Consider the following 55,593-nt stretch of genomic DNA (forward strand, 5'->3'; position numbering starts at 1 on the left):
AAGCTATCTGATCCCCAAGACAGAGCCTGCGCGTTTTTGGGGATCAGGCGCAGCATGCGGGAGCGCTGCTGAGTCCGCTGGCGAACGCACATGGCGACGAGATTTCTTGGCAGATTCTATGCAAGAGGTATCGGTCCAGGGGATGCGCATCCCGATAGATATTTTTCGGGTTTTGGTGAAGACAAAGAGATTGATCGCAACCACCTGAAAAAACGGGATAAACAGAGCCATATCGCTCTGGTTTTTGCGAGGAGAAAGTGGTGGGCGACCCTGGAATCGAACCAGGCGTGCGTCTCCGCGAGGGAGTTACAGTCCCCTGCCACACCTTGCGGCCTGTCGCCCAACCGTTCTTGCGCATTGCGCTGAACGTGCCGGCGTGATTACAAGCGCGCCCAAGGGCCGTCAACCGTTAAATCCCATCCGATCGGATGTGTTTCAACGCGCACAGAACAGGGACGCAAAACCCATGAAAAAACCCAAATGGGTCGTCGAGAAGGAACAGGCCAAAAAAGCCAGTTCCGCGCTTACAGTCTGGCTGTTTGGCTTGCATGCAGTGCGCGATGCGCTGGGCAATCCCAACCGCGAAAAGCTGCGCCTGATCGTGACGCAGAACGCCCATGCCAAACTGGCGGATGCCATCGAGGCGTCAGGGATTGCACCCGAGATTGTGGAACCGCGCAAATTCGCAGCCCCGCTTGATCCGGGCTCGGTTCATCAGGGGGCCGCTCTTGAGGTCAAGCCGCTGGAATGGGGCACCTTGGAGGATCGTTGTTTTGCTGCCCATCGCGTGCTGCTGTTGGACCGGGTGACGGATCCGCATAATGTCGGGGCCATTTTGCGCTCGGCCGAAGTGCTGGGCGCTCAGGCAGTGATCGGCACGCGTCATCATTCTGCGCCCGAGACTGGCGCGCTGGCCAAATCGGCAAGCGGCGCATTGGAGCGACAACCCTATCTGAGGGTCCGCAACCTGGCGGATGCGATCACCGATCTGCAACGGATCGGTTTCATCGTTTTGGGGCTGGATGGAGATGCGGAAGAGACAATCGAAACTGCCTTGTCTGGCCTGAGCGATCGTCCGGTTGCGTTGGTTCTGGGGGCCGAAGGCCCTGGTTTGCGCCAAAAAACTCGTGAAACGGTCGACAAGCTGGTGAAAATTGACGCGGCGGGCGGATTTGGCTCACTCAACGTCTCAAATGCTGCAGCGGTTGCCCTATATGCCTCTTTGAAGGCGTAACGGGAGGCTGTCATCGGCTATTCAACAAAGATCGCGACCTGCTGTTATTGCGGCACGCGCGCGGCTCTGGTTCTGAAGGGCCAGGACCGGCATGAATTGGCGTGTTCGTCCTGCGGTGCGCCCCTTCATGACATGAAAATGCTGCGCAAGGACCGCGAAGGCCCGCGTGAGCTGGTACCAACCAGCCGTGTGCGCGCGCCACAGCCTGCGAAACCCGGGAAGATGGCCCCTCCCAAACCCGTCAAACGAAAAAAGCGGCGCAAAGGCTTCATGAGCAAACTGTTTGAAGAAGCTTTTGATGTGATCGAGGACATCTTTGACTGAAATGAATGTCACGGGCGCGGGTGCGGTCTTCACATCGCCGTGCGGGGGCTGGTCATAAGCGGCAGCACAGGTCACATTTGCAACGTGCCGCGTTGCTGGAGGTGTACTGATGTTTTCTCGCCGTAGTTTTGTGCTCTCGCTGAGTGCTGCTTGTTCCATTGGGGCGGCATCAAGGGTCTTTGCCGAACAGCCTCGGTTCTTTACCCGCAACGGGGCGGTGATCGGCGGGTATGATGTGGTGGCCTATTTCACCGAAGGCAAACCGGTGATGGGCGACAGCGCCCATTCCGTGATGTGGCAAGGTGGGACCTGGCTGTTCAGCACAGCGCAGAACCGCGAACGGTTCGAGATGAACCCCAGGGCCTATGCCCCTCAGTATGGCGGCTATTGCGCCTATGCGGTCGCGCGCGGTTACACCGCCAAGGTCGAACCCGAAGCCTGGCGGGTTGTCGATGATAAACTGTATCTCAACTATTCGCGCGCTGTCAGAGCGCTCTGGGCGGCCAATATTCCGGGCAACATTGCCAAGGGCGATGAGAATTGGCCTGCGGTGCTGAAGAAATAGTCAGGCAGGAATCCGCCTGATCTGCGCATCAATCTGTTCACGCTCGCGCGAGAGCCCCTTTTCAGTGCCAAAACCGTGCCTATCTATCGGTCATGACACAGAGTTCGGAACCTCTGCGGTCAATTCACTGTCCCTCGTTCCGTCACTGGCGCTCAAGGATTTATCCTTGAGCGCTTTTTTCTTTGAGAACTCCGGGATAGAGTCAGCGAATGACATCCTATTCCGAAGACCTGTTGCGCAAGATCCTGCGCGAGACGAAAACCGTCGCGATGGTGGGCGTTTCCATGAACCCCGTGCGCCCAAGCTATTTCGTGGCGCGATATCTTGATTTGAAGGGTTTCGACATCATCCCCGTCAATCCCATGCACGCCGGAGAGCGGATTTTCGGCAAGGAGGTCCTTGCCAGCCTGTCCGACATTTCGCGGCCTGTGGACATGGTGGACATTTTTCGGCGCTCTGAAGCCGTCCCTGACATCGTCGAAGAAGCCTTGGGCTCCCTGACCGGGCTGAAAACAATCTGGATGCAGATCGGCGTGGAACATCAGCAGGCCGCACAGCGCGCGCAGGCGCAGGGTGTGAACGTCATCCAGAACCGCTGCCCGAAGATCGAGTATCAGCGCTTGTTTGGTGAGCTGCGCATGGGCGGCTTTGCGACCGGCGTGATTTCGTCAAAGCTCTGACCCTCCGGGCCGGGTAGGGCGGTTCCAAACGACCTGGCAGGGCGTTTTCTTATCGGCTGGCTTTTTCGTCGATCCCCGAGGTTCCGTGTCGGCGGGCCAGTTCATCCAGCACATCCTGCAGCGTGACATCGCGTGCAGCCAACATGACCAGCAGGTGATAGAGCACATCTGCCGCTTCGCTTGTCAGCCGCGTCTTGTCGCCCTTGATGGCCTCGATAATGGCCTCGATGGCTTCTTCGCCAAACTTTTCGGCGCATTTCTCCGGCCCCTTGGCCAGCAGCTTGGCGGTCCAGCTGCTGTCCGGATCGGCAGATTTTCGAGCCTCGATCGTGGCGGCAAGGATGTCGAGCGCGTTCATGTCAGCCTCATGGGGATGCCCGCGGCTGCCATGTGTTCCTTGGCTTCGCGGATCGTGAAATCACCGAAATGGAAGATCGATGCGGCCAGTACGGCGCTTGCGCCACCCTGTGTCACCCCTTCGACCAGATGATCCAGAGTGCCCACACCGCCCGAGGCGATGACCGGCACGTTTACCGCATCTGAAATGGCCCGTGTCAGCGGCAGGTTGAAGCCCGCGCGCGTGCCGTCCCGGTCCATGGATGTCAGCAGGATCTCTCCGGCACCTTTCGCAGCCACGGTGCGTGCAAACTCCACGGCATCAATGCCTGTGGGCCTGCGCCCGCCATGCGTGAAGATCTCCCATTTGCCGGGGCTGACCGTCTTGGCATCTATCGCGCAAACGATGCATTGGCTGCCGAACTGGTCTGCCGCTTCGGCGATCACGTTCGGGTTGGCGACCGCGGCCGAGTTGAAACTGACCTTGTCGGCTCCGGCCAGCAGCAGGTCGCGCACATCTTCTTTGGTACGCACGCCACCACCCACCGTAAGAGGGATGTAACATTGCTCGGCCGTACGACTGACCACGTCATACATCGTGCCGCGGTTTTCATGGGTCGCGTGAATATCGAGAAAACACAATTCATCCGCGCCCGCCGCATCATAGGCGCGGGCAGATTCCACAGGATCACCGGCGTCGATCAGGTCAACGAAGTTCACGCCTTTGACGACACGCCCGTCGGCGACATCTAGGCAGGGGATGATGCGGGTTTTCAGCATGCAATTGGTTATGGACCGGATTGAAGGAAGGGGGAAGGGGGCGTTGGCCGCGTTGCACGGCCTGTCGCGCAGCCCGCAAGAAACACGCGCGCAGGCTTAGGAGGCCAGCGCCTTGAGGGCGGCACCCAGATCAATCGCCCCATCATAGAGCGCGCGTCCCGAGATCGCGCCCGAGATGACGCCGGTGTCGCGCAACAAGATCAGATCCTGAAGCGAAGACACGCCGCCCGAGGCAATGACCGGGATAGTGACTGCTCGGGCAAGATCGGCTGTGGCCTCGATATTGGGGCCCTGCATCGCGCCGTCGCGGTTGATGTCCGTATAGATGATCGCGGCCACCCCTGCGTCCTCGAAGGATTTTGCAAGATCGGTGACCATCACGTTTGTTTCTTCGGCCCAGCCTTTGGTTGCGACGCGACCGTTTCGTGCGTCTATGCCCACAGCGATTTTTCCCGGAAACGCGCGTGCGGCCTCACGAACCAGATCGGGGTTCTCGACGGCGACTGTGCCAAGGATGACGCGGGCAAGCCCCTTGTCGATCCAGGCCTCGATCGTGGCCATGTCCCTGATACCCCCGCCTAGCTGAGCGGGCGTATCGGTTGCTTTGAGAATGGCCTCGACCGGGGCCGCGTTGACCGGTGTGCCGGCAAAGGCACCGTTCAGATCGACCAGATGCAGCCATTCGCAACCGGCCTGAACAAACGCCATGGCTTGTGCGGCTGGATCGTCGTTGAACACGGTTGCTTGCTCCATCTCGCCGCGCACAAGGCGCACGGCTTGTCCGTCTTTGAGGTCGATGGCTGGGTAAAGGATCATGGCAAAGGCCTATATCTGCTGCTGGGCGCTGTTATGCATGGGTTGCGCCGGATTGCAACGTGGCGCGCGACGCAATGTCAGGCTTGCCTGCAGGGCTCGGCACGGGGCAAGGTGCAGGCAAAACGGGAGGAAATGAAATGAAACATATCGTTCTGAGTGCACTTGCAATGTTTGCACTTGCAGTACCCGCCAGCGCTGACCCGATATTGGGAACCTGGAAAACCCAACCTGATGACGGGTCCTATGCACATATCCAGATGGCCCCTTGCGGTGCGAACCTGTGCGGAAAGATCGCGCAAACATTCAACAGCGACGGTGAGTTCAACTCACCCAATATCGGCAAGACACTGGTGATCGACATGGTGTCAAATGGCGACGGCACCTATAGCGGCAAGGTCTGGCGACCTTCCAACGACAAGATCTATATCGGCAAGATGAATCTTGATGGGGATTCTCTGGCGCTGCGCGGGTGCGTGGCAGGCGGATTGATCTGTTCGAAGCAGACCTGGAGCCGCGTGAACTAAGGCCGCCAGTTCAGGAAGTTGGCAATCAGGCGCAGGCCGGTTGCCTGACTTTTTTCCGGGTGAAACTGGGTGCCGATGATCGTGTCGCGCCCGATGATCGCCGTGACATCGCCGCCGTAATCGACATGGGCGATGCGTTCGGACGCGGTTGTGACATGCATGTGGTAGGAGTGGACGAAGTAAGCGTGCTCGCCGCTTGTGATCCCCTCCAGAACCGGGTGCTTTTGCGTGATCACCAACTCGTTCCAGCCCATATGAGGCACTTTCAGCTTGGGATCATCGGGGGTGATACGCACAACGTCTCCGCCGATCCAGTCCAGACCCGGAGTGTCTTCATATTCATGCCCCTTGCTTGCCATCAACTGCATGCCGACACAGATGCCTAGAAAGGGGCGGCCCTTGTCTTCGACCGCTTCGCAGAGCGCATCATAGACGCCACCACGCGCACGCAGAGCAGCGGCGCAGGCTGGGAAAGCTCCGTCGCCCGGCAGGACGATCCGATCGGCGCGGGCCACCACATCCGCATCGGATGTCACGACCACCGTGCCCGCATCAGTTTCGCGCGCCATACGCTGAAACGCCTTTTCCGCCGAATGCAGATTGCCGCTTTCGTAATCGATGATCGCTGTCATCATCGGCGTTACAGCGCGCCCTTGGTCGAGGGGACTGCATCGGCCTTGCGCGGATCGGTTTCAACCGCGTCGCGCAGAGCCCGGGCGACCGCCTTGAATGCAGCCTCGGCGATGTGATGGCTGTTGATGCCATGCAGAGCGTCGATATGCAGCGTTATGCCTCCATGGGTCGAAAGCGCCTGAAAGAATTCGCGCACGAGTTCGGTATCGAACGTGCCAATCTTGGCGGTCGGCAGGTCTGCATTCCAAACGAGGAACGGACGCCCGGACAGATCCAGCGCGGCCCGCACCAGCGCGTCATCCATGGGCAGCAGACACGCGCCATATCGGCGAATCCCGCGCTTGTCGCCCAGAGCGGCCGTCAAAGCCTGGCCCAGTGCGATGCCCGTATCCTCGACCGTGTGGTGATCGTCGATATGCAGATCGCCCTGCGCCCGGATCGTCATGTCGATCAGTGAATGGCGCGCAAGCTGATCCAGCATATGGTCAAAGAACCCGACGCCGGTCTGGTTGTTATATACTCCGGTCCCGTCGAGATTGATCTCGACCGAGATATCGGTCTCTGCTGTCTTGCGAGTGATCCTGGCCTCACGCATGGGCATATTCCTTTGCGGTTCCCGGTGCTTATAGGGGTGTGCCGTGGGCGGTGAAAGCCCTTGGCGCATCTTTGGGCGGGCATTGTTGCGGCGTGGTCGCGGCGAGGGATTGCACCGCGCGGGTCTGCGTGTCAGCTTGGCGCTGTTCAGACAGATGAGGCTGCGATGACCACCTGCGTCTTTATTCAGATCCGCTGCAAGCCCGGCACGACCTACAAGGTCGCCGAAGACATTGCTCTGCGCGAAATTCATTCCGAGCTTTATTCAACGTCAGGCGAGTATGATCTGTTGATGAAGCTGTACATCCCCGAGGACCAGGATGTGGGCAAGTTCATCAATGATGAACTTTTGGGTATACCGGGAATCGAGCGGTCTTTGACCACGATAACCTTCAAAGTTTTCTGAACCCTCCCTCCAGCACATATATGCGCCGCTCTGAAGTGAACGCAGGCATCTGCGTCACCCGCGCATGGCTTGCCGGATGATTGATGTATTCGACATGCATCAGTTGACCTTTGGTGTTGTTTTCTGTCATTCATTACGCAGGATCGGAATTTCTGCGAAAGTTTGGCTGTATGATGGAGGTATTGCTCAGGGCAGGCGGTCTGATTGTCGGCTGGAATGACGATCTGTCGGAAATCGTAGCTCTGTCTCTCCAAGTCACGCTGAGTGCCGTGTTCATTTCCTGTCTGATCGGATTGCCGCTGGGCGCGGTTGTGGGCGCGTTTCGCTTTCCCGGACGCCGGGTGGCGATCTTGATGATGAATGTCCTCATGGGCCTGCCGCCCGTGGTGGTGGGGCTCATCGTTTACATGTTGTTATCGGCCTCTGGTCCGATGGGGGTGTTGGGGCTGCTCTACACCCCAACGGCGATGATCATTGCGCAGACCGTGTTGGTCACCCCCATCATCGCGGCCCTCAGTCGTCAGGTGGTTGAGGATCTGCATGAAGAATATGCCGAACAGTTTGCGTCTTTGGGTGTGGGGCCTGCTCAGCGCGTGATGGCGCTGTTGTGGGATGCACGGTTCAGCCTGCTGACGGTTGTTCTGGCCGGCTTTGGTCGCGCGGTGGCCGAGGTCGGGGCCGTGATGATTGTCGGGGGCAACATCAACCACGTAACGCGGGTGATGACGACGGCGATTGCCCTGGAAACTTCGCGCGGCGCTCTGGAACTGGCTTTGGCGCTTGGGCTTGTCTTGTTGCTTATCGCGCTGGTGGTGAACCTGATTGTCATGACCGTGCGCGGAACGGCGGTGAGGGCGGCCTATGCATGATCTTTCACCCATGTTGGTGGCCTCTGGCCCCACCGTTGTCGAAGGTGGGTTTTCGGTTCCGTTGATGGCCGCACGCGGGGTTTATTGCACCGTCAAGGGACAGCGCTTGCTGTCGGATATCGACCTGACGCTGCAGGCCGGTCGGCGCACGGTTATCCTGGGTCCGAACGGAGCTGGCAAAAGCCTGCTTTTGCGGCTTCTGCACGGATTGGTCCCGGTTTCGAGTGGTGAAATTCGTTGGCAGGGCAAGCCATTAGGGCGCAAAGCTCAGGCCGAGCAAGCTATGGTGTTTCAGCGCCCGATCATGTTGCGCCGCTCGGTTCTTGCCAATCTGCGATTTGCGCTCAAGGTGCGCGGATTTGTCGGCAGGGAGCGCGCACGCCGCGCCGAGCAGGCTCTGGATATGGCCGGGCTTGCCCATCTGGCGATGCGCCCCGCGCGCGTGTTGTCGGGCGGTGAACAACAAAGGCTGGCGATCGCACGCGCCTTGTCCTGCGGGCCTGAGATGCTGTTCCTTGACGAGCCGACGGCCAGCCTTGATCCGGCAGCCACAGGGCGGATCGAAGATCTGATCCTGCAGGCGCATGCCAGCGGTGTGACGATCGTGATGGTGACCCATGATCAGGGCCAGGCGCGCCGCGTCGCCGAAGATGTGGTTTTTTTGCAGGACGGCCGCATCAGCGAAGCCGGGCCAGCCAGCACGCTTTTGCACAACCCGAAATCCGACGCCGTGCGGGCATGGCTTGAGGGTCGTCTTTATGTCACCGGCGAAGACTTCAAAACATAGGAAGGAACGCACATGTTTAACCATATGAAATCGCTTGCTGTTGTAGCCCTTTTGCTGGCTCCGCTGCCAGCTTGGGCCGAAGATTTCATCTTGATGCAATCCACAACATCGACCCAGAATTCCGGTCTGTTCGATCATCTTTTACCGATCTTCACGGAAAAGACAGGGATCGAAGTTCGTGTTGTGGCCGTGGGGACCGGGCAGGCGATCCGGAATGCAGCCAATGGAGATGGAGATATCCTGTTCGTTCATGCCAAACAGGCCGAGGAAAAATTCGTAGCGGACGGGTTCGGCCTCGGGCGTGCTGATGTGATGTACAACGATTTCGTCATCGTTGGCCCAGCGGATGATCCTGCAGGCGTCGCAGGTCAGACGGATGCGACGGCCGCCTTGGCGCAGATCGCTGACAAGGGCGCGGTCTTTGCGTCACGCGGTGATGATTCTGGAACGCATAAAGCGGAATTGCGTCTCTGGGCGGTCTCTGGAACCGACCCGTCTGCTGGTGCTGGGACGTGGTATCGCGAGACAGGGTCCGGCATGGGGGCGACGCTCAATATTGCGGTTGGTATGGGGGCCTATGCCCTGACGGACAGGGCCACCTGGATATCGTTTGGAAACAAGGGCACGCACCGGATCGTTGTCGAAGGGGACGAGCGCCTGTTCAATCAATACGGTATCATCGTGGTCAATCCAGAAAAGCATGCTGCGGCCAAAGCCGAACTGGCCCAGCAGTTTGTCGATTGGATTTTGTCTGGCGAAGGGCAAGAGGCGATCGCCGCTTTCAAAGTGGATGGCCAGCAGCTTTTCTTTCCCAACGCAAAGTAAGAACTGCGCATGAAAACGGCCCGGTGGGTAACTCTGCCGGGCCTTATGTTTTCAGGGGGATACCCAGCGTACTTTACCCAAACTCTCCAGGTCATACCCGCCAAGGGATCGGGCTTTTTCGGCCAAGCCATCGCTTTTGAGGAAGGACAACAAAGCCTGCACGGATGGCTGGAAATAGGCGCGCCGATCAATCAGCAGGTCAAACTGTTCACTGACTTGGGGCGCAAAACTCAGGCCGTATTGCCGTGCGGCGGTTTCCAATCCAAAGCTGACATCCGCTTCGCCGCGCGCGACGGCTTGCGCGGCATCTGTCTCGGTGCGCGCGGGTGTGGATGAGAAATGCACCTCTGACATGTCGATGCCATGCGCAAGCTGGTCAAACAGGCTGCGCGCGCCTGCACCGGGTTGGCGCAGGATCACACGTTGACCGGCCAGGCAGTCCAGCCCGGCAACCGTATCGGTCAGGCTGTCGCGAAAAATCAGCCCCTGTTCGCGCTTTCCCATCGAGATCAGTACACAGTCGCGCAGGCCGCGAGAGGCCAGCGTGTTGATGTTCCAGCCATCGCCTTCCGGTATGTGCAGCCCGGTCAAAGCAGCCTCACCTGCGGCGAAGGCGTCCAGACCCGCCGCGCTGCCATCAAACAATGTCGCCAGACCGGCACCTGCTTCGCGCACGGCCCAGTCAAGCAAAGGATCATGCGAGCCTGCGAGGATAGGCGGGCGATCCTGGGTGGCAGCCGCCCCGCCGTCGATCCAGGCATGAATCTCATCGGCGGGGAAAAGCAGTTTACCGGTAATCCGCCGATGCGGGATCTCGTCCGCCGCGGCGAGGTCATAGACCTTACGTTCCTTGACGCGCAGCAGGTCTGCAACCTCACGCGTTGTCAGATAGGCCGTCGGGGCAGGGCTGGCGGGCATCAGACTCTCCGGTATGTCGCGCCAGCCAAACGTGCCCCTAACCTGGGCCTCTTTCAAGGGCTGTGGCCTAGTTCGCGCTGCATTCAGCCAAAGCATCTGCCATTTGCGAAAGCAGGGTCGTGTAAAGCGCAGGCCCCGGCTCGATCAGGGCACCGACCGGGTCGATCACCCCCACGCGGACATTGGCTTCTTCAAACACAGCGTTGATCAGCGTCGGGTTGAATTGTGGTTCGGCAAAAACGCAGGCGATGTTTTCGGATGCAACCATATCGCGCAGGGCCGCGATGCGCGCAGCTCCGGGGCTGGTGGCATCTCCCACCGAGATCGCGCCGCGGGTCTGGATGCCGAAACGTTGTTCGAAATATTGATACGCGTCGTGATAGACCACGAATGACACATCGCCCGCGGCCTGCAATTGCGCGGTGATCGTGGCTTGCAGATCAGCCAGAGTTGCCTTGCCGGCTTCTGCATTGGCCCGGTAGGTGACTGCGTTCTCCGGATCGGCCTGCGCGAGCGCTTCTGCCATGGCGTCCAGCCAGAGTTGAGCGTTCACCGGATCCAGCCAGGCATGGGGGTCTTCGGCACTGTGGTCATGGTCGTGATCATGGCTGTGACCGTGATCATGACTGTGGCCGTGGTCATGATCGTGCTTGTGAGTCTCCTTGATCTCGAACACCACCGAGTCGCGATAGGCAAAGTGCTGCGTGCCGCTGACAGAAAACAGGGCAATGGATGTCGCATCCTGCGCAAGTGATGCTTTGGCATCTTCCAGCCAGGGGGTAAGGTTCTCTCCGACCCAGAAGATAAGATCAGCTTCTTGCAGGGTCGCCGCATCCGAGGGCCGCAGCGCAAAGTCATGGGGCGAGGCACCGGGCGGCAGGATCAACTCTGGCGTGCCCACGCCCTGCATGACAATGGATGCAAGGGAATGGACCGGCGGAATATCAGTTGCCACCCGCGGGGCATCAGCCAGGGCCGGAGTTGCAAATCCAAGGGCGAGGAAAACGGCAGCGCGCATGATGTCTCCATAATTGTTATGTTATAACCATTTTCTCTGGGATAGTATAACTGTTACAGTGTATCAATCCCGAATTTCTGAACATTCACGGAGAGTTCATGTCGACCCTTGGATTTGAAAGCCACGACCATTCAGGCTGTATCGCTGAGAGTCTGTCGGCCTGTGAAAGCCATTGTGAAAGCAAGGGCTTGCGACTGACGCCGGTCCGTCGCCGCGTGCTTGAAATCCTGCTGGACGAGCACCGCGCCATGGGGGCTTACGACAATCTGGAACGTCTCAAAGCCGAAGGTCTGGGGTCGCAACCGCCGATCGCGTATCGCGCGCTGGATTTTCTGGTAGAGCATCGATTCGTCCACAAGATCGAGAGGTTGAACGCGTTCATCGCATGCGGCCATCCGGGCGAGCGTCACGCGCCGGCTTTCCTGATCTGCCGCAACTGCGATGCAGTGGCCGAAGCCCATACCGACCTTGCCGAAGGACGTCTGGGCGCAGTGGCGCGGGCCGCAGGCTTTGTGATCGAGCGCACCGTGGTCGAGGCCGAAGGGCTGTGCCCGCATTGTCAGGATGAAGCCGCGTGAGCCTGATTTCTGCCACTGGTCTGAGCGTGCGCGTGGGGGATGTGACCGCTTTGTCTGACGTGAATTTCACGATTTCCGCAGGAGAGATCGTGAAGATCGTTGGTCCGAACGGATCCGGAAAGTCGTCATTCCTGCGCGCGTTGATCGGAGCGGTCGCCCCTCTCAAGGGCACAGTCACGCGCCAGCCGAACCTCAGAATTGGTTACGTGCCGCAAAAGCTTGATATTGATGCTACTTTGCCCCTTACGGTGCGACGCTTCATGAGCTTGCCGCGCCGCCGTTCGGCATCCGAAATCGACGCAGCCTTGCGTGAAGCCGAGGTTGCCGGCCTGGCAGACCGACAGATGTCTGCCTTGTCCGGGGGGCAATTCCAACGTGTTCTTCTGGCGCGTGCCGTGATGGAAAAACCCGACATCCTGATCCTTGATGAAGCGACGCAGGGCCTTGATCAACCAGGATCTGCCGCGTTCTACCGCAAGATCGCCGATCTGCGCGATCGGCTCAACTGTGCGGTTCTCATGGTCAGCCATGAGCTTCATGTGGTCATGAGCACATCTGACCGGGTGATTTGTCTGAACGGTCATATCTGCTGTGAAGGCGCGCCAGATGTTGTCGCATCCGCCCCGGAATACCGGGCCTTGTTCGGGTCGGGGACAGGCGGTGCGCTGGCGCTTTATCGGCATGAGCACAGCCATTCCCATGATCACAGCCACAATCATCCTCACGAGGCTGCCGAATAATGCTGGACGATTTCCTGATCCGCGCGGCTTTGGCAGGCTTGGGCGTTGCTGTGGCAGCGGCACCACTGGGGTGTTTCGTGGTCTGGCGGCGCATGGCCTATTTCGGTGAAGCAACGGCCCATGCCGCCATTCTGGGTGTTGCCCTTTCACTGGCGCTGTCGATGTCGATCTTTGCCGGTACGCTGATTGCGGCATTGGTGATGGCGCTGACGATCAGCGGGCTGTCCCAGCGCACCTATGCGATGGACACGCTGCTTGGTGTGGTGGCCCATAGTTCTCTGGCGATCGGTCTGGTCGCGGTATCGCTGTTGGATGCTGTGCGCGTCGATCTGATGAGCTTCCTCTTCGGCGACATTCTGGCCGTATCAAGAAGCGATCTGGTCGTTATCTGGGGGGGGCGCGTTGATTGTTTCGCTGCTGGTCTTCTGGCGTTGGTCGGCATTGCTGACGTCGACGTTGAACACGGACCTGGCGACCGCTGCCGGGATTGATCCGCGCCGCGAGCAATTGATCCTGACCCTTGCGTTGGCGGTCACGGTCGCGGTCGCGATCAAGGTGGTGGGCGTTTTGTTGATCGGTGCTCTTTTGGTCATCCCGGCGGCCGCCGCGCGCCCGTTTTCACGCACGCCCGAAGTCATGGCCGGGCTGGCCATTCTGTTGGGAGCAGGGGCGGCGCTGGGTGGGTTGCGGCTGTCTTATCTCTATGACACGCCCGCCGGTCCGACGATTGTCTGTGTTCTGGCGCTGGGCTTTGTACTGACCAATCTGGCCGCGACGATGTCGCGCGCGCGCCGCGCATAATCCTGTCTTTGCCTGTTTTCCCGGCGCTTGGGGCGCGCGGTTTCAGTTTTTTACCAAATCAAAAATTTACCAATTGATAAAATTTTCGAATCTGGCAGTCTCCTTTCAAGTTCAACAAACCTTCAGGGAGACCCAGCATGGCGCAAGGTTCCATGATGCCCGGCATCCAGTCTGGGCGCCTGAGCGCAGAAGAACTGGCAGAGAATTTCGTCGATCTGCATGCCCCGTTTGCCCCGCATGAGGCAGCGGTCGCGGCGGATCGGTGTTACTTCTGCTATGATGCGCCTTGTGTGACAGCCTGTCCGACGGCAATCGACATTCCGTTGTTCATCCGCCAGATCCAGACGGATCAGCCGGAAAGCGCTGCCAAGACGATTTTTGATCAGAACATTCTTGGTGGCATGTGTGCGAGGGTCTGTCCGACGGAAACACTTTGCGAACAGGCCTGCGTGCGTGAAGCAGCCGAGGGCAAGCCGGTTGAAATCGGCCGTTTGCAGAGGTTTGCAACTGATACACTTATGGCTCAGGACGTGCATCCGTTCACACGGGCCGCTCCCAGTGGAAAGCGGATTGCGGTCGTGGGTGCAGGGCCTGCGGGTCTGGCCTGCGCCCACCGTCTGGCGATGCATGGCCATGACGTTGTCGTGCTGGAGTCGCGCCCCGCGCCCGGCGGTTTGAATGAATACGGGATCGCTGCGTATAAAGCCGTGGATGGCTTTGCGAAGGCCGAAGTGGATTGGCTGCTCAAGATTGGCGGGATCACGATCCAGACTGGCAAATCGCTTGGCGCTGATATGACTCTCGATTCGCTGAAATCTGAGTATGACGCCGTTTTCCTGTCCATCGGACTGGGGGGCGTGAACGCTCTGCGCGCCGATGGTGAGGACAAATCCGGTGTGAGCGATGCCGTCGCATTCATTGCCGAGTTGCGCCAGGCCAGCGATCTGACGCAACTTTCCGTCGGGCGAAACGTCGTGGTCATAGGCGGAGGCATGACGGCGGTCGATGTGGCGGTGCAGTCCAAGCTGCTTGGCGCGGAAAACGTGACCATCGCCTATCGCCGGGGGCGCGAAGCGATGAGCGCCAGCCGCTATGAGCAGGATCTGGCTGCCTCCAAAGGCGTCAAGCTGATGTTCCATGTTCAGCCGGTTGCCGTGCACGGAAACGGCGCGGCGGTCGAGGTTGAACTGGAGTACACAACCTCGCAGGATGGCAAGCTGACCGGAACAGGCGAGACCGTGCGTGTCGCGGCTGATCAGGTCTTCAAGGCCATCGGCCAGACGCTGCAGGGGGCCCCAGACGGGCTGACCTTGGATGGCGGCAAGATAAAGGTGGGCGCAACAGGGCGCACTGATCTGCACGGCGTCTGGGCTGGCGGAGATTGCGCCAGCGGCGGCGATGACCTGACAGTGACGGCTGTCGCTGAAGGGCGCGATGCGGCCGAAGACATCCACGCCTTCCTCAGCACATCCAAAGGAACCGAATAGGCGCAAGATGGAGGATTGCCCGACCTCTGATCGCAAATCCGCACCACCTTGCGTGATCGTCTACGGATCTCTCAGATCCGGAACGACGATGTTGCGCCTTATGCTCGACGGTCATCCCGAACTGACCTGCAGCGGAGAAAGCGATTTCCTGTTTGATCATTTGCGCTCCGATCCAAGCGGCTGCAGCTATGACATAAATGGTCTCAAGGCGGATTGGCTCTACCAGACAAGTGCGGTTACCTGGCCTGAAGGGCTGGATGGCACAGCCGCCCTGTTTGACATGGTTGACCAGCTATCCGATGGGCAGGGGCGGTCCGTGCTGATGCTGCATCGTCGCATGGACCTGGTGGCCAAGCATTTCCCCGGAATCCCGGTCATTCACCTTAATCGGGATCCTCGGGATGTCGCGCGATCATCAATCGGCATGGGCTGGGCGGGCAACGTCTATCATGGCTGTGATCACTGGGTTGAAAGCCAATCCGCTTGGGACAGGTTCCAGGCCGCCAATCACTCCAACCCGGTTCTCGAGCTTTCGTATGAAGACCTGGTTGCGGATCCGATCGCTGAACTCACACGGCTGTGCCAGTTTGTCTCGCTTGACTATGATCCGGCGATGCTCAGCTACCCGGCGCACAGCACGTATGATCCCCCGGACGCAGCTCTGGCCTTTCAATGGAAGCAAAAGCTGAGCACCCGGGAGATTGGCCTGATCGAAACACGCCTGGGTCCGATGCTTGCCGCTGCAGGTTATGAGCCCAGCGGCGTGCCCGCTGTCGCGGTCAAAGGTATCCTGGCGCTGAAGCTGGCGGTGCAGAACCGCATTGCCATCTGGCAGCGCATGGTCTCGCAGTTCGGGCTGACGGCTCCTGCTGCGCGCAGCATCGGGCGGCGATTTGGCCTGTCACGGGTTGAACGCTACGGCACGGTGAAAATCGGTGAAATGCAAACAAAATATGTGAAATGACACGTCCCCGGGGCGGCTGCGGGCTGTCCATATCTGAACGGAGGAAAGACAATGGCGAACCTTGAAACAGACTTCCTGGGCATCAAGAGCCCCAACCCGTTCTGGCTGGCTTCGGCCCCGCCCACGGACAAGGAATACAACGTGCGCCGCGCCTTTGAGGCCGGCTGGGGTGGTGTCGTCTGGAAGACGCTTGGCTCTGAAGGGCCGCCGATCGTCAATGTGAACGGGCCGCGTTATGGCGCGATTTATGGTGCGGATCGCAGAGTGCTCGGGCTCAACAACATCGAGTTGATTACCGACCGCCCGCTCGAGACCAACCTCGAAGAGATCGCCCGCGTCAAAGCCGATTACCCGGATCGTGCCATGATCGTCTCGATCATGGTGCCCTGCGAGGAAGCGGCCTGGAAAGCCATCCTGCCGCGCGTTGAAGAAACCGGCGCTGACGGGATCGAGCTGAATTTCGGCTGTCCCCATGGGATGAGCGAACGCGGCATGGGCGCTGCAGTGGGGCAGGTGCCTGAGTATATCGAAATGGTCACCCGTTGGTGCAAGCAGTATTATTCCAAGCCGGTGATCGTGAAGCTGACCCCCAATATCACAGATGTGCGTTATCCCGCCCGCGCGGCCCATAAAGGGGGTGCGGATGCGGTCTCGCTGATCAATACGATCAGTTCCATCATTTCGGTCAATCTCGATGACTTCAGCCCGGAGCCGTCGATTGACGGAAAAGGCTCCCATGGCGGCTATTGCGGCCCGGCGGTGAAACCGATCGCCATGAACATGGTGGCCGAAATCGCGCGCGATCCGGAAACCGCAGGGCTGCCGATCTCGGGCATCGGCGGCATCTCCACATGGCGCGATGCTGCCGAATTCATGAGCCTTGGCTGTGGAAATGTTCAGGTCTGCACGGCGGCCATGACCTACGGATTCCGCATCGTTGAAGAGATGACAGCGGGCCTGTCGCGATGGATGGACGAAAAGGGCTACACCCGTGTTGACGACTTTGTCGGTCGGGCTGTGCCCAATGTCACCGATTGGCAATATCTCAACCTCAACTATGTCACCAAGGCGCGTATTGATCAGGATGCCTGCATCAAATGCGGCCGCTGCTACGCAGCCTGTGAAGATACCTCCCACCAGGCGATTTCCATGTCGCCGGATCGGGTCTTCGAGGTGATCGATGGGGAATGCGTCGCCTGCAATCTCTGCGTGGATGTCTGCCCTGTCGAAAACTGCATCACCATGGAGCGCCTCGAAGCCGGCACTGTCGATCCGCGCACGGGTCAGACCGTTTCGGATGACTATGCCAACTGGACAATGCACCCAAACAACCCGATGGCGCGCGCCGCCGAATAGATCCCAAAAAGACGCGCTCTGTTTCGCGCCTGCCATCTGCGCAAGAAAAAGCATGGGGACTTTCCCCCATGTCTTCTTCTTGCACAAAATACGGCGGGGTTTGGGGCAGAGCCCCAAGACAAAAAAGGTTCAGGCCGGGGTGAGCAGGCGTCGATAGAGCGTTTCGATGAAATCCGGCGCGCCCTCGAACGGATCCTCCGAGCCCAGAACAGCACGGACCTGCACATCAAAATCGGCATAGTGCTGGGTCAGGGACCAGATCGAAAAAATCAGGTGATAGGGATGGACACGCGCAATGTGGCGCTCATCCATCCATTGGGTCAGAAGGGCGATCTTTTCATCGACCAGCGCTTTGAGATCACTGGATAAAACCGCATGTATGCGCGGTGCCCCCTGCAGGATTTCATTGGCGAAAAGCCGGCTTTCACGTGGATGCGTCCGGCTGATCTCCAGTTTTCGGGCCACGTAGGCAAGCACCTCTTCCAGCGGATCGCCATCCGGGTCCAGTTCGCGCAGCGGATCCAGCCAGGTATCCAGCATGCGTTCCAGAAGATGGGCGTGAATCGCTTCCTTGGTCGGGAAGTAATACAGCAGGTTTGGCTTGGACAGACCCGCCGCGCTGGCGATCTGATCAACGGTCGCGCCGCGAAACCCATGGGTCGAAAACATGTCCAGAGCAGCGTCCAGAATGACGGCCCTGTTCTTTTTCTGGATCCGCGTGGGCGCGGCTGTGTTCATTGCCTAACTTTCCGTCGCTCGCGTGTTCAGGGTGTCAGTTTGTGCGACCGATGAGGGCGCAAAATCTTGACTGGCAGAGCCTCCGTGGTAGCGTGAGTTTGACCAGTTGGTCAAATCAAAGATGCACGGGCATCGGGCGCGGGGGATAACATGGCGGCACCGGGACAAAACCTCAGGATCAACCCAGAACGGCTCTGGGACAGTCTGATGGAGATGGCCAAGATCGGTCCAGGTCTGGCAGGGGGCAACAATCGTCAGACCCTGACCGATGAAGATGGCGAGGGTCGCGCGCTGTTTCAAAGCTGGTGTGAGGCTGCCGGGTGCACCATGGGGCTGGATCAGATGGGCAATATGTTTGCGCGGCGCGAAGGCACGGACCCGGACGCCCTGCCTGTCTATGTCGGCAGCCATCTCGATACACAGCCCACAGGCGGCAAATACGATGGCGTTCTGGGCGTGCTGGGTGGGCTCGAGGTCATTCGCACGCTCAACGATCTCAACATTCAGACCAAACACCCGATTGTCGTGACCAATTTCACCAATGAGGAAGGGACGCGTTATGCGCCCGCGATGCTGTCTTCCGGTGTCTTTGCCGGGATCCATACCCAGGAATGGGCCTATGCGCGCGAGGATTCCGAGGGCAAATCATTTGGTGATGAGCTTGTCCGGATCGGCTGGAGGGGCGACGAAGTTGTTGGAGCACGCAAGATGCACGCTTTTTTCGAGCTGCATATCGAACAGGGGCCTATTCTGGAAGCCGAAGGCAAGGATATCGGCGTGGTCACCCATGGTCAGGGCCTCAGCTGGACTCAGGTGACGATTACCGGCAAGGACAGCCACACAGGATCAACTCCCATGCCAATGCGCAAGAATGCCGGCCTGGGCATGGCGCGCGTTCTTGAACTGGTAGACGAGATTGCCTGGTCCCATAAACCCTATGCCGTGGGTGCGGCGGGTCATATCGACGTGTTTCCCAATTCGCGCAATGTCATCCCGGGCAAGGTCGTCTTTACCGTCGATTTCCGCTCGCCGGATCTGGCGGTGATCGAGGATATGGAGGCCCGCTTGCGCAGCGGGGCGCAGGCCATATGTGATGAGATGGGTCTGGGAGTCGCATTCGAGAAAGTCGGCGGCTTTGATCCGGTGACTTTCGACGAAGGCTGCGTGTCGGCAGTGCGCAATGCAGCCGAGCGGTTGGGATATAGTCACATGAACCTGATTTCCGGCGCCGGTCATGATGCCTGCTGGATCAATCGCGTGGCTCCGACGGCCATGGTGATGTGCCCTTGCGTCGATGGTCTCAGTCACAATGAGGCCGAAGAGATCAGCCCTGCATGGGCCGGGGCAGGAACCGATGTGCTGTTTCACGCGGTTTTGGAAACGGCGGAGATCGTCAGTTGAGTATCGCGATCATCGGCCCGGCCGAGATCGAGGCCATGATCGACCGTGAGGTCGCTGACTATCCCACGGATACACGGGCCGGGGCGCAAACCCTCGAGGCCTTTCAGAATGCACGACGCAAACCCAGGTTGGTCAGTGTCAATTTTTCCGGCGGGATTACGCAGAAATGTTACTCGGTCACGCGTCCGAATGGAGATTACCGGGTGATCTACCTGCCACTGGCGGGATATTTCTCGCTCTGCGTCGAGAGCGATTTTGGCCCTTTGGATATTGGTGTGCACGGGCCCGCCATCGCTTGTTTCGGATCGGTGTGACGATGACACAGGGATTTGCGCAACAACTTCTGGTCTTCGCGGCAATCTTCCTGTGTTTTCAGTTGGGATTCGATTTGCTGCAGGGCCTGTCCATTACGCCCGGCGTCTTTCTGAGCCGTCTGGGAACCACGATCATTGCCACCGCCATTTACGGGCTTCTCAGCTGGTGGCTCAGGAAACGCTCAAACCGGGAGGAATAACCCCATGTCCAAAGTCATCAGGAACGGCACCGTAGTGACTGCCGATTTGACCTATAAGGCCGATGTTCTGGTCGAGGGCGGCGTGATCGTCGAGATTGGTCCGAATCTCAAGGGTGATGAAGAGCTGGATGCGACAGGGTGTTATGTCATGCCCGGCGGGATCGACCCGCATACCCATCTGGAAATGCCCTTCATGGGCACCTATTCCTCGGATGATTTCGAAAGCGGGACGCGCGCTGCACTTGCTGGCGGGACCACAATGGTGGTGGATTTCGTTCTGCCCAATCCCGGCGAAAGCCTGTTGGACGGCTTGAAGCGCTGGGACAACAAATCGACCCGGGCCAATTGCGACTACTCTTTCCACATGGCGGTGACCTGGTGGGGAGAGCAGGTGTTCAATGACATGAAAACGGTCGTCGAGAACCACGGTATCACGACCTTCAAGCATTTCATGGCCTACAAGGGCGCGCTGATGGTCAACGATGACGAGCTTTATGCCTCGTTCCAGCGATTGGCCGAGCTTGGTGGTATTGCCATGGTGCATGCCGAAAACGGCGATGTGGTAGCTGAACTGAGCGCGAAACTGCTGGCCGAGGGTAACAACGGCCCCGAAGCGCATGCCTATTCCCGCCCTCCACAAGTCGAAGGCGAAGCCGCCAATCGCGCGATCATGATTGCCGATATGGCTGGCGTACCTCTCTACATCGTGCATGTGAGCTGTGAGGACGCACATGAAGCCATCCGCCGCGCCCGGATGCTGGGCAAGCGTGTCTGGGGCGAGCCCCTGATCCAGCACCTGACGCTGGATGAATCCGAATATTTCGACAAAGACTGGGATCACGCGGCACGTCGTGTGATGAGCCCGCCGTTCAGGAACAAGGAACATCAGAACAGTCTGTGGAACGGGCTTATGTCCGGCTCTCTTTCTGTCGTGGCAACGGATCACTGCGCCTTCACAACCGAACAGAAACGCTATGGCGTTGGTGATTTCACCAAGATCCCCAACGGTACGGGCGGGCTGGAAGACAGATTGCCGATGCTCTGGACAAACGGGGTCACGACCGGCCGGCTGACAATGAATGAATTTGTCGCCGTAACCTCAACCAATATAGCGAAAATTCTCAACTGCTATCCCAAGAAGGGTGCGATCATGGTCGGTTCGGATGCGGATATCGTGGTCTGGGATCCCGAGAAGGAAAAAACGATTTCGGCCAGCAGCCAGCAATCCGCGATCGACTATAACGTGTTCGAAGGCAAAGTTGTCAAAGGCCTGCCGCGCTTTGTCATGACGCGGGGCCATGTGGCCGCTAGCGACGGTGAGATGCGCACCCAGGAAGGTCATGGCAAGTTTGTTGCACGCGAGGCGAACGGGACTGTGAACAAGGCACTGTCGACATGGAAAGACCTGACAGCTCCGCGCCCGGTGCAACGCACAGGCATTCCGGCAACCGGCGTCTGAATCAGAGAGCGGAGCCCAGAGTGGAACACGCACAACAGAACGCTGCCACGGCCGACCCGGTCGTGGTTGCGCGATCTCTGGATCTGACATTTCAGACGAATGACGGCCCTGTTCAGGCGCTGAAAGATGTGCACCTGACGATCAACAAGGGTGATTTCGTCAGCTTCATCGGTCCTTCGGGCTGTGGAAAGACCACGTTTCTTCGTGTCATGGCTGCTCTTGAGACGCCTACGGGCGGGTCGATCACAGTCAATGGCATGTCCCCGGATGAGGCGCGCCGCCAGCGGGCTTATGGCTATGTGTTCCAGGCGGCGGGGCTTTATCCATGGCGCACGATTTCCGGCAATATCAAGCTGCCCCTGGAAATCATGGGGTTTTCCAAGGTCGAGCAGGAAGATCGCATCAACAAGGTTCTGCAACTTGTTGATCTGGAGGGATTTGGAAAGAAGTACCCTTGGCAGTTGTCGGGGGGCATGCAACAGCGCGCATCCATTGCGCGCGCGCTGGCTTTTGATGCCGAGATTTTGCTGATGGACGAGCCGTTTGGCGCATTGGACGAGATCGTACGCGACCATCTGAATGAACAGCTTCTGGCGCTTTGGGCGCGGACCGGAAAGACGATCGGCTTTGTGACCCATTCGATACCCGAGGCGGTGTATCTCTCGACCAAGATCGTGGTCATGTCGCCCCGTCCCGGACGGATCACCGATGTGATCGACAGCCCGTTGCCGAAAGAGCGGCCTTTGGACATCCGGGATACTCCGGAGTTCCTGAAACTTGCGCATCGGGTGCGCGAAGGCCTGAGGGCCGGGCATGCCTATGATTAAGTTCCTTGTCACGCAGATATCGGCTGGCTTGGCCCGATCCTGCCGGATCAAGGAACAGGTCTGTGCGTAACCTTTTGCCCATTCTGACCGTCTTGGCCGCGATCCTTGCGCTGTGGTATGCAGCTGTTGCCCCGATGAACATCCGCGTGGCTCTGGATACGGCGGAGCGAGCCGGAGAGAGCATCGTTCCAGAGGGCGCGCTGGCGCGGCGGGATATGTCTGTCTGGCGCTTGATGGCGGCAAATCCGAACCAGGTCGCGGCCGGATACACGCTTGAGCGGCCACGTCTGCCCACGCCGCAACAGGTGGGCCAGGAATTGTGGAAAACAACCGGAGAGATGGCACTGCGTGGGCGGGCCATGTCGAAACGCTCGCTGATCTACCATGGGTGGATCACGCTGCAATCCACGCTCTGGGGTTTCGTTCTGGGCACATCCCTGGGCATTCTGGGCGCTGTGGCGATCGTCTATAGCCGTGTGGTCGACATGAGCCTGATGCCCTGGGCGATCATCAGCCAGACCATTCCCATCGTGGCGCTTGCGCCCATGATCATCGTGCTGAGTTCGCAATTCGGGATTGAAGGACGCGGTGTGCCCAAGGCCGTGATTTCGGCCTACCTGTGTTATTTTCCCGTTCTGGTCGGGATGGTGAAGGGGTTACGCTCGCCGGCGGCGTCGCAGCTCGATCTTCTGAATACTTATAATGCCAATGGTTTGCAGGCGTTTTTGAAACTTCGGTTGCCATCCTCGGTGCCCTATCTGTTTACCTCGCTGAAAGTGGGGATCGCGGCGGCGCTGGTTGGCACCATTGTGGGCGAGCTGCCCACTGGTGCCATAAGCGGATTGGGCGCGCGCATTCTCATCGGAGACCAGTTTGGCACGCCCCTGGCGATCTGGGCCGCACTTGTTGCGGCTGCGGTGCTGGCCGGATTTCTGGTGACGCTTCTTGATGTGGCACAACGCGTGACGCTCCGGCGGATGGGGATGCAGGCATGAGCTGGCTGGTCTTTGCCTTGGTGTTCTGGCTTGGAGCCTGGGGCTTGAATGCCTGGCTGGCGAACTCGACCTGGTCGGAAACTCGGCTGGTGCGCATAGCCATCCCGGTTCTCTTCGGAGTGACGCTTCTGGTGCTCTGGGAGGGGCTGGTGCGTGCGTTTGGCGTGTCTGCTGTCATTCTGCCGCCGCCCTCGGCCGTGGCGCAAACCTTTGTGGCTTCGACGGATATCCTGTGGGAGGATTTCCAGCAGACCGTGTTCAAGGGCGCGCTCACCGGATTTGCGATAGGCAGCACGGCGGCTTTCCTGACAGCGATTGCGATCGACCGCTCGGCGTTTCTGACGCGCGGGCTTTTGCCCATCGGGAATTTCGTCGCCGCGCTGCCCATCATCGGGATCGCGCCGATTCTGGTCAGCTGGTTTGGCTTTGACTGGCAATCCAAAGCGGCGGTTGTGGTGGTTATGGTCTTTTTCCCCATTCTTGTGAACACGGTGCAGGGCTTTCGGGAAACCGATGCGATGCAACGGGACCTGATGCGCACCTATGCTGCCGGGTATCTCCAGATGCTGATCAAGCTGCGTCTGCCGGCGGCAATGCCGTTCGTGTTCAACGGGCTCAAGATCGCCACCACGCTGGCCCTGATCGGGGCGATTGTTGCTGAATATTTTGGCTCTCCAACGCGCGGCATGGGGTTTCGTATCTCAACCGGCGTCGGAAGCTTGTCGATTGATCTGGTCTGGGCTGAGATTGCCGTGGCCGCTCTGGCGGGAACGACATTCTATGGTATCGTAACCTGGATCGAGAAACGGGTGACCTTCTGGCACCCGTCACAACGCGGATAACAAGACCAAGAAGAGACCCATTGGGGCCGAGCACAAAAGATGTTCAACAAGGAGTGTACGACATGAAGAATCTACTCGCAGGGGCCGTCACGGCTCTTGGTCTGATGACCGCACCCGCCTGGGCTGCGGACGAGGTGAAGCTGCAGCTCAAGTGGGTCACACAAGCCCAGTTCGCAGGCTATTACGTGGCTCTGGACAAGGGGTTTTACGAAGAAGAGAACCTTGATGTGACGATCCTGCCAGGTGGGCCGGATATTGCGCCCACGCAGGTGATTGCCGGCGGTGGTGCCGATGTCACTGTCGAGTGGATGCCAGCAGCCCTGGCGGCACGCGAAAAGGGTCTGGCGCTGGTGAATATCGCACAGCCGTTCAAATCCTCGGGCATGATGCTGACCTGCTGGAAAGACGCGGGAATCGCCACGCCGGATGATCTGAAAAACCGCACGCTGGGCGTTTGGTTCTTTGGCAATGAATTCCCGTTTATGTCCTGGATGAGCAGCATGGGCATCTCGACCGACGGCAAGTCCGAAAACGGTGTCGAAGTCCTCAAGCAGGGCTTTAACGTCGACCCGCTCCTGCAGCGTCAGGCCGACTGTATCTCGACCATGACATATAATGAGTACTGGCAGGTGATTGATGCCGGTGTCAGCCCGGATGATCTTGTTACCTTCAAATATGAAGATCAGGGCGTGGCGACGCTGGAAGACGGGCTCTATGTTCTGGAAGAGCGTCTGGAGGATCCGGCCTTTGTCGAAAAGATGCAGCGTTTCGTGCGCGCATCCATGAAGGGTTGGAAATATGCAGAAGAAAACCCGGATGAGGCTGCAATGATCGTTCTGGACAACGACCAGACCGGTGCGCAGACCGAAAAGCATCAAAAACGCATGATGGGTGAGGTCGCCAAGCTGACCGCAGGCTCGAACGGCGCTCTGGATATTGCCGATTACGAGCGCACGGTGGCAACGCTGTTGGCGGGCGGGTCTGATCCGGTGATCACTGCGACCCCCGAGGGTGCCTGGACCAGCGTCATCACGGATGCGGCGCTGAACTGATCTTTAAGCAGTCAACAAACGTAGACGCGCGCCTCGATCAGGGCGCGCGTTTTTCGTTTCTTCTGTCCGCCCGCGTAGGGCAGGCCGTGGATTTGGGTATTTTCAACCAGAAAGAAGCGGTATTCCGCTATCAGTCCAGCCGGACGGACGCTCCGGTGACCTGTTGCGCCGAGGTTTGTCCCAGTTCTCCCAGGACCACCCATGCGCCGACGGACACCACCACCGTTGCGGCCATTGCCATCCAAATTGATTTCATTCGCTCTCCCTTTCCTCTCCTGTGGCCCGACGCAGGAAGGCGATCAGATCGTCGCGATCCGCCTGGCTCTGAATGACCTGCATCGGCATTTTTGAGCCCGGTATATAGTGATCCGGACCTTCTTCGAACAGATCGTCGATGCTGGTTTCCGTCCAGATGATCGACGATTTCTGTAGCGTTTCGGAATAGCTGTAGTCACTCACGGCCCCTGCAGGCCGCTCGAAAATACCATAGAGCGTCGGGCCGGCCCGTCGCGCACTGGATGGGGTCAGCGTGTGACAGATCGAGCACTTGCGTTCGAATTGCCGTTCACCGTTGTCCATGTCCTCGGGCTTGCGCAGGAAGCTTTGTTCCTGTGTGCCCATCTGGCCGTGTTCGTTCAGAGAGGCCACGGGCCAGCTGTACATGGCGTTGTCGAGGCCTCCTGCATGGATGTTCGCACCATCCGATGAAAATGCGAGCGCCCAGACCGGGCCGCGCAGGGTGGCGCGAAAATCGCGGGCGATACGCCATGCGATCGTGTCGATCATCATGATGTAGCCTTCGCCGTCCCCCACGGCCAGCGTGCTGCCATCCGGCGAGAGCGCCATGGCGAGAATGGGGCGGCGCTCCAGCGTGAAATCCGCAATAGGTTCACCTGTTGCTGCATCGATGACGCGGGTGACGCCGTCGACGGCACCATATGCGATCCAGCCCTGATTTTCGTTCACCACCAGTTCGTTGATGCCAAACCCGTGGCTGAGCAGCTGGGCTTTTTCTTGCCCTGTCGCGACATCCCAGAGCCGCAACGTGCCGTCGCTGCTGGCGCTGATCAACCCGGTGCCTTCTGCAATGAAGGCCACGTCATTGACGCCAGCCTGATGGCCGCTGAGGGAGCGCGCGGCACCCTCTTGCCAGAGACCGATGGTTCCATCCCAACTGGCTGTTGCAATCAGCGACCCGGACGCCGCGATCTGCATGATCTTGCCCTTGTGCTGCCCCATGACGGCACCATCGGGCCAGCTGCGCAGAGTGAAGTCATCACCCGCCGAGAGCAGGGCAGGGCCATTGAACAGCACGGTGTTTACCGCCGCCTCATGGCCTTCCAGCCAGGTCGGGCTGCCATTGCTCCAAAGGCCGACAGAGTTATCAAAGCTGGCTGTGGCGATGCGCCCGTCGTCCGCAACGGCGATCCCCATGATGGGGCCGCCATGGCCTTTGAGCGTAAAGAACCCGTCTGCCGCAGCATTCAGCGGCAGACAGGCAAGAGCCAGCGCAAGGGTTGCGCTGCGCATGGGGCTATTCAGCCGGTGTCGCTGAACCCGAGGCGGCTTGTTTTGCCTTCACCTCTTCAACCCAGAGCGAGTGGTGCTCTTTGGCCCATTGCTCTTCGACTTCGCCCGATCCCATGGCATCGAACGCACCCTCCATACCGATAGAGCCGATATAGATATGGGCAAAGATCATCGCCATGAACACGAATGCGACGATCGAGTGCCAGAGCTGTGCAAACTGCATTTCTTCATGCGGTGCCATCTGTTCGGGCAGGACACCCAGACCGAAGGCCTGCGGCAGACCCGTATCGTTGAGGATCACAAAGGTCTTGGCAAACATGGGAAGTTCGAACGGGAAGAGCAGGGACAGACCAGACGCACTGATCGAAAGCCCCAGTACGACGCAACCCCAGAAGATCATCTTCTGGCCGGCATTGAATTTCCTGGCCGGCGGATGAACGCCTTTAGAGAACAGTCCGCCCCCCTTGGCCAGCCATGTCAGGTCATGTCTGTTGGGAATGTTGTGAACCGTCCAGTTCAGGATGATGATCAACAGGCCCAGCATGAAGGCCCATGCCACGTTGTTGTGGGCCCATTTGGAGGCCATCGCGATCATGGCGAAGGATTCCTTGCCAAAGACCGGAATAAGCACAGCCCGTCCAAACAATGAGATCAGCCCGGTTGCTCCGAGGACCAGAAAGCTGGCCGCAAAGAGCCAGTGGCCAAAGCGTTCGAAGCCGGTGAAACGGGTCATGGTCCGTCCGGTTTTGGGGCCGTCGATCATGATCTTGCCACGCAGCAGATAGAACAGTGCAAGCGCAGCGAGAGTGCCGCCCATGAGCCATGCACCATAAATTGACAGCGGTCCTTCGCGGAACTGCCACCACCACATGCCACGATCCTGAATCAGCACGCCGGCACCCGGCGCGTTGGTCGAGACGGTGACATCGGCCGTGCCATAACGCAGCGCAAGGTAGACATCGCTGTCGGATTCACCGCCCAGCGTGCCCAGTTGTTCAGAGATACCGGCGGCAGCGGTACCTGTCTGATCCAGCCGCCAGCTGAAATCGACGTCTTCGCCACGTTGACGGGCCAGGATATCTTCAAGGGTAGGAGACCCCGAGCGGGGTTGAAACTCTTCGGTTTGTTGTGATTGCGGGGATGCCTCCTGGGCGGATGCGGAAATCGCCATCAGGCATGTCAGGATCAGAGCAAATATCGCGCGCAGCATTTGTCGGTGGTCCCTGTCTTAGGAGTGATAAAAAAGGGCGGCCCGTTCTTATGCGAGCCGCCCTGATGATCGTCAGAATGCGGGGTTAGCCGCCTTTCTGTTCATAGGCTGTGCCCCAACCCCAGGCGCCTGAACCGAAACCACGGGCGACGACGCGCTCGCGGTAGATGTTGGCAACAACGTCGCCATCACCGGCCAGCAGGGCCTTGGTGGAACACATCTCGGCGCAGATCGGCAGTTTGCCTTCCGCGATCCGGTTGCGGCCATACTTCTGGAACTCTGCGGCGGAATGGGTCTCTTCGGGGCCACCGGCGCAGAAGGTACATTTGTCCATCTTGCCGCGGGATCCGAAGTTGCCCGCCTGTGGGTACTGCGGCGCACCGAAAGGGCACGCATAGAAGCAATATCCGCAGCCGATGCAGAGGTCCTTGGAGTGCAGCACCACACCGTCATCGGTCTGATAGAAGCAATCCACAGGGCACACCGCCATACAGGGCGCGTCCGAACAATGCATACAGGCCACCGAGATCGACCGTTCACCGGGCTTACCATCATTGATGGTGACAACACGGCGGCGGTTGATACCCCATGGTACCTCATGCTCGTTCTTACAGGCCGTGACGCAGGCATTGCACTCAATGCAGCGTTCGGCGTCGCAGAGAAACTTTGCTCTTGCCATTTTCTCTTCTCCTTACGCTGCCCAGATCTTGCAGAGAGTCGCTTTGGTCTCCTGCATCTGGGTCACTGAGTCATAGCCGTAGGTCTGGGCGGTGTTGGTTGATTCACCCAGAACATAGGGGTCTGCACCGTCGGGGTATTTCGACCGTTGGTCCTCACCCTGATAATGCCCGCCAAAGTGGAACGGCATGAACGCCACCCCGGCTTCGACCCGTTCGGTGACCATGGCCATAACCTTGACCTTGCCGCCTTCGGGGCCCTCGACCCAGACCTGAGCGCCGTCACGGACGTTCAGATCATTGGCATCGCGCGGGTTGATTTCGACGAACATGTCTTGCTGAAGCTCAGCCAGCCAGGGGTTCGACCGGGTTTCATCCCCGCCACCTTCGTATTCGACCAGACGCCCCGAAGTGAGGATGATCGGATAGTCCTGAGAAAAGTCGTTCTTCTGGATCGATGCGTACATTGTCGGCACGCGCCAGAACTTCTTGTCCTCATAGGTGGGGTAGTCTGCCACCAGATCACGACGGTTCGAATAGAGCGGTTCGCGGTGCAGCGGCACCGGATCCGGGAAGGTCCAGACGACGGCGCGGGCCTTGGCGTTGCCGAAAGGAGCACAGCCATGCTTGATCGCGACCCGCTGGATACCGCCCGACAGGTCGGTCTTCCAGTTGGCTTTCGGACCACCGACAGCGTCGACCGCGGCGCGTTCTTCGGCGGTCAGATCGCCGTCCCAACCCAGATCCATCAGCATCTGCATCGTGAATTCGGGGTATCCGTCCTGAATTTCCGATCCTGCGCTGTAGACGCCTTCGGCCAGCAGATTGTCGCCATCGCGTTCTACACCAAAGCGGGCGCGGAACGTGAGGCCACCTTCGGCCACCGGCAGCGACATATCATAGAGATTGGCGGTGCCTGGATGGTTCATCTCGGGTGTTCCCCAGCAAGGCCAGGGCATGCCGTAGTAGTCACCATCTGCCGGGCCACCATTGGCGCGCAACGTCGTGCGGTCAAAGGTGTGCTGATTGGCCATGTGCATCTTCATGCGTTCTGGTGACTGGCCGGTATACCCGATGGTCCACATGCCGCGATTGAACTCGCGGGTGATGTCCTCGATGTTGGGCTCTTCAGGGCCATCCATCGAGATGTTGCGGAACAGACGGTCTTCGAAGCCGAACTTCTTGGCAAGTTTCGCCATGATGATGTGGTCGGGCAGGGACTCGAACAGTGGATCGAATACCTTGTCACGCCATTGCAGCGACCGGTTGGATGCGGTGACCGAACCGCGGGTCTCGAACTGGGTCGAGGCCGGCAGCAGGTAAACGCCATCGGTGCGGTCATGCAGGACCGCCGAGACGGTGGGGTAGGGATCGACCACGACCAGCATGTCGAGCTTTTCCATCGCCGTCTTCATCTCGGGCAGGCGTGTCTGGCTGTTGGGAGCATGCCCCCAAAGAACCATGGCCCGGGTGTTTGCGGGCTGGTCAAGGTTCTCGGCATCCTCCAGAACCCCATCGATCCACCGGCTGACCGGGATCCCGTTGAGGTTCATCATCTTCTTGTCGCCATAGCTGGCGTCCGAGAACCGGCTTTTCAGCCAATCAAGGTCTTCTTCCCAGACGCGCGCCCAATGCGCCCACGACCCATCGGCCAAGCCATAGTAGCCGGGCAGTGTGTCGGCGAGTACACCGAGGTCGGTCGCACCCTGAACGTTGTCATGGCCGCGGAAGATGTTGGTGCCGCCACCGGCGGTGCCCATGTTGCCCAGAGCCAGCTGGAGCACGCAATAAGCGCGGGTGTTATTGTTGCCGTTGGTGTGCTGCGTGCCGCCCATGCACCAGATCACTGTGCCGGGACGGTTGTTTGCCATGGTGCGGGCCACGCGGCGCAACTGTTCGCCAGGTGTGCCTGTCACACGCTCCACTTCTTCGGGCGTCCATTTCGCGACTTCGGTCTTGATCTGGTCCATGCCCCAAACACGGGTGCGGATGAACTCTTTGTCTTCCCAGCCGTTTTCGAAGATGTGCCACAGGATACCCCAGACCAGCGCAACGTCTGTGCCGGGGCGGAAGCGGACATATTCGTCGGCATGTGCGGCAGTGCGGGTGAACCGCGGGTCGCACACGATCAGGGGCGCATTGTTTTGCTCTTTGGCCTTCAGAACATGCAGCAGCGAGACGGGGTGCGCCTCGGCAGGGTTGCCGCCGATAATGAAGATCGCCTTGGAGTTATGGATGTCGTTGTAGCTGTTCGTCATGGCACCGTAGCCCCATGTGTTCGCTACGCCAGCCACTGTTGTCGAATGGCAGATCCGGGCCTGGTGATCGATGTTGTTCGTGCCCCAATAGGCAGCGAACTTGCGATACAAATAGGCCTGTTCGTTGTTGAACTTGGCAGATCCAAGCCAGTAAACGCTGTCAGGGCCGCTTTCTTCGCGGATCTTCAGCATCCCGTCGCCGATTTCCTCGATGGCCTGATCCCAGCTGATGCGTGTCCATTCGCCATTCACTTTCTTCATCGGATACTTCAGGCGACGCTCGCCATGGGCGTGTTCGCGCACCGCTGCCCCTTTGGCACAATGTGCGCCGAGGTTGAACGGGCTGTCCCAACCGGGCTCTTGCCCGGTCCAGACGCCGTTTTGCACTTCTGCAACGACGGTACAGCCGACAGAGCAGTGTGTGCAGATAGATTTGACGGTCTCAACCGCACCAGCAGCCGCATTGGCCGCGCTGGCTTTTGTCACTGTGCCGCCAGTAGCGCTGATCGCAGCAAGGCCGCCAATGGCCAGACCAGATCCGCGCAGGAATGTCCGGCGGTCAACAGATGTTCCGCGTGCCTGCGAGTGGATCGAAGTCCGCTGGGGGCGTCTCGCAACCCCGTTGGTCTTTTTCCTCAACATGTTTCATTTCCTTCCGTGCTCACCAGGTCGACTGGTTGGCTGGGGCTGATAGAATCGGCGTCAGGGCTATTCGCGACTTTCTGCCGGTGCTTGGCGATCGTCCGGATCATCTGCCCGGGCGCTGCCGTCTTCGTTCAGCGGTTCTCTAGAACCGCGCGCTGTCGAGATAGGCGCGCGTATGTGCCGTATCCTGAATCCGCGTCTCGCCGGTCGGCTCTTCGGCCGCCTGGGCCTCTGTTCCGCTCAGCGCAGCCGCCGCAACAGCAGCGGGTGCCGCAGTTCCAGCCAGTTTGAGGAAATCACGGCGTGAAGCACGGTCATCCTTCGTTTTGCTCATGGAAACGTCTCCTCCCATTTGCGTTTGGGCCACCCTTTCAGGCAGCCATTGAAACGACCCATCAGGCCGTCATTCGGAACGCTTCGCGCTCGATATCCATGAACACCCTGCCGGCTGTACCGACCGAGGCGTAAAAGACCGAGTTCTTGGCGGCTTCCAAATCTGAATAAAAATGTCCGGCCCAGGGGCCGATGTGCTTGGCCCAGAAGGTTTTCTGAGCTTCCAGTGTCGCGGGTGCACCAAAGCGCCCCACGATCATGCCCGCCATCATCTCCATGAGAGAGGCGATATTGTCTTCGGGTTCATACACGTTCTGTGCTCGGGTGATGCCGCGTACGACCATGTCGCTGCGCAATTGCGCCAGAGGCTTTTCGTTGAGAAAGCCTGTGAGGTAGTAGGACGCATAGGGCAACAACTCGCCACGCCCCAAGCCAATGAACAGGGCGTTGAATTCGCGCACGACGGTCTGCGGCTTGGAGGCCTTGGCGACGCGCGACATCGTCGCGATGGCCTGGCCAAGGTCGGTTTCGTCCCCGCCAAGACCTGCGCATTGATCCAACACCATCTGATCTGGCGGACCCGCCAGAAGCAGTCCGAGGAAATTATAGAAGTCCGCGCGGAGGCGGTCCTCTTCGGCAATCTCAAGTGTCGTCATGTGCATCCCTAGGCTGTATTCCATGGTACACCGTTAAGCCTCGAACGCGAAGCGCATACGCCGTCTGGACACTGCGGCAAAATGCGTATCCGACTGTTTTTCTTGGTTTTCATTTCCGCGCGGGCTGTCTGCGTGAAAGCCTTCATCTGTTGGCGTTGCGTGCTCGGCGCGCAAAGCGGAAGCGTCGGATGCCGCGTCCATGGCTGCCGGCACGGAGTCTTGCGCCGCCTCGTCCGTTGGCTCTGCAGGTACATCAACGGATTTGCCCAAGGCTTTTGCAGCTTTTTCGTCAGCCTGACGGGCCAGTTCCTCGATATGGGCCAGCATACCCTTGCCCACCTGATAGGACGTCTTGATGCTGTCGACGACAAATGCGGGATCGTTGAAGTCTTCGTCGTAATCGACAAGCCCGTCGAGGTTTGCCAGGACCGGATTCAGCTTCCAAAGCTGGCGCAGGGCGCGGCGACGCAGTCTTTCGGGTACGGCTTGTGCCATGAAACCACGCACGTCATCGCCTGGCTGCAGTGTGTCCGGATCAGGCAGGTTCAGTTCGGTCAGGATTTCCTGATCGGATTTTTCTTCAAGGGTCTCGCGTTCGACACGCACTACTTCTTGCGCGACCGCGCGTTGCTCGGCCTGCTGTTCGGCCCGAACGGCTGCCTTGCGCCGGGCCCAGAAATCGGCACGCGTGCTCATTGCACCAGCCTTTTGCGCGGCGCGCGGAACACGTCGCTGGTTTGATGAATGCGTTCATCGCCCTTGCCGTTTTCGGTCAGATCAACGCGCTTGCGGTCGCGCTTGCGTTTGACGAACGTGTCTTCCACGTGGTGCTTGAGCGTAAACTCCTCGATCCAGGCGGCCAGACCAGCGCTCATCGGCACCTTTTCCACCAGATCATCACCATTGTCGGTATAGTCCTGAGCCTCGAACGGCGAGGCGGTCACCACGGCAACATCAAGCGGTGCGTTGCCGTCTGGCTCATTGCGCAGCACGACATAGATCGACGGCGCTCCGTCCGCGAGATTGGTCAGGTAAGCCTCGGTCTCGGCAGCCCACAAGGTCAGGGGAAGAGTGGCGGCGTGATACTCGACGGTTTCGCCATCCCGGCGCAACTCACGCCAGTTTGCCTGCGCCGCGCCGGGCATAACAGCCGAGACCCGCCATGCCCATTTGGCCCAGCGTGTAACGCCGGGTGATTTTCTCACCACGACACCAAGTGGCATCGTAATATGTATAGCAGCAGATTGTGCCACCGGCTTCCTCCGCCAGAGTTCCCCAACTCTGGTTCCTGTATTTAGAGTGCAACGGTATACAGCGTGCAGCCAAGAGCAAAATGCGCGTCATGTCGCTTTGGGCGTGATTTTGTGAAATAAAGTGCATCATTCATGTATGTTATTCGATGATCGGGTTGACCGTGCCATTTCATTTCGGGCCGCCGTCTGGTCGAACTCGGCAATGGCGCGCGGTCTTGGGTCTTTACCTCTGGTGCGTGCTGTGCCTATTTTACACGCCGCGAGCAGGGATGAACTTTCAGGAATTGGCGTGAAGAACGATGGTCAAGTCGTTGATATTGTGTGATTGCTTGGGCAGCCAGGCGCTGGATGTTGACAAGATTTCGGGCGTTGCCGGTGTCACGTGTTCCAAAGTGCATACTGCCCTGTGCACCCGTCAGATCGAATCGGCGGCACAGGCCATCGCCTCGGGAGATGCGATCATCGCTTGCCAGCAGGAACGCGCGACCTTCGAGGATTTGGCTGAAGAGCTTGGGGTCGAGGCACCGGGTTTCCTGGACCTGCGCGATCGCGCCGGTTGGTCGGATCAGGCCGCCACGGCCGGACCGAAAATGACCGCTTTGGCCGCGGAAGCCTTGTTGCCGTCTGCGGATGGCAAGACTGTGGATGTGATCTCGGAAGGGATCAGCCTGTTGGCCGGGGCGGCGGATGTTGTTCTTCCGGTTGCCGAAAAACTGAAGGACATTCTTTCGCTGACGGTGCTATTGACCGACGCCGAGGATGTGCCACCCAGCCGAGACTATGATGTGGTACGCGGCCAGATGAGACAGGTCAGCGGTGCCTTGGGTGGATTTACCGTCCGCATCGATGCGTTTCAGCAGATCGAGCCGGGTGGACGCGGCGTCTTCACTCTGAGTGCTCCGCAGGACGGCGCGATGTCGCAATGTGATATCGTGATCGATCTGACCGGAGCCACGCCGATGGTGCCGGCTCCGCAAAAGCGCGAAGGATACCTGCGCGCCGATCCGCGCGATCCTCTGGCCGTGTCTGCCGTTGTCATGGCGGCATCTCAATTGACCGGCACATTTGAAAAACCGCTCTATGTGCGTCTCGAAGACAGCCTGTGCGCACATTCGCGCGCCGGGCAGACCGCGTGCACGAACTGTCTGGATATCTGTCCGACGGGGGCGATCACGCCTGCGGGCGAACATGTGACGATTGATCCGATGGTTTGCGCAGGATGCGGAGCTTGCGCGGCGCTGTGCCCGTCCACCGCGATTACCTATGACGATCCGCCGGTGCACCACCTTCTGATGCGCATGCAGACGCTGGCGTCGACCTATCGCAAGGCGGGGGGCAAGAACCCGCGTCTGTTGGTGCACGATGAGCACGGGGCCGAGATGATCCGCCTTGCGGCCAGGTTTGGCCGCGGATTACCTTCGGATGTTATCCCGCTGGAATTGAAAGTTATTTCCGGTTTCGGTCATGCTGAAATGCTGGCTGCACTGGCGCATGGGTTTGCCTCGGTCGATGTGCTTCTTGCGCCCACGACGGAACGCGATGCGCTGACGCGCGAGTTGGAACTGGCCACGGCGATCGGTGGGTCTGGCAAGCTGCGCCTGATTGCCGAAGCGGATCCGGACATGATGTCTGACGCGCTCTATGACGCTGCGGTGAAACCAGCTCTTGAGACCCCGGTTCTGCCACTGGGCAACCGGCGCCAGATCGCCCGCCTCGCGGCACAGGCACTGAATCTGCAGCTTGATGCTCCGCTCAGCCTGCCGCAAGGCGCGCCCTACGGTGCGGTTCTGGTGGACACGGACGCCTGCACCCTGTGTCTGTCCTGTGTGTCGCTGTGCCCATCGGGGGCTTTGGTCGACAACCCGGATATGCCGCAACTGCGCTTCCAGGAAGATGCCTGCCTGCAATGTGGGCTGTGTTCCAACATCTGTCCGGAAAACGCGATCACGCTCAAACCCCAGATGGAGTTGAGCGACAAGGCCTTGGGACAGGAAGTTCTGAACGAAGAAGAACCCTTTGCCTGTATCGAATGTGGCGGGTTGTTTGGTGTGCGTTCGACTGTCGAAAAGATCATGGAAAAGCTTGCCGGCACCCATCCCATGTTCGCCACCTCCGAGCAGGCCAAGATGATCCAGATGTGCGACACCTGCCGGATTCAGGCGCAATATCACAGTGAAAACAATCCATTTGCCGGAAAAGAACGCCCCAAGCCGCGCTCGACCGACGACTATTTTTCAAAGCGTCGGGATCACTGAAGGTGCAACGGTGCCCCAAGATCCGCAGGCGCGACCTTTGCAACATAGGCCAGAATGGCCTCAAGGTCTTCGATGATCATGACAACCGGCGCAATCGGAGACGGACGCGAGGGATCAAAGGGCAGGGTTACGCCCGCGACCTGTGTAAAGGCACCATGCGGGCGCAGGACATAGAATTGCTGAAAGCGAAAATCCCAGTCGGCCATGGCGCGCAGAACCGCGAAGGACGGGGTGGAGCCGATGGAGTGCATTGCGTTTTGCGGCCCGATCACATGGCAGCGCCCGCAATGGTTCAGCGAAAGCTGTTCGCCCAGTACAGGATCGCCGTCATAGATGATCTGCGCGATCTCTTCGGCCTCGGGCAGCGGGGCCGTGAAGGCATCACCATCGCTTGGCTGAAAACTCTCGATGGTGCGCGTGCCGATCTCGGAAGTCAGCCAGTCCTGAAACCGGATCTGAAGCGGATCATCCGTGATGCGCAATTGATAGACCGTCGTGCCACGCTGAAACACCGCAGTGCCCGGACCCGTTGCGCTCAGCACCATCTCTGCGCCGGGGTCCAGGCTGATACGCACGCCGGTCTTGAGCGAAAAACGCGGCAGAATATGCCTGAGCAGCCCGCTTGCGACCACCTCGTCCGGGGCGGCAAGCCCCAGAGGTTCCTCGGCTCCCGAGCGGAGAGCGGGAACAAGGATCAGGGCAAGACACAGGATCAGCAAGCGCATAAAAGCAGCCTATCCGTCGATTTACAGGCCCGTCAATGTGGCGGCCCAATTCAATACAGCGATCAAGGGAGCAAGTGATATGGACGACAGTTTCAATATGTCGATGCGGAAATTCCTCAAGCAGGTTGGTGTAACCAGCCAGCAAGCCATCGAGGACGGGTTGCGTGCCAAAGGAGCCAAAGCGGGCCAGACCTATGAGGCGCGCGTGCATCTCACGGTCGATGGGCTGGACGTCGATCACGTCGTGACCGGCACCATCAAGGGTGACGAATAACACCATGGCTACACGCGATGCTGTTCTTGCAGAACTGAAATCCGTTACCGATCCAATCAGCGGTGGCGACATTGTGTCCTCGGGCATGGTGCGGGCCTTGACGGTTGAAGACGGCACGGTCCGCTTTGTGATCGAGATCGATGCCTCGCAGGCGAAAATGATGGAACCGGTGCGCGCCGAGGCCGAAGCCAAGGTCAAAGCACTGGACGGCGTAAACAACGTCAGTGCCATGCTGACCGCGCATTCCGCCAAGGCTCCGCCCGATCTCAAACCGGGGCGCAAGGCCGAACCCAGCGGTCCACAGCCCATTCCGGGGATCGAGAGGATCGTGGCGATTGCCTCGGGCAAGGGCGGGGTGGGAAAATCCACCGTGTCAGCCAACCTTGCCTGCGCATTGGCCGCCGAGGGCCGGCGCGTGGGTCTTCTGGACGCCGATGTTTACGGACCGTCACAGCCGCGCATGCTGGGGATCAGCGGTCGTCCGGCCTCGCCGGATGGCAAGACGATCCTGCCAATGCGCAATCATGGCGTCACGATGATGTCCATGGGTCTCATGACCAACGAGGATCAGGCGGTTGTCTGGCGCGGCCCGATGCTGATGGGCGCACTTGAGCAGATGATGCGTCAGGTGCAATGGGGCGCGTTGGATGTGCTGCTTGTCGATCTGCCGCCCGGGACGGGGGATGTGCAAATGACATTGACCCAAAAGTTCCCCGTGGACGGTGCGATCGTGGTGTCAACGCCGCAGGATGTGGCTTTGCTGGATGCGCGCAAGGGCATTGATATGTTCAATCAGATGAAGACGCCGATCTTCGGTCTGATCGAGAACATGTCGACCCACATCTGTACCAAGTGCGGTCACGAAGAGCATGTCTTTGGTCATGGCGGTGTCGCAGCAGAAGCCAGGAAAATCGGTGTGCCGCTTCTGGCCGAACTGCCTCTTCATCTGGACATTCGCCTTGCGGCGGATGGCGGTGCGCCCATTGTGGTGTCCAAGCCGGAAAGTGCCGAGGCGCAGTCGTTCCGCAGTCTTGCACGCGACCTCATAGCCAAGGGTCAGGCATGACCCAAGCCGCCTCCTTCCCGCCTTTGATGGAGGGTGTGGCCGTTGAGGGGAACGTTGATCCCTTTGAGGCAGCGCGCGAGATGGCAACAGTTGGCTGTGACGCCGGCACGGTGGTTTACAATGTCCAGGCGGATCGTTTGCGCGCGGCACTTGTCTTCGCGCCCGAAGTCTCGCTGGAGGACGCGATGGCAATGATGGTGGTGTGCGGGGTGGGCTTTCAGAACGCGCTGGGTGCGCTTGCACCGCCCGAAGTCGGCGTGCATCTGGAATGGTCCGGCGCGATCCGGGTCAATGGAGGCTTGTGCGGTGAACTGCGCGTTGCGGCCTCGGGCAATAATCCCATGGCCGAACCCGATTGGCTGGTTGTCGGTCTTGAAGTACCGATCCTGCAGACGGCTGCCGATCCCGGCACCTCTCCTGATATCACTGCGCTTTATGAAGAGGGCTGCGCCGAGGTCGATCCGCTTGCTCTGCTCGAGGCATGGGCGCGACATACGCTGGTCTGGATCAACCGCTGGGCTGATGAAGGCAACCGTCCACTTCATGCCGAATGGTCCGGCTTGGTGAAAGGTGTCGGGGAGCCGGTTGAGATAAAAGGGCTTTCTGGAACATTCATGGGTGTAGATGATCGTTTTGGAATGCTGATCCAGGATAATGAAACCACCCATCTTCTGCCCCTGAGCCAACTTTTGGAGGACTGACATCATGAACCTGGCACGGGCCATACATTTTGATGAAAGCGACATGAACGTGTTCCATTCCCCTGCGCGTACCGGGGAGTGGTGCATCTCGGGCGGGTTTGAATTCTCCAATTGGGGCGAGGGGGATCTGAGCGGCAAGGCCCGGCAGGCTTTCGCGAATGGCTGGTTGGGCCTTGAGACATATGGCCGTGTCACATTTGTCGCCGTCACCCAGGTCGAGCCGTTTGAGATCGACGTTCTGGTGGCGGCCTTGGCGCAGCATTTTGTCGATGTGTACGGCGCACCTTCAACCGAGGCTGCACTGGCCGTGGCACGCGAAGAAGTCATGCAGATGGTTGAACTGTGCGATGATCATGATCCCAACACCTTGCTGACCGTGGCGCGGGAACTGACAGAAGCCGGGGTCAAGGAAACCTACCGCACGATCGAGGCGCAGGCGGCCGGTCTGGACCAGTTCGCGGTCCACGGATCCGTTGACGACTGACGCGCGCTGCTGCGCCGACGCGGATCAGTCCAGCCCGGCAAACCCGCCATATTGGCCCCGTTTGAAAATCAACCCCTTGCCGGGGCGATAGGTTGCGCGGTCCACATGGCCTACAAGGATTGTATGATCACCCGCATCATGCATGGCGGACAGATGACACTCGAAGCGCGCAAGGCAGCCCTCAAGGATTGGTACATCCAACGCTGACAAGGACCAGTCAAACGCATCAAACCCGTCTCCGTTTTTTGCGAAGTGGTGCGCGAGGTCGTGCTGATCCTCGGCCATGACATGGATCGCAAAATGGGCGGCTTTGGCAAAACTTGCATGACGGCGCGAGGATTTCGCCGGTGCCCAAAGGACCAGAGGCGGATCAAGGGACAGCGAAGCAAAGGAGTTTGCCGTCATTCCCAAGGGGCCCTGATCCGATTGCGCCGTGACCACAGTGACCCCGGTTGCAAAACATCCCAAAGCATCGCGAAAATCGCGAGCGGTGTCAGCGGCGGGGACAAAACTGTGTTCGGACATATCGCGCGGGTCTCCTTGCCCGTCAGGTCGCACGGGCGGGGCGGTTTGTCCATCTGCGCTGGTGCAAAATATCACCTGCTGCGTTCTGACTGTACTTTGCACGATATCTAAATCGGCAGCGGCCCTGGGCAACATCGGCAGAACCTTGTCAGAGTGCCTGCATGAATGTTGCCCGGCTGGGTTTGGCCCGCTGTGCGAGGCGTCAGAACGGGTGCGCCCATACGGGCCGGGCGCACAGCGTCTGAGTGGTGCGCGTCGCCATCGTCCAGTTGTTCAATTCGGCCGGGTTGCGTCGCGCACGATCTGAGCCAGCGCGGCTGCAATGTTGTGGATATTGCCCATGGCATCCACGGATTGCAGAACACCCTTACCGTCATAATAGGAAATCAGCGGCGCTGTTTGCGCGTGATAGGCCTGAAGGCGTTGACCGACGGTTTCCGCCTTGTCGTCGGCGCGCCGTTTCATGTCAGCGGCCCCGCATTTGTCGCAGGTACCGGCGGTTTCCGGCTGTTTGAACGTGTCGTGATAGCCCTCGCCGCAACCGCCGCACGTATATCGACCCGAGATACGGGTGACCATCTCGCCATCATCCACTTCTAACGAGATCGCGGCGTTGATCTTCTGTCCGGTTTCAAGCAGCAGCGCATCAAGGGCCGAGGCCTGTACGGTCGTGCGCGGAAAGCCGTCAAGAATGACCCCGCGTTGGACGTCTGCATCCCCCAGACGGTCGCGCAGTATGGCGATAACGATATCATCGCTGACCAGATCGCCGGCCTCCATCACGGCTTTGGCCGCTTTGCCGGCATCGGTGCCCGCCGCAACGGCCGCACGCAACAGATCTCCGGTCGAAAGTTGCACAAGGCCGAACTCCTCTTCAAGAAGACGCGCCTGCGTGCCTTTGCCCGCGCCCGGCGGTCCCAACAGGATTAGGACAGCCGGAGAGGTTTCGATCGCGGGTGCTCCATCCATGGCCCTCACCTCACTTGCCGGCACGATTGGCGATCAGGTCATCCACCACCGACGGATCGGCCAGAGTCGAGGTATCCCCCAGCGCGCCAAAGTCGTTCTCGGCGATCTTGCGCAGAATACGGCGCATGATTTTGCCCGATCGCGTTTTGGGCAGGCCGGGGGCCCATTGAATGACGTCAGGCGATGCGATCGGCCCGATTTCCGTCCGCACCCAGGTGCGCAATTCCTTGTAAAGCTCGTCTGTTGGTTCGACCCCGTTCATCAGCGTGACATAGCAATAGATGCCCTGGCCCTTGATCTCATGCGGATAGCCGACAACAGCGGCCTCTGCGACAGCTGCATGCGCGACAAGGGCGCTTTCCACCTCGGCAGTGCCCATGCGGTGTCCCGAGACGTTGATCACATCGTCTACGCGGCCCGTGATCCAATAGTCTCCATCCTGATCGCGTTTGCAGCCATCACCAGAGAAGTAATAGCCTTTGTAGTCGCTGAAATAGGTCTTCTCGAAACGCTCGTGATCGCCCCAAACGCTGCGCATCTGACCGGGCCAGCTGTCTTTCAGGCACAGCACGCCTTCGCTTGGGAATGTGTGGATTTCCTCGCCTGATTGTGGATCCAGCACGACCGGAAGAACGCCGAAGAAGGGTTTCATCGCTGCGCCGGGTTTCATCGCATGTGCGCCGGGCAGGGGGGTCAGCAGGTGACCGCCGGTCTCAGTTTGCCACCAGGTGTCGACAATGGGACAGCGGCCTTTGCCGACAACCTCGTTGTACCAGTTCCAGGCTTCCGGGTTGATCGGCTCGCCCACGGTTCCAAGGATGCGCAGATCGCTCAGATCGCATTTCTCGACCCATTCGTTGCCCTGGCCCATCAGCGCGCGCAGTGCGGTGGGGGCGGTGTAAAACTGGTTTACCTTATGCTTGTCGCAAACCTGCCAGAACCGCGAGGCATCGGGATAGGTCGGCACGCCTTCGAACATCAGCGTCGTCGCGCCGTTGGCGAGGGGGCCGTAAACGATATAGCTGTGACCTGTGACCCAACCCACGTCAGCGGTGCACCAGTAGATGTCGCCCTCGTGATAATCAAACACCAGCTCATGTGTCATCGCAGCATAGACCAGATAGCCGCCCGTCGTGTGCACAACGCCTTTGGGTTGCCCGGTCGAGCCGGAGGTGTAGAGGATGAACAGCGGATCTTCGGCGTTCATCTCGGCCGGAGCGCAATACTCGTCCGCCTCCAGCATCATTTCGTTATAGTCGTAATCGCGGTCGGCAATCCAGGTGGTCTGACCGCCGGTCCGTTTTACGACAAGGCATTTCACCGTGTCCTTGCAGTGCAAAAGTGCAGCATCCGCGTTCGATTTCAGCGCCGTTTTGCGCCCGCCACGCGGAGCCTCGTCGGCGGTGATGAGCAGCTTTGCTTCCGAACCATTGATCCGTGCCGCAAGCGCGTCCGGCGAAAAGCCTGCGAAAACGATGGAGTGGATCGCGCCGATGCGCGCGCATGCCAGCATGGCATAGGCCGCCTCGGGGATCATCGGCAGATAGATCACCACCCGGTCGCCTTTGCGCACGCCAAGGCTTTCCAGCACATTGGCCATCTTGCAGACGTTGCTGTGGAGTTCTTTGTAGGTGATGTGCTTGGCCGCTTCGTTCGGATCATCAGGCTCGAAAATGATGGCGGTTTGGTCTGCGCGGGTTGCCAGGTGGCGGTCAATGCAGTTGGCGGCGACATTCAACGTGCCGTCCTTGAACCAGTTGATCGACACGTTGCCCAGCGTGAAGTCGACATCCTTGACCTCGGTATAGGGCTTTATCCAGTCGATGCGCTTGCCATGTTCGCCCCAGAAGGCATCCGGATCTGCAATGGAAGCGGCGTACATCTCGGCATATTTGGCCTCATTGATGTGGGCCTTTGCTATCATGTCGGCGGATGGCGGATAGGTGGCGCTCGTTGGCGTATTGGTTTGCGCGGCGTCGGACATCGCGGTTCCTCCCTCGGATCGTGTTTTGGGCCCGGTGTTCGGGGCGGTCTTGATCGGCTGGCTTCCCTGGGCCAGTTGCTTGCGAAATCATACCAATGGTTGAAAATAAGGAAATAAGCATCCGGAATTGCTGCATTTGCTTGTAAAGGCTTTTCCGAGATCTGCAAAGTCTTGTAAATATCCGCATCAGAAAGAGCGAAAAAACCTTGTTTGTTAGGGCTCTCGGTTGTCAAAGCGGGCTGGCTTCTCTTTTGGAACTGTGCCCGTTTTTTCGGCAAAGGGTCCGTTTCATGAGCGAAAAGCAGATGTGACAAATTGCTTCGTTTGCCTTTGCCTATCGGATTCCGGGTAGAAGCTACTGCAGTTCACGAAGCCGTGAGTCGATCTGTGCAAGGCACCGGAACCTAATTGGGGGAACAGGTCTTGGCACTGTGGAGTTGTCGCGCTAGTTTCTCGCGCAAGCGGCTTTCCGGGAGGAGGCTGCATCAACAGGGAGAGAAAAATGAACAAGTATCTTACCGGCGCTGCCGCCGCAGCAATCTCGGTTGCCTTCGTTGCAGAAGCCGCAGCGACCGAATGGAATGTATCGATGTGGGGTAAGCGCCGTGCGTTTACCGAGCACGTCGAAAAGCTGGCCGAACTGGTCAGCGCCAAGACCAATGGCGAATTCACGATCAACATGGCCTATGGTGAAACCCTGTCGAAAAACCGCGAGAACCTTGACGGTATTTCGATCGGCGCGTTCGAGATGGCCCAGTTCTGCGCCGGTTACCATCCGGACAAGAACCGCCTGATCACCGTTCTCGAGCTGCCGTTCCTGGGCGTCGAGAACCTCGAGCAGGAAGTGGCGGTCAGCCACGCAGTCTATGCGCATCCCGCAGTAACGGAAGAGATGGCACAGTGGAACGCGCGCATGCTGATGACCTCGCCCATGCCGCAGTACAACCTTGTCGGCACCGGCGAGCCCCGCGATGAACTGTCGGAATTCGAAGGCATGCGTGTGCGCGCCACCGGCGGTCTGGGCGAGGCGTTCAAGGCCGTGGGCGGGGTGCCGACTTCGGTAACCGCGTCCGAGGCTTATCAGGCCATGGAATCCGGCGTCGTCGATACAGTGGCTTTCGCCCAGCACGCCCATCTCAGCTTTGGCACGATCAACCAGGCCACCTGGTGGACCGAGAACCTGAACCCCGGCACCGTCAACTGCCCCATCGTGGTCAACATCGATGCTTATGAGGCGTTGCCTGATGCCCATCGGGAGGCTCTGGACAGCTCGGTTGACGAAGCGATCGCGTTCTATCTGCAGAACTATGCCGAGCTGCTGAAGCGCTGGGACAGCGTATTGGCCGAGAAAAACGTCACCAAGGTCACAATTTCGGATGATCAATTGACGGCCTTCCGCGAAATTGCTGCGGCACCGGCGCGTGATGCATGGATTGCGGACATGGAAGCACAAGGCCTGCCCGGTCAGGAGCTTTATGATCTGGTGGTAACCACCCTCGAAAAAGCGCAAATGACCAACTGATCGCGATACAAAGCGAGTGACCCTTTAGGGGGCCGGGCCCTGTGCCCGGCCCCCTCATTATAAAAAGAATAACCAGGGGGTGAGGAGACATGGCATCATCTGCCGCTGTCCTTGAGGATTCCAGCCTGCTCAGTCGTCTGGATCAGGCGCTGGAGCCGATCGAACGTTTCATGGCATTGTTGTCGGGGCTGGCGGTGTTTTCACTGATGTTCCTCGCAGCCTGGTCGGTGGGCGGACGCAAGTTTTTTGGCTCGCCGTTGCTGGGCTATGTCGACTACATCGAAGCCGCCATGCCTTTGATCGCGATTGCGGGTGTATCCTGGGTGCAGCGCGATGGCACGCATGTGCGGATGGATATCCTGGTCAGTCAGCTCAAGGGGCGGCTGCTGTGGCTGTTCGAGCTGATCTCGGTTCTTCTTATCATGGTTTTGATTGTTGCTCTGGTCTGGGGCGCTTGGGCGCATTTCGATCGCTCGTTTGACTGCGCGCGGCCATTGTGTTCACGCGACAGTTCGATCGATGTCGGCATTCCAACCTGGCCGTCCAAGCTGGTGGTGCCGGTGGCATTTGCGGTTTTGATGCTGCGGCTGACTTTGCAGGCCGTTGGCTATGGGCGCGCCCTTGTGCTGGGGCTTGAAAATCCGGTGGCCGTACCGCTGAACCTCAGTGTGGCCGAACAGGCGCGGCTGGAAGCGGCCCAATTGGAAGGGCGCGAGTGATGGAACCCATTGAAATCGGCATCTGGGTAACCGGCGGCATGTTTGTGCTGGTTGTGCTGGGTATGCGCGTCGCTTTCGCGGCCGGTCTTGCAGGCTTCATTGGCCTTGTCTGGCTGCGTTGGAATCAGTTCGACTATGATCCGGAGCGGTTTTGGAAGGCTCTCGAGATCAGCGTCAAGGTGGCTGGTCAGGTCCCGCACTCCAAGGTCAGCTCACAGGCGTTGAGTCTGATCCCGACCTTCATCCTGATCGGATACCTGGCCTATTACGCCAATCTGACCAAGGCGCTGTTTGATGCGGCCAAGAAGTGGATCGCATGGGTGCCGGGTGGGCTTGCAGTGTCGACGGTATTTGCAACGGCAGGCTTTGCCGCCGTCTCGGGCGCTTCGGTTGCGACGGCAGCCGTTTTCGCTCGGATCGCCATCCCGGAAATGCTCAAGATCGGCTACAACAAGCAGTTCGCGGCAGGCGTGGTTGCCGCAGGCGGCACGCTGGCCTCCTTGATTCCGCCCTCGGCCATTCTGGTGATTTACGCGATCATCGTCGAACAGGATGTCGGCATGTTGCTGCTGGCAGGGTTCATCCCCGGTGCCTTCTCGGCCCTTGTCTATGCGATTTTGATCATCAGCATCGCGGTTGTTTTCAAGTCGGTTGGCCCGCCGGTTGGCGGCTTTTCCTGGGCGGACCGATTCACCTCGCTTTTGCCGGCCTTGCCGATCGTGGCTGTGGTCGTGATCATCATCTTCTTTGTCTACAATCCCTTCGGCGAGGCCTGGGGAACGCCCACGGAAGGTGGTGCAGTCGGGGCCTTCATCGTCTTCCTGATGGCGCTTTATCGCGGTATGCGCTGGGGCGAATTGAAAATGGCGCTGCTCGAGACCGCCAAGCTGACGGTGATGATTTTCACCATCATCTGGGGTGTGCTGATCTATGTGCGCTTCCTGGGCTTTGCCGAGCTTCCGGCGGCATTTTCCGACTGGATCACCTCGCTTGAGATGTCGCCCATGCTGATCCTGGTGTGCATCCTGCTGGCCTATGCAGTGCTGGGCATGTTCATGGATGCCATTGGAATGCTGTTGCTGACGCTGCCTGTCGTTTATCCGGCGGTGATGGCGCTGAACGGAGGCGAGTTCGTCTCGGCTGCAGACAGCGCCTTTGGCATGTCCGGGACGATGTGTGCCGTCTGGTTCGGGATCCTGGTGGTCAAGATGGCCGAGTTCTGTCTGATCACACCGCCAATCGGGTTGAACTGTTTCGTTGTGGCCGGTGTGCGCGATGATCTGAGCGTGCAGGACGTGTTCAAGGGCGTCACGCCGTTCTTCATTGCCGACGGGATCACGATTGCCCTTCTGGTGTCCTTCCCGATGATCGTGTTGTGGCTGCCCATGCTTGCGAGCGGATAGAGGCGGGGGCAGTCTCGCCTGAAACAGAATCACCGGGAGTGAACCATGGATCGCGTCGCCCTCGTTCACGAGGCGTTTCTAAACCGTGTTGCGTCCGGTGATCTGCCGCCGGGCGCAACACCCTCGGGGCCGCTAAGCGCAGAGGACGCGATTGCCGTGTTTCGCGCACAATGTCTTTCACGGGCATTGGATCGCGAAAGCCGGGTGATGCAAAAGGCCGGGCAGGGGTTTTACACCATCGGCTCCTCTGGGCACGAGGGCATGGCCGCGGTTGCCCTGGCGTTGCGTCCGACGGATCCGGCATTTCTGCATTACCGCGACGCTGCGTTTCAGATCGCGCGATCCGGGCAAGTTCCGGGGCAGAATATCACCTGGGACATGCTGCTGAGTTTTGCCTGCTCATCCGAAGATCCGATCTCTGGCGGGCGTCACAAGGTGTTGGGATCCAAAGCGCTGATGATCCCGCCGCAAACCTCGACAATCGCGAGTCATTTGCCCAAAGCTGTGGGTGCCGCGTTCTCGCAAGGTCTGGCACGGCGCCATCCGCCAGAGCATCGACAGTTCCGGGATGATGCGATTGTCATGTGTTCGTTCGGCGATGCTTCGGCCAATCACTCGACCGCGCAGGGTGCGTTCAACACGGCGGGATGGACCGCGGTGCAGAACACACCCTTGCCTGTGTTGTTTGTCTGCGAGGACAACGGCATCGGGATTTCGGTGAAAACGCCCAAAGGCTGGATTGCGGCCTCGATGAAGCATCGCCCGGGTGTGAGGTATTTCGAAGCCGACGGTCTGGATATGTTCGACACGTTCCGTGTCGCCTCGCAGGCCGCGGCCTATGTCCGTACCCAGCGCAAACCGGCTTTCCTGCATCTGCGCATGATCCGGCTTTATGGTCATGCCGGCGCGGATGTGGCCACCAGCTATCTCAGCCAGAAAGAGGTTGAGGCCGAGGAGGCGAATGATCCTCTGCTCCATTCGGTTCGCTTGTTGTCCGAGGCGGGAGCGCTTGAGCCTGAGCAGGCATTGGACATCTATACGGACACCTGCCTGCGTGTGGCAGAGGTCGCAAAAGAGGCTGTAACGCGCCCGCGACTGAGTGATGCGACAGGCGTCATGGCCAGCTTGATCCCGCCCAAGCGCGTCTGCCAACCGACCAACGGACCAGAGCCTGAAAAACGTGCCGAGATATTCGGCGCGGATATCAAGGCGATGGAGGTGCCACAGACTCTGTCGAAATGCCTTAACATGGCGCTTACCGATCTGATGCTTGAGCATGGCGAGATTGCCCTCATGGGCGAAGACGTGGGGCGAAAGGGTGGTGTCTATGGCGTTACCCAGAGACTCCAGTCGCGCTTTGGCCCTGACCGGGTGATGGACACGCTTCTGGACGAACAATCCATTCTGGGTCTGGCCATCGGTCTGGCCCACAACGGCTTTGTCCCGATCCCCGAGATTCAGTTTCTGGCCTATCTGCATAACGCTGAAGATCAGTTGCGGGGAGAGGCTGCGACCTTGCCGTTCTTTTCCAACGGTCAGTTCACCAATCCGATGGTGCTGCGCATTGCCGGTCTGGGATATCAGAAAGGCTTTGGCGGGCATTTTCACAACGACAACTCCCTGGCTGTCTTGCGTGACATTCCCGGAGTGATCATTGCCTGCCCCTCTACCCCGGCGGATGCCGCGAAGATGCTGCGCGAAAGCGTGCGTCTTGCGCGCGAAGAACAACGTGTCGTGGTGTTCGTCGAGCCGATTGCGCTCTACCCGATGCGCGATTTGTTTGAAGCCGGCGATGGTGCCTGGATGAACCTCTATCCCGAACCGGGAGAACGCATCGCACTGGGTGAAATAGGTCAGCATGGAGACGGTTGTGATCTGGCGATCGTGACCTACGGCAACGGGCATTATCTTTCGCGGCAGGCCGAAAGAACGCTGTCGCAAGACGGTATTGCCGCGCGGGTGATTGATCTGCGCTGGCTTGCTCCTTTGCCCACAGAGGCTCTGATGGTTGCGCTGGAGGGTGTGTCAAACGTGTTGATCGTTGATGAATGCCGCCGCACCGGCGGGCAGGCCGAAGGGCTGATGGCGCTGATGGCCGAAGCGGGCATCGGAAGTGTCGCACGCGTCACAGCCGAAGACAGTTTCATTGCGACCGGTCCTGCCTATGGTGCGACGCTCCCGTCTGCCGAGGGCATAGCGGCTGCGGCCCGCGCCTTGCTTGGAAACACCACATGATGCGCCGGGCTGTGGTGATCTGCCCGGGTCGGGGAACATACAACAAGGCTGAACTGGGGTATCTGGCGCGCCATCATGGGGGGCAGGCTGATCTGATTGCCGGTTTTGATGCGCAACGTATCGCGGCAGGGCGCGCCCCGGTTTCGAAACTGGACAGCGCGGCACGGTTTGTCACGTCAGATTATGCGCGCGGCGACGTGGCCTCGGCCCTGATTTACGCCTGCGCCGCCGCAGATGCCGGGGCGCTGGCACAGGATATCGAGATCGTTGCCGTCACGGGGAATTCCATGGGCTGGTACATTGCTCTGGCGGTGGGCAGGGCGCTGTCTGCGCCTGAGGGGTTTCGCCTTACAGATACCATGGGAACGTTGATGCACGATAACCTGATCGGCGGTCAGATCGTCTATCCATGCTGGGGAGAGGATTGGGTTCCCGATCCCGCGCGCAAGGCCGCTTTGCTGGCGCAGCTGTCTGAGATCGGTGCCGCGCAGGGCCAGACACTGGACCTGTCGATTGATCTGGGCGGCATGATCGTGGTTGCGGGGGACGAGGCGGGTCTGCGCGCATTCGAGGCGGCGGTGCCCTCGATCGGCGGGCGCTTTCCCATGCGTTTGCCGCAACACGCGGGCTTTCATACCAAACTGCAGTCTCCTGTTGCCGCGCAGGGTCGCGCGGCATTGTCGGACCTATCCATGCACCAGCCCGCATGCCCGCTGATTGACGGGCGCGGTCATGTCTGGTGGCCGGGGGCGCAGGGCACTGGCGCGCTTTTCGATTATACTCTGGGCCATCAGGTCACCGAAACATATGATTTCGCCGCTGCCATCCGATCGGCTGCGCGAGAATTCGCGCCTGATCTGTTCATCATCACCGGCCCTGGCACCACATTGGGCGGGGCCGTAGCGCAATCTCTGATCGCATGTGAGTGGCGTGGACTGGGCAGCAAAGCCGATTTCGAAGCGGCCCAGGAGGCCGGGCCGCTGGTGGTGGCCATGGGGCGCGAGGATCAGCGCGCGCTGGTGCTCTGAGGTCCATTCTTTTGCTGCGCGATTGACTCTTGGGGGCGCGCGCCTGACTGATACCGACACCATGAAATGTTTTGGAGGAGCACATGGCTCCGATGGGCTTTGCAACAACACCGTCCCGCTCAAGCTATGACATCGTCATTATCGGCGGAGCGATCATGGGCTCGTCCACGGCCTGGTTTCTTGCCAATGACCCGGATTTTGACGGCACCGTTCTGGTTGTCGAGCGCGACCCAAGCTATCAGGCCTGCTCGACTGCGCATACGAATTCCTGCATTCGCCAACAATTCTCGACCGAGTTGAATGTGCGGATCTCGCAGTTTGGGGCTGATTTCGTCACCAATCTGCGCAGCTATATGGGAGATGAGCGTATCCCCGATATGCCCATTCAGAGCTATGGCTATATGTATCTGGCCGATAACGAAGGGTTCGCAGAGGCATTGCGCGAGGCTCAGAAGGTGCAACTGGCATCTGGTGCGCATACCCGATTGATGAGCCCGGACGAGATTGCGGCCGAGTATCCGTTCTACCAGCTTGATGACATCGTCTTGGGCAGCATCAATACGGTGAATGAAGGCTACTTCGATGGTGGCGGCCTGTTTGACTGGTTTCGTCGCTCGGCCCGGGAACGTGGCGTGGAATATGTGCAGGGCGAGGTCAGCGCGATCACGCGGGATGCATCGGGGCACAAGGTCCTGAGCGTGACGCTGGCCACAGGTGAGGTGATTGCCTGTGGGCAGGTGGTCAACGCCACGGGCCCGCGTGCGGCGCGCACGGCCGCGATGGCCGGGATCGGCCTGCCTGTCGAGCCGCGCAAGCGCTTTACCTGGGTGTTCGAGGCGCGCGAGAAGCTGGGGCGTGATCTGCCGCTGACCATCGACCCATCGGGGGTACATGTGCGTCAGGATGGCCCTGAGACCTATCTTGTCGGCTGCAAGCCGGATCCGGACCCTGCGGTCGCATTTGACGATTTTTCCATGGATCATGCCATCTGGGAGGAGTTCGTCTGGCCCACTCTGGCCACGCGCATCCCCGCGTTCGAAGCGATCCGGGTCGTGACGGAATGGGCCGGGCATTACGCCTATAACACGCTTGATCAGAACGCAGTTCTGGGACCGCATCCAGAGCTTGGGAATTTCCATTTCATCAACGGATTTTCAGGCCATGGGTTGCAGCAATCCCCGGCCATGGGGCGTGGGCTGGCGGAAATGCTGGTGCATGGCCGCTATCACAGCCTTGATCTCAGTCCGTTCGGCTATGGCCGGGTGCTGACCAATTCGGCCATCATCGAAAGGGCTGTGATATGAAAAAGCTCGTTCTGACCGGTGCCGCGGGCCGACTGGGGTCTTACCTGCGCGAACCGCTCTCCAGGATGTGTGATGAATTGGTGTCGACGGATATCGCGCCTGAGATCGGCACTCTCTTGCCGGGCGAGACGTTTCGCACGGCTGATCTTGCAAGTTTTGAGCAGATTGCGCCGCTTCTGGAGGGGGCCGATATGGTTGTGCATTTCGGAGCGATCTCCGATGAGGCCCCGTTCGAAGACTTGCTGGGCCCGAATTTCATCGGGGCCTATAACATCTGGGAGGCCGCGCGCCGGCATCGGGTGCGCCGTGTGGTCTATGCCAGCTCGATCCATGCCGTTGGAATGCATCCGAAATCTGACGCCATAGGGATTGACGCCGCGCACCGCCCGGATGGATTTTATGGGTTGGCCAAGTGTTTCGCAGAAGATCTGGGCCGGATGTACTGGGACAAGAGCGGTGTGGAATCCGTGCATCTGCGAATCCTGTCCTGCGCGCAGGTGACCTCGCCGCGGGCGCTGGGCTCATGGTTGTCTTATGATGATCTGATTCAGCTTGTGACGCGCGCCGTGGATACTCCTACGACGGGCTTCAGCATCGTCTATGGCGTGTCAGCCAATGATCGGGTGCCGGTCGACAATTCCGGCGCAGGCTTCCTGGGCTATCGACCAAAAGACAATGCAGAGGTTTACGCTGAAGATATCCTGGCGAAGGCACCGCCTGCCGATCCGACCGATCCGGCCCAGATCTATCACGGTGGGCCCTTCGCCAAAGCCCCGTTGGGCAAAAGCGGCAAGGCGCTGATGAACATTCCGGATGACAAGAAGACCTGAGCCAGCACCTGCCGAACGCAACAGGCTTGCGCGGGCAGTCCGGGCTTGCTCTGCCCTTTTGGGGCGGGTTCGGTCAGCGCGCCAATAAGAACGCCCAGCGTGTCGATGTCTTGGTCAGCCCAACCTGCACATTCGGGTGGCCCACGAGATGCATCATGACCCTGTGGCGGCTCGGTACCAGGCCACGATGGCCGCGCGTGCCTCTGGTTGCATGTCGATGGCATTGGGCGGAGGCATGGCGTGGCTGATGCCGGCCTGCAGATAGATCAGCCTCGCATGACGCGCGACGTCGCTTTGTGTTTCCAGCACGATCCCCTTGGGCGGCCAGGCCAGACCCTGCCAGGCGGGCTCGCGCGCATGGCACATCGAGCAGTTTCCAAGCACCGTGTCATAGGCATCCTCAAATCCTAGCGCCTGAACGAACTGCGTCTCGATGGGCGTCAGATCGCGCTCTGCAGCTTCGTCATACCTGTCGCCCATGTTCGCGGTCGACAGCCACATGATGGCGATGAACAACAGGGCCGTTGCACCCCATGTCCAGTGAGGCCGCCCCTTGCGGGCATGCATCGTGTTGAAGAAATGCCGGATCGTGACACCCATCAGAAAGACCAGCGCGGCGATGATCCAGGCGTGATCGGTCGCGAAGGCCAGCGGGTAGTGATTGGACAGCATGAGGAAAATCACCGGCAAGGTAAGGTAGTTGTTATGCGTCGATCTGAGCTTGGCGATTTTACCGTATTTGGGGTCCGGAGTGCGGCCAGCCTTGAGGTCTGCCACGACGATGCGCTGGTTCGGCATGATGATGAAAAACACGTTCGCCGTCATGATCGTTGCGGTGAAAGCGCCCAGATGGAGCAGCGCCGCACGCCCGGTAAAGACCTGATTGAGGCCCCAGCTCATCGCGACGATGATTGCAAACAGAACCAGCATCATCAGCGTCGGGCGTTCCCCTACCGCAGACTTGCACAACCCGTCGTAAAGCAGCCAACCCACCGCTATGGTGGCGGCCGAGATCGCGATGCCCTGCCAAAGCGTGATGTCGGCACGCGAGGGATCAAGCAGATACAGCTCACCTCCGACCCAGTACACGATCATCAGCAGCGCGGCACCCGACAGCCACGTCGAATAGCTTTCCCATTTGAACCAGGTCAGATGATCGGGCATCGCTTCGGGAGCAACGAGGTACTTCTGGATGTGATAGAACCCACCGCCATGGACTTGCCATTCCTCGCCGTCAGCCGGTCCCTTGATGTTGCGGTTCAAGCCGAGATCAAGCGCGATAAAATAAAATGAAGATCCGATCCATGCCATCGCGGTGATGACATGAAGCCAACGGACGGCAAAACCGATCCAATCCCACATCACTGCCAGATCATACATAAGCTCTGCCTTCTTGATTCGTCCCGTCTGCCCAGTCTATGCGCAGGGGCATTCTTCTGCTATTCCGGCCGAATACCAAGCAGCATCAAAAAAATCAGAACAATGTCCTATCTCGACAATATCCGAACCTTCGTGCGTGTCTATGAATTGGGCAGCATGTCTGCGGCGGGTCGTGATTTGCGTATTTCTCCTGCCGTGACATCTTCGCGGATTGCACAGCTTGAGGACCACCTGAACGTCAGGTTGTTTCAACGAACAACGCGCAATCTGACGCCGACCGAGCAGGGCAAGGCATTCTACACCGGTGCATGCGAGATATTGGAAGCTGTTGACAGCGCCGAGGCACAGGTTGTCAACATCACCGAAAATCCGCGCGGCTCGCTTTATGTTGCTGCCCCCTTGGGCGTAGGCAGGCGGCTGATCGCCCCGCAGGTGCCCGAATTTCTCAAGACCTATCCCGAAGTCAGCCTGCGTCTGCGTCTCACGGACAGGCGGGTGGATCTGACGTCTGAAGGTCTGGATCTGGCATTTTTCCTCGGTCAGCCCGAGGACAGCACCCTGCGCATCCGCAAGATTGCAGATGTCGAACGGATCCTCTGCGCGGCGCCTGAATACATCGCGGCGCGGGGCAATCCAGCGACCGGAGCCGAATTGATCGCGCAGGGACATGAGTGCCTCAACCTGCGCTTTCCCGGCGCGACAGAGTTCCAGTGGCGCTTGATCACTCCCGAGGGCGCAAAACGGTTTCGCGTCTCGGGACGCTATGAGGCTGACGATGGCGAAGTGCTGACCGATTGGGCGCTTGCAGGTCAAGGCATCGCGTTGAAGCCGATTTTCGAGGTTGCCGATCATCTGGCTTCCGGCCGCCTTGTTCCCGTAGCGACGCAAACGCCGCCTGAACCCATTCAGATGGCCTGTCTGTTCACTCATCGGCGGGGGCAGGATCCCAAGACGCGCTTGTTCATGGATTTCATCATTGACCGGATAGGTGCTGTGGTGCGCAGCGATGTCCCGGCCTGAACGGCCTGCAAGATTTTGCCAGTGCCGCGCAGATGGTTTGTGCTGGGCCGCAGATGCGCTAAGCTGCAGGCAAAGAGCAAAAAACAGGCAAAACGATGAGCATTACAAGACGTCATTTCGGGGTCTCGCTGGCGGCACTTGGCCTTGCGGCCTGTTCGAATACCTCGATGCCGGGTCCGCGCGGCACCGTTTCGGTCGCCTCAGGCTTGCCGGACGATCTCAAACCGGCTCCAAACGCGGCATATGACGCTTGGGTGGCGTCGTTCCGTACACGCGCGCCTGCACAAGGCATTTCCCCCGAAACCTTGCGCGTGGCATTTCGCGGCACGGGCTATCTGCCGGGTGTCGTGCGGCGGGACCGCAATCAGACCGAGTTCAAACGCAGCCTCGAAGACTATCTGGCTATCGCTGTCTCGGACGAGCGGGTCAGCAAGGGGCAGGCTGCCTTTGCGCGCCACAGGTCTGTGCTGAATGCGCTGGAAGCTCAATACGGGGTTGATGCGGAGATCATCACTGCGATCTGGGGGCTTGAGAGCTTCTTTGGCGAGCGCAAGGGCGATGTGCCGGTCATATCGGCCACATCCACACTGGCCTTTGACGGACGGCGGGGCGCGTTCTTTGAAAAGCAACTGGTTGCTGCGCTGCAGATCTTGGAGAACGGTGACATTACCCCGTCGGGCATGATCGGCAGCTGGGCCGGTGCCATGGGGCATACGCAGTTTATCCCGACCTCGTATCTGGCCTTTGCCGTGGATTACACAGGCGACGGGCGACGCGATATCTGGTCCGAGGATCCAAGCGACTCGCTTGCGTCAACAGCGGCCTATCTGGCGCGCAATGGCTGGACGCGGGGTCTGCGCTGGGGCGGCGAAGCTGGTCCCGGGGCACCGTCCGGCTCCGAGATCCAGCCGCAACCCGGCGGACCGCGATTTGTCGTTACCTCGAATTTCGGGGTCATCAAGCGTTACAACAACGCGGATGCCTATGCGATCGGAGTGGGCCATCTGGCCGACCGGATCGGTGGAGGCGCACCACTGCGCGCAAGTTTCCCGCCCGATGAGTTCGGTCTGACCAAGGATGATCGCACGCGGTTGCAGGAGCGTCTGACAGCACGCGGGTTTGATACCGGTGGAACAGATGGGGTTATCGGACCCAAGAGCCGCGGCGCAATCAGCGACTATCAAAGAAGTATCGGTCGACCTGCGACGGGCGATCCGTCTCAGGAGCTGTTGCGCTCGCTGGGGTAGGCCCTGTGGGCTGAACAGCTGCGGAGGGCTCGGATGATGTGCACGGGCTTGCCCGAGCCCGGCGCGGGCAGCGCGCCGCAGATTGTCACGAAGCCGACAGCATGTCGCGAAGATTGCGGTTTTCGGAATTGGCAGGTTCGAAACGCAAAGCCGAATGAATGTCCACCAGATGGCTGCGCATGATTTGTTCGGCCTGATCCGGGTCGTTCTTGGCGATGGCCTCGATCAGCGCATGGTGAGAATGGCCGTCGCATCGTGCGCTTGCGCGGCTCCAATAGAGCGCGATGATCAGGGAAG

The 55,593-nt window shown here is 59.4% G+C and carries 60 protein-coding genes, 1 tRNA gene and 1 pseudogene (1 of these 62 only partly in view); 38 read left to right on the forward strand and 24 right to left on the reverse strand.

Features of this window, described 5'->3' with window-relative positions; all coding sequences use genetic code 11:
* The coding region (locus WAO69_RS03785; protein ID WP_422176716.1) for a hypothetical protein at positions 1-208 on the forward strand (208 nt) is incomplete at its 5' end.
* A 50-nt stretch (positions 209-258) separates the two neighbouring features.
* Here WAO69_RS03785 and WAO69_RS03790 read toward each other — a convergent pair.
* A tRNA-Tyr gene (locus WAO69_RS03790) sits at positions 259-342 on the reverse strand.
* 124 nt (positions 343-466) lie between these two features.
* On the opposite strand from WAO69_RS03790, the gene rlmB reads away from it, so the two are divergent.
* The 4 genes from rlmB to WAO69_RS03810 all read left to right on the forward strand — a co-directional run bounded on the left by rlmB (position 467) and on the right by WAO69_RS03810 (position 2,803).
* On the forward strand, positions 467-1,234 hold the full coding sequence (gene rlmB, locus WAO69_RS03795) for a 23S rRNA (guanosine(2251)-2'-O)-methyltransferase RlmB (RefSeq protein ID WP_422176717.1): 768 nt from the start codon (positions 467-469) through the stop codon (positions 1,232-1,234).
* 12 nt (positions 1,235-1,246) lie between these two features.
* Complete coding sequence (locus WAO69_RS03800; RefSeq protein WP_422176775.1) at positions 1,247-1,558, forward strand: hypothetical protein; 312 nt, start codon at positions 1,247-1,249, stop codon at positions 1,556-1,558.
* Positions 1,559-1,667: 109 nt separating this feature from the next.
* The gene (locus WAO69_RS03805) at positions 1,668-2,123 is read left to right on the forward strand and encodes a YHS domain-containing (seleno)protein (protein ID WP_422176718.1); all 456 of its coding nucleotides are present in this window, start codon (positions 1,668-1,670) and stop codon (positions 2,121-2,123) included.
* Positions 2,124-2,332: 209 nt separating this feature from the next.
* Positions 2,333-2,803, forward strand: coding sequence for a CoA-binding protein (locus WAO69_RS03810; protein ID WP_422176719.1), 471 nt, complete (start codon positions 2,333-2,335; stop codon positions 2,801-2,803).
* Positions 2,804-2,852: 49 nt separating this feature from the next.
* Here WAO69_RS03810 and WAO69_RS03815 read toward each other — a convergent pair whose 3' ends face one another.
* The 3 genes from WAO69_RS03815 to hisA form a co-directional block, all read right to left on the reverse strand.
* The gene (locus tag WAO69_RS03815) at positions 2,853-3,161 is read right to left on the reverse strand and encodes a phosphoribosyl-ATP diphosphatase (protein WP_422176720.1); all 309 of its coding nucleotides are present in this window, start codon (positions 3,159-3,161) and stop codon (positions 2,853-2,855) included.
* Entirely contained in the window at positions 3,158-3,919 is a 762-nt protein-coding gene (hisF, locus tag WAO69_RS03820; protein ID WP_422176721.1) for an imidazole glycerol phosphate synthase subunit HisF, read from the reverse strand. Before hisF ends, WAO69_RS03815 begins: the two co-directional genes overlap by 4 nt.
* 96 nt (positions 3,920-4,015) lie before the next feature.
* Complete coding sequence (gene hisA, locus WAO69_RS03825; RefSeq protein ID WP_422176722.1) at positions 4,016-4,735, reverse strand: 1-(5-phosphoribosyl)-5-[(5-phosphoribosylamino)methylideneamino]imidazole-4-carboxamide isomerase; 720 nt, start codon at positions 4,733-4,735, stop codon at positions 4,016-4,018.
* Positions 4,736-4,872: 137 nt separating this feature from the next.
* Here hisA and WAO69_RS03830 point away from each other — a divergent pair, with 137 nt between their 5' ends.
* Positions 4,873-5,259, forward strand: coding sequence for a DUF2147 domain-containing protein (locus WAO69_RS03830; protein ID WP_422176723.1), 387 nt, complete (start codon positions 4,873-4,875; stop codon positions 5,257-5,259).
* On the opposite strand, the gene hisH is transcribed toward WAO69_RS03830, so the two are convergent.
* Together hisH and hisB are read right to left on the reverse strand one after the other, a co-directional pair.
* Positions 5,256-5,894 (reverse strand): imidazole glycerol phosphate synthase subunit HisH, encoded by a 639-nt coding sequence (hisH, locus tag WAO69_RS03835; protein ID WP_422176724.1) that lies wholly within the window; start codon positions 5,892-5,894, stop codon positions 5,256-5,258. The genes WAO69_RS03830 and hisH overlap by 4 nt on opposite strands.
* Before the next feature lie 5 nt (positions 5,895-5,899).
* Complete coding sequence (gene hisB / locus WAO69_RS03840; protein WP_422176725.1) at positions 5,900-6,487, reverse strand: imidazoleglycerol-phosphate dehydratase HisB; 588 nt, start codon at positions 6,485-6,487, stop codon at positions 5,900-5,902.
* A 165-nt stretch (positions 6,488-6,652) separates the two neighbouring features.
* Here hisB and WAO69_RS03845 point away from each other — a divergent pair, with 165 nt between their 5' ends.
* From WAO69_RS03845 to WAO69_RS03860, 4 genes are all read left to right on the forward strand, one after another.
* Positions 6,653-6,892, forward strand: coding sequence for an Lrp/AsnC ligand binding domain-containing protein (locus WAO69_RS03845; protein ID WP_422176726.1), 240 nt, complete (start codon positions 6,653-6,655; stop codon positions 6,890-6,892).
* A gap of 170 nt (positions 6,893-7,062) precedes the next feature.
* Positions 7,063-7,761: an ABC transporter permease gene (locus WAO69_RS03850; RefSeq protein ID WP_422176727.1), complete on the forward strand. Its 699-nt coding sequence runs from the start codon at positions 7,063-7,065 to the stop codon at positions 7,759-7,761.
* A complete protein-coding gene (locus WAO69_RS03855; protein WP_422176728.1) occupies positions 7,754-8,548 on the forward strand; it encodes an ATP-binding cassette domain-containing protein in 795 nt (264 codons plus the stop codon). Before WAO69_RS03850 ends, WAO69_RS03855 begins: the two co-directional genes overlap by 8 nt.
* 12 nt (positions 8,549-8,560) lie before the next feature.
* A complete protein-coding gene (locus tag WAO69_RS03860) occupies positions 8,561-9,373 on the forward strand; it encodes a substrate-binding domain-containing protein (protein WP_422176729.1) in 813 nt (270 codons plus the stop codon).
* Positions 9,374-9,424: 51 nt separating this feature from the next.
* Here WAO69_RS03860 and WAO69_RS03865 read toward each other — a convergent pair whose 3' ends face one another.
* On the reverse strand, positions 9,425-10,291 hold the full coding sequence (locus WAO69_RS03865) for a substrate-binding domain-containing protein (RefSeq protein ID WP_422176730.1): 867 nt from the start codon (positions 10,289-10,291) through the stop codon (positions 9,425-9,427).
* A 67-nt stretch (positions 10,292-10,358) separates the two neighbouring features.
* Entirely contained in the window at positions 10,359-11,309 is a 951-nt protein-coding gene (locus WAO69_RS03870) for a zinc ABC transporter substrate-binding protein (RefSeq protein ID WP_422176731.1), read from the reverse strand.
* Between the two features lie 98 nt (positions 11,310-11,407).
* Between WAO69_RS03870 and WAO69_RS03875 the strand changes: the two genes are divergently transcribed.
* The 6 genes and pseudogenes from WAO69_RS03875 (at position 11,408) to preA (ending at position 17,235) form a co-directional block, all read left to right on the forward strand.
* Complete coding sequence (locus WAO69_RS03875) at positions 11,408-11,887, forward strand: transcriptional repressor (protein ID WP_422176732.1); 480 nt, start codon at positions 11,408-11,410, stop codon at positions 11,885-11,887.
* Entirely contained in the window at positions 11,884-12,627 is a 744-nt protein-coding gene (locus WAO69_RS03880; RefSeq protein WP_422176733.1) for an ATP-binding cassette domain-containing protein, read from the forward strand. The genes WAO69_RS03875 and WAO69_RS03880 overlap by 4 nt, the downstream gene beginning before the upstream one ends.
* Positions 12,627-13,428, forward strand: a pseudogene (locus WAO69_RS03885) (metal ABC transporter permease). The gene WAO69_RS03880 and the pseudogene WAO69_RS03885 overlap by 1 nt, the downstream one beginning before the upstream one ends.
* 137 nt (positions 13,429-13,565) lie before the next feature.
* On the forward strand, positions 13,566-14,915 hold the full coding sequence (locus tag WAO69_RS03890; RefSeq protein WP_422176734.1) for an NAD(P)-dependent oxidoreductase: 1,350 nt from the start codon (positions 13,566-13,568) through the stop codon (positions 14,913-14,915).
* A 52-nt stretch (positions 14,916-14,967) separates the two neighbouring features.
* Entirely contained in the window at positions 14,968-15,879 is a 912-nt protein-coding gene (locus WAO69_RS03895) for a sulfotransferase family protein (RefSeq protein WP_422176735.1), read from the forward strand.
* Between the two features lie 51 nt (positions 15,880-15,930).
* Positions 15,931-17,235, forward strand: a complete 1,305-nt coding sequence (gene preA / locus WAO69_RS03900; RefSeq protein WP_422176736.1) for an NAD-dependent dihydropyrimidine dehydrogenase subunit PreA — start codon at positions 15,931-15,933, stop codon at positions 17,233-17,235.
* 129 nt (positions 17,236-17,364) lie between these two features.
* Here the strand turns inward: preA and WAO69_RS03905 are convergent, their stop codons facing one another.
* A complete protein-coding gene (locus WAO69_RS03905; protein ID WP_422176737.1) occupies positions 17,365-17,973 on the reverse strand; it encodes a TetR family transcriptional regulator C-terminal domain-containing protein in 609 nt (202 codons plus the stop codon).
* 150 nt (positions 17,974-18,123) lie between these two features.
* On the opposite strand from WAO69_RS03905, the gene WAO69_RS03910 reads away from it, so the two are divergent.
* The 8 genes from WAO69_RS03910 to WAO69_RS03945 all read left to right on the forward strand — a co-directional run bounded on the left by WAO69_RS03910 (position 18,124) and on the right by WAO69_RS03945 (position 25,063).
* A complete protein-coding gene (locus tag WAO69_RS03910) occupies positions 18,124-19,374 on the forward strand; it encodes a Zn-dependent hydrolase (protein WP_422176738.1) in 1,251 nt (416 codons plus the stop codon).
* Complete coding sequence (locus WAO69_RS03915) at positions 19,371-19,688, forward strand: hypothetical protein (RefSeq protein ID WP_422176739.1); 318 nt, start codon at positions 19,371-19,373, stop codon at positions 19,686-19,688. Before WAO69_RS03910 ends, WAO69_RS03915 begins: the two co-directional genes overlap by 4 nt.
* A 2-nt stretch (positions 19,689-19,690) precedes the next feature.
* Complete coding sequence (locus WAO69_RS03920) at positions 19,691-19,888, forward strand: hypothetical protein (protein WP_422176740.1); 198 nt, start codon at positions 19,691-19,693, stop codon at positions 19,886-19,888.
* A gap of 4 nt (positions 19,889-19,892) precedes the next feature.
* Positions 19,893-21,347, forward strand: coding sequence for a dihydropyrimidinase (gene hydA, locus WAO69_RS03925; RefSeq protein ID WP_422176741.1), 1,455 nt, complete (start codon positions 19,893-19,895; stop codon positions 21,345-21,347).
* 20 nt (positions 21,348-21,367) lie between these two features.
* Positions 21,368-22,174: an ABC transporter ATP-binding protein gene (locus WAO69_RS03930; protein WP_422176742.1), complete on the forward strand. Its 807-nt coding sequence runs from the start codon at positions 21,368-21,370 to the stop codon at positions 22,172-22,174.
* A 62-nt stretch (positions 22,175-22,236) separates the two neighbouring features.
* The gene (locus WAO69_RS03935) at positions 22,237-23,169 is read left to right on the forward strand and encodes an ABC transporter permease (protein WP_422176743.1); all 933 of its coding nucleotides are present in this window, start codon (positions 22,237-22,239) and stop codon (positions 23,167-23,169) included.
* The gene (locus WAO69_RS03940) at positions 23,166-24,011 is read left to right on the forward strand and encodes an ABC transporter permease (protein ID WP_422176744.1); all 846 of its coding nucleotides are present in this window, start codon (positions 23,166-23,168) and stop codon (positions 24,009-24,011) included. Before WAO69_RS03935 ends, WAO69_RS03940 begins: the two co-directional genes overlap by 4 nt.
* A 62-nt stretch (positions 24,012-24,073) precedes the next feature.
* Entirely contained in the window at positions 24,074-25,063 is a 990-nt protein-coding gene (locus tag WAO69_RS03945) for an ABC transporter substrate-binding protein (protein ID WP_422176745.1), read from the forward strand.
* 130 nt (positions 25,064-25,193) lie between these two features.
* Here the strand turns inward: WAO69_RS03945 and WAO69_RS03950 are convergent, their stop codons facing one another.
* The 9 genes from WAO69_RS03950 to WAO69_RS03990 form a co-directional block, all read right to left on the reverse strand.
* Positions 25,194-25,319 (reverse strand): hypothetical protein, encoded by a 126-nt coding sequence (locus WAO69_RS03950; protein WP_422176746.1) that lies wholly within the window; start codon positions 25,317-25,319, stop codon positions 25,194-25,196.
* The gene (locus WAO69_RS03955; RefSeq protein ID WP_422176747.1) at positions 25,316-26,593 is read right to left on the reverse strand and encodes a c-type cytochrome; all 1,278 of its coding nucleotides are present in this window, start codon (positions 26,591-26,593) and stop codon (positions 25,316-25,318) included. Before WAO69_RS03955 ends, WAO69_RS03950 begins: the two co-directional genes overlap by 4 nt.
* Positions 26,594-26,597: 4 nt before the next feature.
* Positions 26,598-27,803: a formate dehydrogenase subunit gamma gene (locus WAO69_RS03960; protein WP_422176748.1), complete on the reverse strand. Its 1,206-nt coding sequence runs from the start codon at positions 27,801-27,803 to the stop codon at positions 26,598-26,600.
* A gap of 85 nt (positions 27,804-27,888) precedes the next feature.
* Positions 27,889-28,482: a formate dehydrogenase FDH3 subunit beta gene (gene fdh3B / locus WAO69_RS03965; protein ID WP_422176749.1), complete on the reverse strand. Its 594-nt coding sequence runs from the start codon at positions 28,480-28,482 to the stop codon at positions 27,889-27,891.
* A 12-nt stretch (positions 28,483-28,494) separates the two neighbouring features.
* Positions 28,495-31,380: a formate dehydrogenase subunit alpha gene (locus WAO69_RS03970; protein ID WP_422176750.1), complete on the reverse strand. Its 2,886-nt coding sequence runs from the start codon at positions 31,378-31,380 to the stop codon at positions 28,495-28,497.
* Positions 31,381-31,525: 145 nt separating this feature from the next.
* Positions 31,526-31,717 (reverse strand): ubiquinol-cytochrome c reductase iron-sulfur subunit N-terminal domain-containing protein, encoded by a 192-nt coding sequence (locus WAO69_RS03975; RefSeq protein WP_422176751.1) that lies wholly within the window; start codon positions 31,715-31,717, stop codon positions 31,526-31,528.
* Positions 31,718-31,778: 61 nt separating this feature from the next.
* Positions 31,779-32,372: a TorD/DmsD family molecular chaperone gene (locus tag WAO69_RS03980; protein WP_422176752.1), complete on the reverse strand. Its 594-nt coding sequence runs from the start codon at positions 32,370-32,372 to the stop codon at positions 31,779-31,781.
* Between the two features lie 33 nt (positions 32,373-32,405).
* Positions 32,406-33,068 carry a DUF3306 domain-containing protein gene (locus WAO69_RS03985; protein ID WP_422176753.1) on the reverse strand — a complete coding sequence of 221 codons (663 nt, stop codon included), beginning with the start codon at positions 33,066-33,068 and terminating at the stop codon, positions 32,406-32,408.
* A complete protein-coding gene (locus WAO69_RS03990) occupies positions 33,065-33,595 on the reverse strand; it encodes a DUF3305 domain-containing protein (RefSeq protein WP_422176754.1) in 531 nt (176 codons plus the stop codon). The genes WAO69_RS03985 and WAO69_RS03990 overlap by 4 nt, the downstream gene beginning before the upstream one ends.
* Positions 33,596-33,924: 329 nt before the next feature.
* On the opposite strand from WAO69_RS03990, the gene WAO69_RS03995 reads away from it, so the two are divergent.
* A complete protein-coding gene (locus tag WAO69_RS03995) occupies positions 33,925-35,880 on the forward strand; it encodes a 4Fe-4S binding protein (protein ID WP_422176755.1) in 1,956 nt (651 codons plus the stop codon).
* Here WAO69_RS03995 and WAO69_RS04000 read toward each other — a convergent pair.
* Positions 35,874-36,605, reverse strand: coding sequence for a hypothetical protein (locus tag WAO69_RS04000; RefSeq protein ID WP_422176756.1), 732 nt, complete (start codon positions 36,603-36,605; stop codon positions 35,874-35,876). The genes WAO69_RS03995 and WAO69_RS04000 overlap by 7 nt on opposite strands.
* A gap of 79 nt (positions 36,606-36,684) precedes the next feature.
* Between WAO69_RS04000 and WAO69_RS04005 the strand changes: the two genes are divergently transcribed.
* From WAO69_RS04005 to WAO69_RS04020, 4 genes are read left to right on the forward strand one after another with little or no spacing between them, the layout of a single operon-like run.
* Positions 36,685-36,879, forward strand: coding sequence for a DUF6494 family protein (locus WAO69_RS04005; RefSeq protein WP_422176757.1), 195 nt, complete (start codon positions 36,685-36,687; stop codon positions 36,877-36,879).
* 4 nt (positions 36,880-36,883) lie between these two features.
* Complete coding sequence (locus WAO69_RS04010; RefSeq protein WP_422176758.1) at positions 36,884-37,945, forward strand: Mrp/NBP35 family ATP-binding protein; 1,062 nt, start codon at positions 36,884-36,886, stop codon at positions 37,943-37,945.
* Positions 37,942-38,646 carry a DUF4444 domain-containing protein gene (locus WAO69_RS04015; protein ID WP_422176759.1) on the forward strand — a complete coding sequence of 235 codons (705 nt, stop codon included), beginning with the start codon at positions 37,942-37,944 and terminating at the stop codon, positions 38,644-38,646. Before WAO69_RS04010 ends, WAO69_RS04015 begins: the two co-directional genes overlap by 4 nt.
* 4 nt (positions 38,647-38,650) lie before the next feature.
* A complete protein-coding gene (locus tag WAO69_RS04020; protein WP_422176760.1) occupies positions 38,651-39,130 on the forward strand; it encodes a DUF6505 family protein in 480 nt (159 codons plus the stop codon).
* A gap of 24 nt (positions 39,131-39,154) precedes the next feature.
* Here the strand turns inward: WAO69_RS04020 and WAO69_RS04025 are convergent, their stop codons facing one another.
* The 3 genes from WAO69_RS04025 to acs all read right to left on the reverse strand — a co-directional run bounded on the left by WAO69_RS04025 (position 39,155) and on the right by acs (position 42,608).
* Positions 39,155-39,655 (reverse strand): flavin reductase family protein, encoded by a 501-nt coding sequence (locus WAO69_RS04025; RefSeq protein WP_422176761.1) that lies wholly within the window; start codon positions 39,653-39,655, stop codon positions 39,155-39,157.
* 273 nt (positions 39,656-39,928) lie between these two features.
* Positions 39,929-40,624 carry an adenylate kinase gene (locus WAO69_RS04030; RefSeq protein ID WP_422176762.1) on the reverse strand — a complete coding sequence of 232 codons (696 nt, stop codon included), beginning with the start codon at positions 40,622-40,624 and terminating at the stop codon, positions 39,929-39,931.
* A gap of 10 nt (positions 40,625-40,634) precedes the next feature.
* Positions 40,635-42,608: an acetate--CoA ligase gene (gene acs / locus WAO69_RS04035; RefSeq protein WP_422176763.1), complete on the reverse strand. Its 1,974-nt coding sequence runs from the start codon at positions 42,606-42,608 to the stop codon at positions 40,635-40,637.
* Between the two features lie 502 nt (positions 42,609-43,110).
* Between acs and WAO69_RS04040 the strand changes: the two genes are divergently transcribed.
* From WAO69_RS04040 to WAO69_RS04070, 7 genes are all read left to right on the forward strand, one after another.
* A complete protein-coding gene (locus WAO69_RS04040; protein ID WP_422176764.1) occupies positions 43,111-44,130 on the forward strand; it encodes a C4-dicarboxylate TRAP transporter substrate-binding protein in 1,020 nt (339 codons plus the stop codon).
* Positions 44,131-44,219: 89 nt separating this feature from the next.
* Positions 44,220-44,849 carry a TRAP transporter small permease subunit gene (locus WAO69_RS04045; RefSeq protein ID WP_422176765.1) on the forward strand — a complete coding sequence of 210 codons (630 nt, stop codon included), beginning with the start codon at positions 44,220-44,222 and terminating at the stop codon, positions 44,847-44,849.
* Positions 44,849-46,252 carry a TRAP transporter large permease gene (locus WAO69_RS04050; protein WP_422176766.1) on the forward strand — a complete coding sequence of 468 codons (1,404 nt, stop codon included), beginning with the start codon at positions 44,849-44,851 and terminating at the stop codon, positions 46,250-46,252. The genes WAO69_RS04045 and WAO69_RS04050 overlap by 1 nt, the downstream gene beginning before the upstream one ends.
* Before the next feature lie 45 nt (positions 46,253-46,297).
* Positions 46,298-48,487, forward strand: coding sequence for a thiamine pyrophosphate-dependent enzyme (locus WAO69_RS04055; RefSeq protein WP_422176767.1), 2,190 nt, complete (start codon positions 46,298-46,300; stop codon positions 48,485-48,487).
* Positions 48,484-49,515, forward strand: a complete 1,032-nt coding sequence (locus tag WAO69_RS04060) for an ACP S-malonyltransferase (RefSeq protein WP_422176768.1) — start codon at positions 48,484-48,486, stop codon at positions 49,513-49,515. Before WAO69_RS04055 ends, WAO69_RS04060 begins: the two co-directional genes overlap by 4 nt.
* An 83-nt stretch (positions 49,516-49,598) precedes the next feature.
* Entirely contained in the window at positions 49,599-50,819 is a 1,221-nt protein-coding gene (locus WAO69_RS04065; protein ID WP_422176769.1) for an NAD(P)/FAD-dependent oxidoreductase, read from the forward strand.
* On the forward strand, positions 50,816-51,649 hold the full coding sequence (locus WAO69_RS04070) for an NAD-dependent epimerase/dehydratase family protein (RefSeq protein WP_422176770.1): 834 nt from the start codon (positions 50,816-50,818) through the stop codon (positions 51,647-51,649). Before WAO69_RS04065 ends, WAO69_RS04070 begins: the two co-directional genes overlap by 4 nt.
* Positions 51,650-51,802: 153 nt before the next feature.
* Here the strand turns inward: WAO69_RS04070 and WAO69_RS04075 are convergent, their stop codons facing one another.
* The gene (locus WAO69_RS04075) at positions 51,803-53,029 is read right to left on the reverse strand and encodes a urate hydroxylase PuuD (protein WP_422176771.1); all 1,227 of its coding nucleotides are present in this window, start codon (positions 53,027-53,029) and stop codon (positions 51,803-51,805) included.
* A 102-nt stretch (positions 53,030-53,131) separates the two neighbouring features.
* On the opposite strand from WAO69_RS04075, the gene WAO69_RS04080 reads away from it, so the two are divergent.
* Positions 53,132-54,049 (forward strand): LysR family transcriptional regulator, encoded by a 918-nt coding sequence (locus tag WAO69_RS04080; protein ID WP_422176772.1) that lies wholly within the window; start codon positions 53,132-53,134, stop codon positions 54,047-54,049.
* A 95-nt stretch (positions 54,050-54,144) separates the two neighbouring features.
* On the forward strand, positions 54,145-55,296 hold the full coding sequence (locus tag WAO69_RS04085; protein WP_422176773.1) for a lytic murein transglycosylase: 1,152 nt from the start codon (positions 54,145-54,147) through the stop codon (positions 55,294-55,296).
* A gap of 85 nt (positions 55,297-55,381) precedes the next feature.
* Here the strand turns inward: WAO69_RS04085 and WAO69_RS04090 are convergent, their stop codons facing one another.
* A protein-coding gene (locus WAO69_RS04090) for a GntR family transcriptional regulator (protein ID WP_422176774.1) crosses the window boundary here: on the reverse strand, positions 55,382-55,593 show its end. Its footprint extends 505 nt past the window's final position; the window shows 212 of its 717 coding nt (coding positions 506-717); its start codon lies off the right edge, out of view; the stop codon is at positions 55,382-55,384.

Origin of the sequence: Aestuariivita sp., from assembly GCF_049276915.1 — a bacterium.
Classification (GTDB): Bacteria; Pseudomonadota; Alphaproteobacteria; order Rhodobacterales; family Rhodobacteraceae; genus Aestuariivita.

Coding starts and splice junctions, on each gene's coding strand:
- WAO69_RS03870 (WP_422176731.1), bottom strand. CDS start 11,309: ATGCGCGCTGCCGTTTTCCTCGCCCTTGGATTTGCAACTCCGGCCCTG.
- WAO69_RS03940 (WP_422176744.1), top strand. CDS start 23,166: ATGAGCTGGCTGGTCTTTGCCTTGGTGTTCTGGCTTGGAGCCTGGGGC.
- WAO69_RS03830 (WP_422176723.1), top strand. CDS start 4,873: ATGAAACATATCGTTCTGAGTGCACTTGCAATGTTTGCACTTGCAGTA.
- WAO69_RS04055 (WP_422176767.1), top strand. CDS start 46,298: ATGGATCGCGTCGCCCTCGTTCACGAGGCGTTTCTAAACCGTGTTGCG.
- WAO69_RS04040 (WP_422176764.1), top strand. CDS start 43,111: ATGAACAAGTATCTTACCGGCGCTGCCGCCGCAGCAATCTCGGTTGCC.
- WAO69_RS03845 (WP_422176726.1), top strand. CDS start 6,653: ATGACCACCTGCGTCTTTATTCAGATCCGCTGCAAGCCCGGCACGACC.
- WAO69_RS04025 (WP_422176761.1), bottom strand. CDS start 39,655: ATGTCCGAACACAGTTTTGTCCCCGCCGCTGACACCGCTCGCGATTTT.
- hydA (WP_422176741.1), top strand. CDS start 19,893: ATGTCCAAAGTCATCAGGAACGGCACCGTAGTGACTGCCGATTTGACC.
- WAO69_RS03975 (WP_422176751.1), bottom strand. CDS start 31,717: ATGAGCAAAACGAAGGATGACCGTGCTTCACGCCGTGATTTCCTCAAA.
- WAO69_RS04070 (WP_422176770.1), top strand. CDS start 50,816: ATGAAAAAGCTCGTTCTGACCGGTGCCGCGGGCCGACTGGGGTCTTAC.
- WAO69_RS04060 (WP_422176768.1), top strand. CDS start 48,484: ATGATGCGCCGGGCTGTGGTGATCTGCCCGGGTCGGGGAACATACAAC.
- WAO69_RS03860 (WP_422176729.1), top strand. CDS start 8,561: ATGTTTAACCATATGAAATCGCTTGCTGTTGTAGCCCTTTTGCTGGCT.
- WAO69_RS04005 (WP_422176757.1), top strand. CDS start 36,685: ATGGACGACAGTTTCAATATGTCGATGCGGAAATTCCTCAAGCAGGTT.
- WAO69_RS04000 (WP_422176756.1), bottom strand. CDS start 36,605: ATGCGCTTGCTGATCCTGTGTCTTGCCCTGATCCTTGTTCCCGCTCTC.
- WAO69_RS04020 (WP_422176760.1), top strand. CDS start 38,651: ATGAACCTGGCACGGGCCATACATTTTGATGAAAGCGACATGAACGTG.
- hisB (WP_422176725.1), bottom strand. CDS start 6,487: ATGCGTGAGGCCAGGATCACTCGCAAGACAGCAGAGACCGATATCTCG.
- preA (WP_422176736.1), top strand. CDS start 15,931: ATGGCGAACCTTGAAACAGACTTCCTGGGCATCAAGAGCCCCAACCCG.
- WAO69_RS03970 (WP_422176750.1), bottom strand. CDS start 31,380: ATGTTGAGGAAAAAGACCAACGGGGTTGCGAGACGCCCCCAGCGGACT.
- WAO69_RS03990 (WP_422176754.1), bottom strand. CDS start 33,595: ATGCCACTTGGTGTCGTGGTGAGAAAATCACCCGGCGTTACACGCTGG.
- acs (WP_422176763.1), bottom strand. CDS start 42,608: ATGTCCGACGCCGCGCAAACCAATACGCCAACGAGCGCCACCTATCCG.
- WAO69_RS04080 (WP_422176772.1), top strand. CDS start 53,132: ATGTCCTATCTCGACAATATCCGAACCTTCGTGCGTGTCTATGAATTG.
- WAO69_RS04050 (WP_422176766.1), top strand. CDS start 44,849: ATGGAACCCATTGAAATCGGCATCTGGGTAACCGGCGGCATGTTTGTG.
- WAO69_RS03920 (WP_422176740.1), top strand. CDS start 19,691: ATGACACAGGGATTTGCGCAACAACTTCTGGTCTTCGCGGCAATCTTC.
- WAO69_RS03855 (WP_422176728.1), top strand. CDS start 7,754: ATGCATGATCTTTCACCCATGTTGGTGGCCTCTGGCCCCACCGTTGTC.
- WAO69_RS04015 (WP_422176759.1), top strand. CDS start 37,942: ATGACCCAAGCCGCCTCCTTCCCGCCTTTGATGGAGGGTGTGGCCGTT.
- hisA (WP_422176722.1), bottom strand. CDS start 4,735: ATGATCCTTTACCCAGCCATCGACCTCAAAGACGGACAAGCCGTGCGC.
- WAO69_RS04075 (WP_422176771.1), bottom strand. CDS start 53,029: ATGTATGATCTGGCAGTGATGTGGGATTGGATCGGTTTTGCCGTCCGT.
- WAO69_RS04045 (WP_422176765.1), top strand. CDS start 44,220: ATGGCATCATCTGCCGCTGTCCTTGAGGATTCCAGCCTGCTCAGTCGT.
- rlmB (WP_422176717.1), top strand. CDS start 467: ATGAAAAAACCCAAATGGGTCGTCGAGAAGGAACAGGCCAAAAAAGCC.
- WAO69_RS03955 (WP_422176747.1), bottom strand. CDS start 26,593: ATGCGCAGCGCAACCCTTGCGCTGGCTCTTGCCTGTCTGCCGCTGAAT.
- WAO69_RS03950 (WP_422176746.1), bottom strand. CDS start 25,319: ATGAAATCAATTTGGATGGCAATGGCCGCAACGGTGGTGGTGTCCGTC.
- WAO69_RS03805 (WP_422176718.1), top strand. CDS start 1,668: ATGTTTTCTCGCCGTAGTTTTGTGCTCTCGCTGAGTGCTGCTTGTTCC.
- WAO69_RS03810 (WP_422176719.1), top strand. CDS start 2,333: ATGACATCCTATTCCGAAGACCTGTTGCGCAAGATCCTGCGCGAGACG.
- WAO69_RS03890 (WP_422176734.1), top strand. CDS start 13,566: ATGGCGCAAGGTTCCATGATGCCCGGCATCCAGTCTGGGCGCCTGAGC.
- WAO69_RS03875 (WP_422176732.1), top strand. CDS start 11,408: ATGTCGACCCTTGGATTTGAAAGCCACGACCATTCAGGCTGTATCGCT.
- WAO69_RS04065 (WP_422176769.1), top strand. CDS start 49,599: ATGGCTCCGATGGGCTTTGCAACAACACCGTCCCGCTCAAGCTATGAC.
- WAO69_RS03960 (WP_422176748.1), bottom strand. CDS start 27,803: ATGCTGCGCGCGATATTTGCTCTGATCCTGACATGCCTGATGGCGATT.
- WAO69_RS03910 (WP_422176738.1), top strand. CDS start 18,124: ATGGCGGCACCGGGACAAAACCTCAGGATCAACCCAGAACGGCTCTGG.
- fdh3B (WP_422176749.1), bottom strand. CDS start 28,482: ATGGCAAGAGCAAAGTTTCTCTGCGACGCCGAACGCTGCATTGAGTGC.
- WAO69_RS04010 (WP_422176758.1), top strand. CDS start 36,884: ATGGCTACACGCGATGCTGTTCTTGCAGAACTGAAATCCGTTACCGAT.
- WAO69_RS03905 (WP_422176737.1), bottom strand. CDS start 17,973: ATGAACACAGCCGCGCCCACGCGGATCCAGAAAAAGAACAGGGCCGTC.
- hisF (WP_422176721.1), bottom strand. CDS start 3,919: ATGCTGAAAACCCGCATCATCCCCTGCCTAGATGTCGCCGACGGGCGT.
- WAO69_RS03815 (WP_422176720.1), bottom strand. CDS start 3,161: ATGAACGCGCTCGACATCCTTGCCGCCACGATCGAGGCTCGAAAATCT.
- WAO69_RS04085 (WP_422176773.1), top strand. CDS start 54,145: ATGAGCATTACAAGACGTCATTTCGGGGTCTCGCTGGCGGCACTTGGC.
- hisH (WP_422176724.1), bottom strand. CDS start 5,894: ATGATGACAGCGATCATCGATTACGAAAGCGGCAATCTGCATTCGGCG.
- WAO69_RS03850 (WP_422176727.1), top strand. CDS start 7,063: ATGATGGAGGTATTGCTCAGGGCAGGCGGTCTGATTGTCGGCTGGAAT.
- WAO69_RS03980 (WP_422176752.1), bottom strand. CDS start 32,372: ATGACGACACTTGAGATTGCCGAAGAGGACCGCCTCCGCGCGGACTTC.
- WAO69_RS03865 (WP_422176730.1), bottom strand. CDS start 10,291: ATGCCCGCCAGCCCTGCCCCGACGGCCTATCTGACAACGCGTGAGGTT.
- WAO69_RS03995 (WP_422176755.1), top strand. CDS start 33,925: ATGGTCAAGTCGTTGATATTGTGTGATTGCTTGGGCAGCCAGGCGCTG.
- WAO69_RS03945 (WP_422176745.1), top strand. CDS start 24,074: ATGAAGAATCTACTCGCAGGGGCCGTCACGGCTCTTGGTCTGATGACC.
- WAO69_RS03985 (WP_422176753.1), bottom strand. CDS start 33,068: ATGAGCACGCGTGCCGATTTCTGGGCCCGGCGCAAGGCAGCCGTTCGG.
- WAO69_RS04030 (WP_422176762.1), bottom strand. CDS start 40,624: ATGGATGGAGCACCCGCGATCGAAACCTCTCCGGCTGTCCTAATCCTG.